The sequence below is a fragment of the Planococcus beijingensis genome (assembly GCF_016820615.1).
Lineage (GTDB): Bacteria > Bacillota > Bacilli > Bacillales_A > Planococcaceae > Planococcus > Planococcus notacanthi.
In genome coordinates this window covers 1-56,704 of the sequence record NZ_JADHDZ010000004.1, presented here as the reverse complement: position 1 = coordinate 56,704, position 56,704 = coordinate 1, and the positions used below count along the sequence as shown (strand labels likewise).

Annotated in this window: 60 protein-coding genes and 8 tRNA genes (1 of these 68 cut by a window edge); 53 read left to right on the top strand and 15 right to left on the bottom strand. The window is 44.9% G+C overall.

From position 1 onward, the window contains the following. Both IRE19_RS11230 and IRE19_RS11225 read left to right on the top strand, forming a co-directional pair. Positions 1-1,128, top strand: partial view of a heavy metal translocating P-type ATPase gene (locus IRE19_RS11230; protein ID WP_203340444.1) — the 3' portion only. 942 nt of this gene lie to the left of the window's left edge; 1,128 of the gene's 2,070 nt are visible here — the last part of the coding sequence; its start codon lies off the left edge, out of view; the stop codon is at positions 1,126-1,128. Between the two features lie 21 nt (positions 1,129-1,149). Next, the gene (locus IRE19_RS11225) at positions 1,150-2,268 is read left to right on the top strand and encodes a GNAT family N-acetyltransferase (protein WP_203340443.1); all 1,119 of its coding nucleotides are present in this window, start codon (positions 1,150-1,152) and stop codon (positions 2,266-2,268) included. A 165-nt stretch (positions 2,269-2,433) separates the two neighbouring features. On the opposite strand, the gene IRE19_RS11220 is transcribed toward IRE19_RS11225, so the two are convergent. After that, positions 2,434-2,589 (bottom strand): lmo0937 family membrane protein, encoded by a 156-nt coding sequence (locus tag IRE19_RS11220; RefSeq protein WP_146558271.1) that lies wholly within the window; start codon positions 2,587-2,589, stop codon positions 2,434-2,436. Positions 2,590-2,763: 174 nt separating this feature from the next. On the opposite strand from IRE19_RS11220, the gene mntR reads away from it, so the two are divergent. From mntR to IRE19_RS11190, 6 genes are all read left to right on the top strand, one after another. Next, positions 2,764-3,186: a transcriptional regulator MntR gene (mntR, locus tag IRE19_RS11215; RefSeq protein ID WP_203340442.1), complete on the top strand. Its 423-nt coding sequence runs from the start codon at positions 2,764-2,766 to the stop codon at positions 3,184-3,186. Positions 3,187-3,207: 21 nt separating this feature from the next. Further along, on the top strand, positions 3,208-4,068 hold the full coding sequence (locus IRE19_RS11210; RefSeq protein WP_203340441.1) for a CvfB family protein: 861 nt from the start codon (positions 3,208-3,210) through the stop codon (positions 4,066-4,068). Positions 4,069-4,122: 54 nt separating this feature from the next. Next, complete coding sequence (locus tag IRE19_RS11205) at positions 4,123-5,010, top strand: DUF1002 domain-containing protein (RefSeq protein WP_203340440.1); 888 nt, start codon at positions 4,123-4,125, stop codon at positions 5,008-5,010. A 131-nt stretch (positions 5,011-5,141) separates the two neighbouring features. Further along, a complete protein-coding gene (locus tag IRE19_RS11200; RefSeq protein ID WP_203340439.1) occupies positions 5,142-6,110 on the top strand; it encodes a ring-cleaving dioxygenase in 969 nt (322 codons plus the stop codon). Positions 6,111-6,127: 17 nt separating this feature from the next. After that, complete coding sequence (locus tag IRE19_RS11195; RefSeq protein ID WP_203340438.1) at positions 6,128-6,409, top strand: GNAT family N-acetyltransferase; 282 nt, start codon at positions 6,128-6,130, stop codon at positions 6,407-6,409. 446 nt (positions 6,410-6,855) lie between these two features. Continuing rightward, positions 6,856-7,443: a DUF4064 domain-containing protein gene (locus tag IRE19_RS11190; protein ID WP_203340437.1), complete on the top strand. Its 588-nt coding sequence runs from the start codon at positions 6,856-6,858 to the stop codon at positions 7,441-7,443. Positions 7,444-7,528: 85 nt separating this feature from the next. On the opposite strand, the gene IRE19_RS11185 is transcribed toward IRE19_RS11190, so the two are convergent. Beyond that, complete coding sequence (locus tag IRE19_RS11185; protein WP_191715542.1) at positions 7,529-8,026, bottom strand: GNAT family N-acetyltransferase; 498 nt, start codon at positions 8,024-8,026, stop codon at positions 7,529-7,531. Between the two features lie 94 nt (positions 8,027-8,120). Here IRE19_RS11185 and IRE19_RS11180 point away from each other — a divergent pair, with 94 nt between their 5' ends. Beyond that, positions 8,121-8,573 carry a GNAT family N-acetyltransferase gene (locus tag IRE19_RS11180; RefSeq protein WP_203340436.1) on the top strand — a complete coding sequence of 151 codons (453 nt, stop codon included), beginning with the start codon at positions 8,121-8,123 and terminating at the stop codon, positions 8,571-8,573. An 89-nt stretch (positions 8,574-8,662) separates the two neighbouring features. Beyond that, positions 8,663-9,055, top strand: coding sequence for a hypothetical protein (locus IRE19_RS11175; RefSeq protein WP_191715544.1), 393 nt, complete (start codon positions 8,663-8,665; stop codon positions 9,053-9,055). 38 nt (positions 9,056-9,093) lie between these two features. On the opposite strand, the gene IRE19_RS11170 is transcribed toward IRE19_RS11175, so the two are convergent. Further along, complete coding sequence (locus IRE19_RS11170; protein WP_203340435.1) at positions 9,094-10,224, bottom strand: MFS transporter; 1,131 nt, start codon at positions 10,222-10,224, stop codon at positions 9,094-9,096. Between the two features lie 101 nt (positions 10,225-10,325). On the opposite strand from IRE19_RS11170, the gene IRE19_RS11165 reads away from it, so the two are divergent. The 5 genes from IRE19_RS11165 to IRE19_RS11145 all read left to right on the top strand — a co-directional run bounded on the left by IRE19_RS11165 (position 10,326) and on the right by IRE19_RS11145 (position 14,821). Beyond that, positions 10,326-11,228, top strand: a complete 903-nt coding sequence (locus IRE19_RS11165) for a diacylglycerol/lipid kinase family protein (RefSeq protein WP_238943195.1) — start codon at positions 10,326-10,328, stop codon at positions 11,226-11,228. Between the two features lie 331 nt (positions 11,229-11,559). Then, complete coding sequence (locus IRE19_RS11160; protein ID WP_191715546.1) at positions 11,560-12,345, top strand: helix-turn-helix domain-containing protein; 786 nt, start codon at positions 11,560-11,562, stop codon at positions 12,343-12,345. Between the two features lie 163 nt (positions 12,346-12,508). After that, a complete protein-coding gene (gene yidC / locus IRE19_RS11155) occupies positions 12,509-13,288 on the top strand; it encodes a membrane protein insertase YidC (RefSeq protein WP_191715547.1) in 780 nt (259 codons plus the stop codon). A gap of 53 nt (positions 13,289-13,341) precedes the next feature. Continuing rightward, a complete protein-coding gene (locus IRE19_RS11150) occupies positions 13,342-13,587 on the top strand; it encodes a hypothetical protein (protein ID WP_191715548.1) in 246 nt (81 codons plus the stop codon). A gap of 403 nt (positions 13,588-13,990) precedes the next feature. Then, positions 13,991-14,821 carry a M15 family metallopeptidase gene (locus IRE19_RS11145; protein WP_203340434.1) on the top strand — a complete coding sequence of 277 codons (831 nt, stop codon included), beginning with the start codon at positions 13,991-13,993 and terminating at the stop codon, positions 14,819-14,821. Between the two features lie 93 nt (positions 14,822-14,914). On the opposite strand, the gene cls is transcribed toward IRE19_RS11145, so the two are convergent. The 5 genes from cls to IRE19_RS11120 all read right to left on the bottom strand — a co-directional run bounded on the left by cls (position 14,915) and on the right by IRE19_RS11120 (position 20,633). Continuing rightward, positions 14,915-16,369 carry a cardiolipin synthase gene (cls, locus tag IRE19_RS11140; RefSeq protein ID WP_203340433.1) on the bottom strand — a complete coding sequence of 485 codons (1,455 nt, stop codon included), beginning with the start codon at positions 16,367-16,369 and terminating at the stop codon, positions 14,915-14,917. Positions 16,370-16,586: 217 nt separating this feature from the next. Then, the gene (locus IRE19_RS11135; protein WP_191715552.1) at positions 16,587-17,417 is read right to left on the bottom strand and encodes a squalene/phytoene synthase family protein; all 831 of its coding nucleotides are present in this window, start codon (positions 17,415-17,417) and stop codon (positions 16,587-16,589) included. A 187-nt stretch (positions 17,418-17,604) separates the two neighbouring features. After that, positions 17,605-18,306 carry an HAD-IIB family hydrolase gene (locus IRE19_RS11130; RefSeq protein WP_203340432.1) on the bottom strand — a complete coding sequence of 234 codons (702 nt, stop codon included), beginning with the start codon at positions 18,304-18,306 and terminating at the stop codon, positions 17,605-17,607. Further along, the gene (locus IRE19_RS11125) at positions 18,269-19,531 is read right to left on the bottom strand and encodes a glycosyltransferase (protein ID WP_191715554.1); all 1,263 of its coding nucleotides are present in this window, start codon (positions 19,529-19,531) and stop codon (positions 18,269-18,271) included. Before IRE19_RS11125 ends, IRE19_RS11130 begins: the two co-directional genes overlap by 38 nt. A 256-nt stretch (positions 19,532-19,787) precedes the next feature. Beyond that, a complete protein-coding gene (locus IRE19_RS11120; RefSeq protein WP_191715555.1) occupies positions 19,788-20,633 on the bottom strand; it encodes an MBL fold metallo-hydrolase in 846 nt (281 codons plus the stop codon). Between the two features lie 170 nt (positions 20,634-20,803). Here IRE19_RS11120 and IRE19_RS11115 point away from each other — a divergent pair, with 170 nt between their 5' ends. Further along, on the top strand, positions 20,804-21,919 hold the full coding sequence (locus tag IRE19_RS11115) for an NAD(P)/FAD-dependent oxidoreductase (RefSeq protein ID WP_203340431.1): 1,116 nt from the start codon (positions 20,804-20,806) through the stop codon (positions 21,917-21,919). Between the two features lie 17 nt (positions 21,920-21,936). After that, the gene (locus tag IRE19_RS11110) at positions 21,937-23,490 is read left to right on the top strand and encodes an aminotransferase class V-fold PLP-dependent enzyme (RefSeq protein ID WP_203340430.1); all 1,554 of its coding nucleotides are present in this window, start codon (positions 21,937-21,939) and stop codon (positions 23,488-23,490) included. A gap of 13 nt (positions 23,491-23,503) precedes the next feature. Here IRE19_RS11110 and IRE19_RS11105 read toward each other — a convergent pair whose 3' ends face one another. Further along, entirely contained in the window at positions 23,504-24,727 is a 1,224-nt protein-coding gene (locus IRE19_RS11105; RefSeq protein ID WP_203340429.1) for a helix-turn-helix domain-containing protein, read from the bottom strand. Between the two features lie 115 nt (positions 24,728-24,842). On the opposite strand from IRE19_RS11105, the gene IRE19_RS11100 reads away from it, so the two are divergent. The 3 genes from IRE19_RS11100 (at position 24,843) to IRE19_RS11090 (ending at position 27,819) form a co-directional block, all read left to right on the top strand. Further along, the gene (locus IRE19_RS11100; protein WP_203340428.1) at positions 24,843-26,135 is read left to right on the top strand and encodes an MFS transporter; all 1,293 of its coding nucleotides are present in this window, start codon (positions 24,843-24,845) and stop codon (positions 26,133-26,135) included. Between the two features lie 93 nt (positions 26,136-26,228). After that, positions 26,229-27,086: an SDR family oxidoreductase gene (locus tag IRE19_RS11095; RefSeq protein ID WP_203340427.1), complete on the top strand. Its 858-nt coding sequence runs from the start codon at positions 26,229-26,231 to the stop codon at positions 27,084-27,086. A gap of 412 nt (positions 27,087-27,498) precedes the next feature. Further along, complete coding sequence (locus IRE19_RS11090; protein ID WP_191715561.1) at positions 27,499-27,819, top strand: DUF5658 family protein; 321 nt, start codon at positions 27,499-27,501, stop codon at positions 27,817-27,819. A gap of 556 nt (positions 27,820-28,375) precedes the next feature. Here IRE19_RS11090 and IRE19_RS11085 read toward each other — a convergent pair. The 4 genes from IRE19_RS11085 to IRE19_RS11070 form a co-directional block, all read right to left on the bottom strand. Continuing rightward, complete coding sequence (locus IRE19_RS11085; protein ID WP_203340426.1) at positions 28,376-29,557, bottom strand: MFS transporter; 1,182 nt, start codon at positions 29,555-29,557, stop codon at positions 28,376-28,378. A 112-nt stretch (positions 29,558-29,669) separates the two neighbouring features. After that, the gene (locus IRE19_RS11080) at positions 29,670-32,057 is read right to left on the bottom strand and encodes a heavy metal translocating P-type ATPase (protein ID WP_203340425.1); all 2,388 of its coding nucleotides are present in this window, start codon (positions 32,055-32,057) and stop codon (positions 29,670-29,672) included. Positions 32,058-32,133: 76 nt separating this feature from the next. Beyond that, entirely contained in the window at positions 32,134-32,355 is a 222-nt protein-coding gene (gene copZ / locus IRE19_RS11075; protein WP_191715564.1) for a copper chaperone CopZ, read from the bottom strand. A 16-nt stretch (positions 32,356-32,371) separates the two neighbouring features. Next, the gene (locus IRE19_RS11070; protein WP_191715565.1) at positions 32,372-32,695 is read right to left on the bottom strand and encodes a metal-sensitive transcriptional regulator; all 324 of its coding nucleotides are present in this window, start codon (positions 32,693-32,695) and stop codon (positions 32,372-32,374) included. A 233-nt stretch (positions 32,696-32,928) separates the two neighbouring features. Between IRE19_RS11070 and IRE19_RS11065 the strand changes: the two genes are divergently transcribed. Then, the gene (locus tag IRE19_RS11065) at positions 32,929-33,069 is read left to right on the top strand and encodes an Lmo0850 family protein (protein ID WP_191715566.1); all 141 of its coding nucleotides are present in this window, start codon (positions 32,929-32,931) and stop codon (positions 33,067-33,069) included. Between the two features lie 30 nt (positions 33,070-33,099). On the opposite strand, the gene IRE19_RS11060 is transcribed toward IRE19_RS11065, so the two are convergent. Then, positions 33,100-34,281 carry an FtsW/RodA/SpoVE family cell cycle protein gene (locus tag IRE19_RS11060; protein WP_203340424.1) on the bottom strand — a complete coding sequence of 394 codons (1,182 nt, stop codon included), beginning with the start codon at positions 34,279-34,281 and terminating at the stop codon, positions 33,100-33,102. A gap of 159 nt (positions 34,282-34,440) precedes the next feature. Here IRE19_RS11060 and IRE19_RS11055 point away from each other — a divergent pair, with 159 nt between their 5' ends. The 9 genes from IRE19_RS11055 to IRE19_RS11015 all read left to right on the top strand — a co-directional run bounded on the left by IRE19_RS11055 (position 34,441) and on the right by IRE19_RS11015 (position 43,244). Next, the gene (locus tag IRE19_RS11055; protein WP_203340423.1) at positions 34,441-35,211 is read left to right on the top strand and encodes a hypothetical protein; all 771 of its coding nucleotides are present in this window, start codon (positions 34,441-34,443) and stop codon (positions 35,209-35,211) included. A gap of 87 nt (positions 35,212-35,298) precedes the next feature. After that, complete coding sequence (locus IRE19_RS11050; protein WP_191715569.1) at positions 35,299-35,646, top strand: DMT family transporter; 348 nt, start codon at positions 35,299-35,301, stop codon at positions 35,644-35,646. After that, positions 35,646-35,963 carry a DMT family transporter gene (locus IRE19_RS11045; RefSeq protein WP_191715608.1) on the top strand — a complete coding sequence of 106 codons (318 nt, stop codon included), beginning with the start codon at positions 35,646-35,648 and terminating at the stop codon, positions 35,961-35,963. Before IRE19_RS11050 ends, IRE19_RS11045 begins: the two co-directional genes overlap by 1 nt. A 73-nt stretch (positions 35,964-36,036) precedes the next feature. Continuing rightward, positions 36,037-37,107: a D-alanine--D-alanine ligase gene (locus IRE19_RS11040; RefSeq protein ID WP_203340422.1), complete on the top strand. Its 1,071-nt coding sequence runs from the start codon at positions 36,037-36,039 to the stop codon at positions 37,105-37,107. Positions 37,108-37,120: 13 nt separating this feature from the next. Then, complete coding sequence (locus IRE19_RS11035) at positions 37,121-38,479, top strand: UDP-N-acetylmuramoyl-tripeptide--D-alanyl-D-alanine ligase (protein ID WP_203340421.1); 1,359 nt, start codon at positions 37,121-37,123, stop codon at positions 38,477-38,479. Positions 38,480-38,565: 86 nt separating this feature from the next. Continuing rightward, on the top strand, positions 38,566-39,264 hold the full coding sequence (locus IRE19_RS11030; protein ID WP_203340739.1) for an alpha/beta hydrolase: 699 nt from the start codon (positions 38,566-38,568) through the stop codon (positions 39,262-39,264). Positions 39,265-39,598: 334 nt separating this feature from the next. Then, positions 39,599-41,113 (top strand): degradosome RNA helicase CshA, encoded by a 1,515-nt coding sequence (gene cshA / locus IRE19_RS11025; protein ID WP_191715572.1) that lies wholly within the window; start codon positions 39,599-39,601, stop codon positions 41,111-41,113. Positions 41,114-41,260: 147 nt separating this feature from the next. Further along, a complete protein-coding gene (locus IRE19_RS11020) occupies positions 41,261-41,740 on the top strand; it encodes a PH domain-containing protein (RefSeq protein ID WP_191715573.1) in 480 nt (159 codons plus the stop codon). After that, positions 41,733-43,244 (top strand): PH domain-containing protein, encoded by a 1,512-nt coding sequence (locus IRE19_RS11015; protein ID WP_203340738.1) that lies wholly within the window; start codon positions 41,733-41,735, stop codon positions 43,242-43,244. The genes IRE19_RS11020 and IRE19_RS11015 overlap by 8 nt, the downstream gene beginning before the upstream one ends. 55 nt (positions 43,245-43,299) lie before the next feature. Here IRE19_RS11015 and IRE19_RS11010 read toward each other — a convergent pair whose 3' ends face one another. Beyond that, positions 43,300-43,908, bottom strand: coding sequence for a rhomboid family intramembrane serine protease (locus IRE19_RS11010; RefSeq protein WP_191715574.1), 609 nt, complete (start codon positions 43,906-43,908; stop codon positions 43,300-43,302). A gap of 68 nt (positions 43,909-43,976) precedes the next feature. Between IRE19_RS11010 and acpS the strand changes: the two genes are divergently transcribed. The 23 genes from acpS to IRE19_RS10895 all read left to right on the top strand — a co-directional run bounded on the left by acpS (position 43,977) and on the right by IRE19_RS10895 (position 56,625). Then, positions 43,977-44,333, top strand: coding sequence for a holo-ACP synthase (gene acpS / locus IRE19_RS11005; protein WP_191715575.1), 357 nt, complete (start codon positions 43,977-43,979; stop codon positions 44,331-44,333). 12 nt (positions 44,334-44,345) lie between these two features. Continuing rightward, positions 44,346-45,503 (top strand): alanine racemase, encoded by a 1,158-nt coding sequence (gene alr, locus IRE19_RS11000; RefSeq protein WP_203340420.1) that lies wholly within the window; start codon positions 44,346-44,348, stop codon positions 45,501-45,503. 43 nt (positions 45,504-45,546) lie between these two features. Next, the gene (locus IRE19_RS10995) at positions 45,547-45,831 is read left to right on the top strand and encodes a transcriptional regulator (RefSeq protein ID WP_191715577.1); all 285 of its coding nucleotides are present in this window, start codon (positions 45,547-45,549) and stop codon (positions 45,829-45,831) included. A 4-nt stretch (positions 45,832-45,835) separates the two neighbouring features. Then, positions 45,836-46,186, top strand: a complete 351-nt coding sequence (locus tag IRE19_RS10990) for a type II toxin-antitoxin system PemK/MazF family toxin (RefSeq protein WP_008432415.1) — start codon at positions 45,836-45,838, stop codon at positions 46,184-46,186. A 168-nt stretch (positions 46,187-46,354) separates the two neighbouring features. After that, positions 46,355-47,182, top strand: coding sequence for an RsbT co-antagonist protein RsbRA (locus tag IRE19_RS10985; RefSeq protein WP_191715578.1), 828 nt, complete (start codon positions 46,355-46,357; stop codon positions 47,180-47,182). Next, a complete protein-coding gene (locus IRE19_RS10980) occupies positions 47,182-47,544 on the top strand; it encodes an STAS domain-containing protein (RefSeq protein WP_008432419.1) in 363 nt (120 codons plus the stop codon). The genes IRE19_RS10985 and IRE19_RS10980 overlap by 1 nt, the downstream gene beginning before the upstream one ends. Positions 47,545-47,546: 2 nt before the next feature. Next, positions 47,547-47,948 carry an anti-sigma regulatory factor gene (locus IRE19_RS10975; RefSeq protein ID WP_006830184.1) on the top strand — a complete coding sequence of 134 codons (402 nt, stop codon included), beginning with the start codon at positions 47,547-47,549 and terminating at the stop codon, positions 47,946-47,948. A 12-nt stretch (positions 47,949-47,960) separates the two neighbouring features. Further along, positions 47,961-48,962 carry a PP2C family protein-serine/threonine phosphatase gene (locus tag IRE19_RS10970; protein ID WP_203340419.1) on the top strand — a complete coding sequence of 334 codons (1,002 nt, stop codon included), beginning with the start codon at positions 47,961-47,963 and terminating at the stop codon, positions 48,960-48,962. 93 nt (positions 48,963-49,055) lie between these two features. Continuing rightward, positions 49,056-49,385, top strand: coding sequence for an anti-sigma factor antagonist (locus IRE19_RS10965; RefSeq protein WP_203340737.1), 330 nt, complete (start codon positions 49,056-49,058; stop codon positions 49,383-49,385). Position 49,386: 1 nt separating this feature from the next. Beyond that, complete coding sequence (gene rsbW, locus IRE19_RS10960; protein ID WP_191715581.1) at positions 49,387-49,857, top strand: anti-sigma B factor RsbW; 471 nt, start codon at positions 49,387-49,389, stop codon at positions 49,855-49,857. Further along, a complete protein-coding gene (gene sigB / locus IRE19_RS10955) occupies positions 49,835-50,617 on the top strand; it encodes an RNA polymerase sigma factor SigB (protein WP_191715582.1) in 783 nt (260 codons plus the stop codon). The genes rsbW and sigB overlap by 23 nt, the downstream gene beginning before the upstream one ends. Then, the gene (locus IRE19_RS10950; protein WP_191715583.1) at positions 50,617-51,216 is read left to right on the top strand and encodes a PP2C family serine/threonine-protein phosphatase; all 600 of its coding nucleotides are present in this window, start codon (positions 50,617-50,619) and stop codon (positions 51,214-51,216) included. Before sigB ends, IRE19_RS10950 begins: the two co-directional genes overlap by 1 nt. Positions 51,217-51,417: 201 nt before the next feature. Then, positions 51,418-52,665, top strand: coding sequence for an MFS transporter (locus IRE19_RS10945; protein WP_203340418.1), 1,248 nt, complete (start codon positions 51,418-51,420; stop codon positions 52,663-52,665). 230 nt (positions 52,666-52,895) lie between these two features. After that, positions 52,896-55,061: a Tex family protein gene (locus IRE19_RS10940; protein WP_284700316.1), complete on the top strand. Its 2,166-nt coding sequence runs from the start codon at positions 52,896-52,898 to the stop codon at positions 55,059-55,061. 22 nt (positions 55,062-55,083) lie between these two features. After that, on the top strand, positions 55,084-55,536 hold the full coding sequence (locus IRE19_RS10935) for a SprT family protein (RefSeq protein WP_203340417.1): 453 nt from the start codon (positions 55,084-55,086) through the stop codon (positions 55,534-55,536). A 175-nt stretch (positions 55,537-55,711) separates the two neighbouring features. Further along, positions 55,712-55,786, top strand: a tRNA-Asn gene (locus tag IRE19_RS10930). 5 nt (positions 55,787-55,791) lie between these two features. Beyond that, positions 55,792-55,866: transfer RNA gene (locus IRE19_RS10925), tRNA-Glu, on the top strand. A 152-nt stretch (positions 55,867-56,018) separates the two neighbouring features. Further along, positions 56,019-56,095 (top strand) — tRNA-Met (locus IRE19_RS10920). Positions 56,096-56,098: 3 nt separating this feature from the next. Beyond that, positions 56,099-56,174, top strand: a tRNA-Asp gene (locus IRE19_RS10915). Positions 56,175-56,181: 7 nt separating this feature from the next. Next, a tRNA-Gln gene (locus IRE19_RS10910) sits at positions 56,182-56,256 on the top strand. Between the two features lie 96 nt (positions 56,257-56,352). Next, positions 56,353-56,438: transfer RNA gene (locus IRE19_RS10905), tRNA-Leu, on the top strand. A 12-nt stretch (positions 56,439-56,450) separates the two neighbouring features. Continuing rightward, positions 56,451-56,527: transfer RNA gene (locus IRE19_RS10900), tRNA-Arg, on the top strand. A 24-nt stretch (positions 56,528-56,551) separates the two neighbouring features. Next, a tRNA-Gly gene (locus IRE19_RS10895) sits at positions 56,552-56,625 on the top strand. Positions 56,626-56,704 lie beyond the last annotated feature (79 nt).

Below are 56,704 nucleotides of genomic sequence, written 5' to 3'. Positions count from 1 at the left end.
GCCATCGCCTTTTTGGTTGCATTGGTGCCTGGCTTTATAACGGGGAACTGGGAGTTGTGGGTGTACCAAGGCTTGGCAGTTCTTGTCGTTGGATGTCCATGTGCACTGGTCGTCTCCACTCCGGTAGCTATTGTGACGGCCATCGGCAATGCTGCGCGCCAAGGTGTGCTCATTAAAGGCGGCGTTCATTTGGAAGAAACGGGCCGTATCAATGCGGTCGCTTTTGATAAAACGGGAACATTGACCAAAGGGTATCCGGAAGTGACAGATGTTCTAGTCCAAGGGACTGTCTCGAAAGAAGAGTTGTTGAAACTTGCGGCATCGGTGGAAACCATGTCGCAGCATCCTTTGGCGAGAGCCATTACAAAAGAAGCGGCAGGTGTTTATGCTTCTGAAAACTTCAATTCCGTAACAGGCAAAGGCGCTTATGCAGTTGTCAATGAAGAAACTATCTCTGTCGGCAGCCTGACGTGGGCCGAAGAGAAGGGCTTACACATTCCGGAAAAAGCGCGTAAACTGCAGAAGAGCGGAAAATCCGTCACTGCTGTATTTTCAGAAACAACTTTACTGGGCATCATCGCAGTAGCGGATGCCATCCGTACAGAAAGCCCTTCTATCATTCAGAAACTGAAAGCGATGGGCATCAATCAGACCATCATGCTGACGGGGGACCATCCTGCAACAGCCAAGGCTATTGCAGCGGAAATTGGTGTAACCGATGTTCGGGCTGGGTTGATGCCTGAAGATAAACTGTCAGCGATCAAAGGTCTGCAGCAACAATATGGCCGTGTAGCGATGGTCGGCGATGGCATTAACGATGCACCGGCTCTTGCTGCATCAAATATCGGCATTGCTATGGGTGGAGCAGGGACAGATGCAGCTCTGGAAACAGCGGATATCGCCTTGATGGCTGACGATTTGGAGAAATTGCCTTATACGATTCGACTCAGCCGAAAGACATTGCGTATAATAAAAGAAAATATCGTCTTTGCATTGGGGCTCAAGATTCTTGCATTACTTTTGATCATCCCCGGTTGGTTAACCTTATGGATTGCGATTTTCGCAGATATGGGTGCCACCTTATTGGTGGTTTTGAATGCATTGCGTCTTGTGAAAGTCCAGAAGTAAGGTAGGTTTGGAGGGTAACCATTGAAATTAACAGAGTGGACAATGGAAGAACAAGAACAGCTGATTCATTTTATGACAACGAATTCGTGGCCATTTCACGGCCACGAACATCCGGTCCGCGCCTTGATTGAGAAGACCATCGAAGAAGGCGGCTATAAATCAGATCAAGTCACGACTTTTTGGATAGAAAACGAGGAAAGCCTGCAAGTGGGCTTAGTCAAAATCTTCGACCTGCAGGATGATATCCCGCTTTTCGATTTGCGGATTGCAGATCCGTACCGCAATAAAGGTTACGGCCCGAAGGCGTTGAAAATGGTTGCTGACTTCGTCTTTTCATTGCCGGAAAAGAAAATCCGTCTGGAAGGCAATACGCGTCATGACAATTTTGCGATGCGCAAAGCTTTTGAACGGACAGGATTTGTCAAAGAAGCACATATGCGGCAAGCCTGGTTTTCTCCGCGGGAAAACCGCTATTACGATGCCGTAACTTATGGGATGACGCGCGAAGACTGGCAGGCCGGCATCACGACACCGGTCCTGTGGGATGATGCGGTGGTGGAAGCGAAAGAACCGCCTTTCAATCCGGTATTGCTCGATTTTCCGGAAGAATTCGAATCGGAACGCCTGCTGATACGGGCGCCAAGAAGAGAAGATGCACAGGCAAGCTATGAAGCGGTTGTGCATTCATTGGAAGCTTTTCGCCCCTGGTTGCCATTTGCGCAACAGGAGCCGGATCTTGCAGAAACGGAAGCGACGCTGATTGAAGCTGAAGCGAATTTCAAATTGCGCAAGGATCTGCGTCTGCATTTCTTTTTGAAGGAAACCGGGCAATTTATCGGTTCTACAGGGCTTCACCGGATTGATTGGGAAGTGCGGAAATTTGAAATCGGCTATTGGGTCGATAACCGTTATGAAGGCAAAGGCTACGTCACGGAAGCAGTTGAGCGCATTACTCGATTTGCTTTTGAGGAGTTGGAGGCCAATCGGGTTGAAATCCGTTGCGATCCGGACAATGTCCGCAGCCGCGCAGTAGCCAACCGTCTGGATTTCGAGCTGGAAGGCATCTTGCGCAATGATACGATTTCTAAAGTAGGAAATAAACTTCGGGATACATGCATTTACGCCAAAATCCGTCAATAAAGTATATGGAGTTCCCTGACACTGAAAAGCAGGAAGGAAAATCACTAACTTTTCCTTCCTGCTTTTCCTATTGGGTTGTTGAATAACAGACATAAAGAAAGGGCTGTCCCAACAGCCATTTACAATGACTGTTGAAACAACCCTGTTGTTTAATTAATACTGTGGCTATACGCCCTTACGTCCAGTTACTAAATTGATAACTAAAACGATTGCTGCAATAATTAAAAGAATGTGTATAAGTCCGCCTGCTACGTCCATTAAGAATCCGATAAGCCATACTACAATAATGACTGCTAAGATAATCCAAAGAATACGTCCCATGTTTTTCACCTGCCCTTTCGATAATAACTATTTTGCTTATAGTAATAACTACCCTGACAGTATTTAGCTTAAACCTTTCTGAAAAAACGGACTGTTTTAAGGACGGCAAGTCCAGTTGTTTCAATGATGGCGGTATAGTAAACTGAACATAGCTACGTGAGGGAGGAAAGAACTTTGCCTACTCCAAGTATGGAAGACCATATTGAAATCATTTATTCATTAATTGAGCAAAAGGGCTATGCGCGTGTTTCGGATATCGCGGAGGCCTTATCTGTGCTGCCTTCTTCTGTCACTAAAATGGTGCAGAAGCTGGATAAAGACGGCTACTTGATATACGAACGCTACAGAGGACTGGTTTTGACGCCAAGGGGCCAGAAGCTGGGCAAACGCCTATTGGAGCGGCACAGCCTGCTTGAACAATTTCTTCGGTTGATCGGTGTAGATGAAGAACGGATCTACGGGGATGTTGAAGGAATCGAGCACCATTTAAGCTGGAATTCAATCGATCGGATTGCCGATTTGGTCCAACTGTTGGAAGAAAGCCCGGATTTTACGGAAAAGCTGGAACAGCTGAATAAAGAAGAAAAAGAAAGTTAAGAGAAATAGGAGGAGCTAATTATGGCTTTACACCCAGGATTGAAAGCGACATTGCAAGTGAAAGACCGTTCAACGTCTCAGTGGATTTTATCGGATGGTTCAGGCGACGAAGTAATGATGAACGCATCAGAAATAGAAGAAGGTCAGGAAATCGGAGAAGAAATTGAAGTCTTCCTTTACCGCAACCGCCAAGGAGGCGTTTCGGCAACACCGATGATTCCTCATATTCTGCCAAGTGAATATGGCTGGGCAAAAGTATTGAAAGTTTCTCCACGTGAAGGTGCAGTAGTGGATATTGGTACGACCCGTGAAGTGTATCTGCTGCCGGCTGATCTTCCGCAAATCATGGAATTGTGGCCGAAGCAAGGCGACCATATTTTCATGACGCTTCGGACAGATCGCCATGGCGATTTATACGGACGCTTGGCAACGGAAGAAAAAGTATTGGAATTGATGCAGCCTGCACCAGAAACCGCTTTTAACCAAAACCTGCAGGCACGCGCTTACCGGTTGTTGCCAGTCGGGACCTTTATGCTATCGGTTCCTGAAATGTACCGTATTTTTATTCACGAAACAGAACGCCATGAAGAACCGCGCCTAGGGGAAGAAAAAACTGTCCGCATCATCGATGTAAAAGACGATGGCACACTTAACGGCTCATTGCTTCCAAGAAAACAGGAACGTTTGGCAGATGACGCGGAAGAAATCATGCGTTATCTCGAAGAATCGGGCGGCAAGATGCCATTCACCGATAAATCTTCTCCGGACGAAATCCAGGAAATTTTCGGCATGAGCAAAGCGGCATTCAAGCGTGCACTCGGCAAATTGTATAAAAATCGCCAAATTATCCAGGAAGATGGCTGGACCAAGTCAACGAAGTAAAGGAACCTTTTCAAATTGATTTCGTATTAATTTGGAGAAAGGGGCAATATACTAATGAAAAAATTACTCACTGCCATAGCATTACTGTTTACGCTATCTGCTGTTTTGCCATCATACAGTTCGGCAAATGTCGGCATCAACGAAAAATTCGGTCTGCCGATCGTGGTTTACGGAGGCAATTTATCAGCAGATGAAAAAGCATCTGTTGCTGAAAGCCTGGATGTAGCTGGAGAAGTGGATGTAGAAGAAATTGAAGTGACGGGCCAGGATCTGATCAAGTACATTAAAGATGGCGATTCTCGTGCCAACATGTATTCATCTGCAAAAATCACGCGCAAAGATGAGGGTGCTGGACTGGTGATTGAAATTGTAACGCCTGACAACATTACTGAGGTAACCTCTGAAATGTACGGCAATGCCATGCTCACTGCAGGTATTGAAAATGCTACCGTGGAAGTGGCAGCACCTAAAGCGGTAACTGGCCACTCGGCACTTGTAGGGATCTATAAAGCCTATGAAGTAAATGGTGAAGAGCTCGACCCCGAACGGACAGACGTCGCAAATGACGAATTGACCGTTGCAACGGAACTTGCAGACGGCGGCGTGGAAGATGCTAAAGTCAGCGAATTGTTAACTGAAATCAAAAAACAGATTGCTGAACAGAATCCAGCTTCGCGTGAAGAAGTGGAGCAGATTGTGGAGGAGCAATTGAGTAAGCTCCAAATTGAACTGAGCCCAGAAGACCGCCAATTGTTGGTGGATTTGATGGATCGCATTCGTAAGCTTGATATCGATTTTTCCAAATGGTCCACACAATTAGAAGATTTGAGTAAGACCATCGAAGACAAAATCGGCAAAGTCGTCAATGATGAAGGCTTTTGGGAAAGTGTAAAAACTTTCTTCAGAAATCTTGCTGATACTGTCCGTGGCTGGTTGAATTAATTTGAACAGGCAAGTCCCATTTATGGGGCTTGCCTGTTTTTGGTTTAAAGTGTGATAGCTTGCGCGCGTGAAAAGACAGTGATAATATGAAATTAATATCTCGAATTCAAGATAATTAGGAGGAAATTGATATGAAATTAGAAGGAATTCACCATGTTTCAGCTTTAACAGCCAACGCCGATGCCAATCATGACTTTTTTACACGGATCTTAGGAATGCGTTTAGTGAAAAAAAGCGTTAACCAAGACAATCCGTCATCCTATCATTTATTTTATGCAGATGCGGTCGGAACCCCAGGCACAGATATGACGTACTTTGATATCCCAATGGCCGGACGCACGCATCCAGGTGTTTCGAGCATCAGCAATACGGCGTTCCGCGTAAAAAGTGAAGGAGCGTTGGATTATTGGCTCGCGCGTTTTGATGAATTTGAAGTTCCACACGGCAAAATTGAACAGCGTTTTAATCGTCCAACTTTGACTTTCCAGGATTTCGAAGGTTCCAGATTAATGCTGGTTGTCGATGACGGGAGTGGCATTGAGTATGGTATCCCTTGGACAAAAGCCGGTATTCCCGAAGAGTTCGCCATTGTCGGATTAGGCCATGTACGCTTGACGGTCCGAAAAAGCGATAAAACAGCTGCCGTTCTGACAGATATTATGGGATTTGAACAAATTGGCCATTATCCGTCCACGGTAGACGGGCAAAAAGATATTTTAGTCTTTTCGACAGGAAAAGGCGGTCCCGCTGGCGAAATACACTTAGAGGAACGTTCAGACCTACCGCCCGAAAGACCGGGACGAGGCAGCGTCCACCATGTGGCGTTCCGTGTCAAAACGTACGAAGACTACAGCAAATGGAATGAATACTTGCGTTCCAATGGTTTTATGACTTCCGGAGAAGTAGACCGCTATTATTTCAAAGCGATATATTTCCGTGAGCCTAATGGCATTCTTTTTGAACTGTCAACAGATGAGCCAGGCTTTGCAACGGACGAACCGATGGACGCTTTAGGAAAAACCTTGGCATTGCCTCCGTTTTTAGAGCCTAAACGTGCTCAAATCGAAGCATCTCTTCGTCCGTTGAGTATTAATCAATGAATAGGAGGAGAATGGAAATGGATTTTAAATTAATCGAATTAGGCAGTGACGAATTTGCGTATCGACTTGAAGAAGATGGCCAAACAAAAGCGGAAATTACGTGGACAGAACTAGCGAATGTTATGGTCATTGAACATACCTTTGTAGACGAATCAATGCGCAACCAGGGACTTGCCAAAAAACTATTAGATCGGGCGGCCGACTATGCCCGTGAAAACAGCTTTAAAATGGAGCCGGTTTGTTCTTATGCTGTAACGGCTTTTGATCGCTATAAAGAATACGATGACGTTAAAATATAAAGGACCTACACTTTGATGAAGGTTTTCGGCTTTGCTGAATTTTTAGGCACGCAAAAAGCAATCCTCTATCAGTTGAGTGGATTGCTTTTGCTATGTTATACATATGTAATTGATCATTCGTTACCTCCGTTTTTAAATGCTTGTCATAAAGAATACAATGGCAGTTAAAATTGAAGCTCCTCCAACACCATACATGAAATCAGCTTGACTAAAAATTAGATTTTTTTCCATTTTTTAGAACTCCTTTCAAATCTTTGTTATTAATATTCTACCCTTTTGAAACGTCATTAAACATTTTTTTGACAAAAGTCTATTGCTTCATCTACCTGGAATGCTGGACAGTCCTTACAGGTTTTATTAGTTTTTTTAAGGGAACAGAATAATTAAGTAACCAAATCCTTATTTGTACGTATACTGATAAGAGACTATAGGAAGAGGTGGAATGAATGAATCAAGAAACAGTTAACAGAGCGGGAGAAAAAGTGCTTGGGATCATCGGCATCGTCTTTAACATTTTGGCAATTGCCTTAATCGGATTTGGAATGGCGAGTTATTCGAGTGTTCAAGGTACACCGGAGTTCCAACAATATATAGAAGATGAAATTATGGCAGATCCTGCATTCTCCAATCCGGAAGAAGCACAAATGGTTATTGATATGATGTCTTCAAGCTTCAATATCGTAGGATGGGTATTGATTGCGCTGTTGGCGTTAAGTACAATTTTCGCCATTGTTGCTTTGGTCAATCTCCGTAAACGAGGAAAAGCGTCTATGGCAGGAGTCTTCTTTATTCTTGCCGGATTATTTGCCGGACTTCTATCGTTGACATCTATCTTGTTCTATATTGCCGCTATTATGTGCTTTGTCCGCAAACCGCGTGCATCAAACAATCAAAACTTGCGCGATGATGACTTCAAGTACCAGGAAGATCAGCTGCGCCGCAAAGAAGAATCCGTTCGTCGAGAAGATGAATTGCGCCGCGATGACACAACCACAACACGCAATGACGACGATACACCTTATCGTCCATTGTAAGTGAATGAGCTTTAAAAGAACGAATAGGCACCTTGGCAATAGTTGCCAAGGTGCCTATTTTGATGAGTGCACAAAAAACAGCTGCCTATAAAGCAGTGGCAGCTGTTTTCAAATTGTAAACGTATTTGGCTGTTTGCAGTGGATGGCCTTCGAATAATTCCTCGAACTCTTCCAGCAGCTCGAAGCCATTTGCTTCATAAAAGTTGCGGCCTTTACTGTTTTCGCTTTCGACATAAACAAAGAGCTGGTTGCCGTTGAGCAGGTAGCTCAAACCGCTGTTCAACAATTGTTTGCCATAACCCGAACGCTGGAATTCGGGTTTCATGTAGATGGCGATCAATTCGGCATCGCCATCTTCATCGACTTTCGTGAAGTTGGCGAAGCCGACGGGCTGGCCTTCATGTTCCGCAAGCAATATGATTGTTCTCTTTAAACGCATCTCCATCATCGGAGTAGAATAGGATTTATCTAAAAAGCTTTGTTGGATGGTAGAGGGAATGATTCCGGCATACGTATCATTCCAGCTAACTTTGGCAATCTCTTGAACAGATGCAATATCTGCAGATGTACCGGTACGAATCATGTAATCACCTCTAAATTCTTTTTGTAATCATATCAAAAATACAGCCCAATAGCCACTAATGTGGAATAATAGAAACAAAAGGAGGGTGCTGAATATGGACTGGAAGACCTATTATTTCGAAGAGTTGACGGCAAAAAAACTATATGAGGTACTGAAGCTGCGAGTTGATGTATTTGTAGTGGAACAAAACTGTCCATACCCCGAGCTGGACAATCTGGATCAGCAATCCATTCATTTGCTTTACAGTGAAAATGGGGTCATCCAAGCCTATGCACGTCTAGTCCCAGGTGGTGTAAAGTACGACCTGCCATCCATTGGCAGAGTCATTGTCCGACAAGAAGCCAGAGGACGCGGATTGGCCAAGCAACTGCTTGAACACAGTATTGATTACATACTAACCGAGTGGAAGGCACCGGCAATTCAACTGCAGGGGCAAGTCTATCTTCAGGAGTTTTACCAATCTTTCGGATTCCAACCGATTTCTGAAAGCTATGACGAAGACGGCATTCCGCATGTAGATATGAAATTAACGAACAGCAAAATGTAATACTTTTGACATACAATAAAGGATTAGCTTCATAAAAAAAGGGTAAATATATTGTAATAACCAAATTGATTGATGAAGGAGTGCTGTAAATGGCAAGAGGAAGAGGTCTCTTATTAGCAGGATTAGCTGCGGGAGCATATGCATATTTCAAAAACCCTGAAAACCGCGAAAAAGCCACAAAGGCTTTTAATGAAGCGAAAGTGAAGGTGAACTCTTACATGGAATCACAAAACCTGGATAAAGACGGCAACCCGATTTCAAAAACCACGGATACGCCAAGCACTACCGAAAAACGTGAAAACAAAATGGTCGCTGAAGGCGGAGCTTCCGCAAGTGTCCAGTATTACAACGAGCAGCAACAAAAAAAACAGGACAAAGAGAAGGATGACGTAAAATTATCATCAAACGATGTCGGCAGCGAAAAAGCTGAAAATACGGCATCAGCATCTCCGGAAAATAAAATAAGCACAGATAACTTATAAGAAAAAGGATGGTCCAGGACCATCCTTTTTACTGCCGATTATTCTTTCTTAACCGTCAACCAATTCAATAAAGCAATTGCCAATAAGAGAAGGCTGCTGACGATAAATCCATGATTGGGGCTTAAAGCAAATGCTCCTGTAATGCTTGAGCCAGCAACAACACCGATGGAAAAGAACGCGTAAAAATACCCATAAGCCCGTCCGCGCGATGCTTCATCCGTTGAATCAATCAACAGTGAATTGATTGAAGGGAACAGCAGAGCAAAGCCGATTCCATACGTACACATGCTAGCATACAGTAGGGATTCAATGGATGCTGTACTCAAAAAAAGCAGCGATGCACCCATCACAGTAAAGCCGGCGATTAAAGTATAGATAGGTTTTGTGACATCAAAAATGCGATTGATGGGGAGCAGAAAAACCAAAATAGCTGAAATTCCGAAAACGCTTAACAACAGACCGCTCAGCTGAGAATCCAAACCAAGCGCTTCAACTTTGAGCGGCAGCATATAAGCCAAAACCCCTTGGGAAAACATCAGAAAGAATGCGCCCGAAAAAGAGCGGATCAACCCTTTGTTCTTCAGAATATCCATGAGCGCAACATTTTTCCTGGCCGTTTTGTTTTTGGTTATGGCTGTTTGCCGCAACAAGAAAAACGCAGCTATGCCAATCAGCAAAATCAACATACCGGTAAGAAACATGGTTTGTGGAACGTCATTGCGGCTGGTATATACTGCGCCGTAAGCCGGACCGACGATAGCGGCGAGCCCGACGAATGCACCCGACAACGCTGCGCCTTTTCCTCGTTTGGTGCTTTCTGTCCGATTGGCTAAGTATGTGAAGGCAGCCGGAACAGTCAGTCCTGCCGCAATTCCGTGGAAAAAGCGGATAGCTAAAAGGCTGTAAGGACCTTCTATTGCTGAATAGCTGAACAATGCAAAGCTCGTAGATAATAGGCCAACAACTAAAATCTTAAAAGGTCCTTTACGATCGGAAAAAATACCGGAAATGACGTTTCCGAATGTATTGGAAAGCGAATACATGCCCACCGCCAATCCGGCGATAAAGGGACTGGCGCCTAAAGACACTGCATACGTGCTCATGATGGGCAGCTGGGCAAATAAATCAAAAAAAGCAAAGAAGATAATGAGATAAATAAAAATACGCAAGGCGGCTCCTACTTTCCTGAACAAATTGCAGTTTTCTGGATTTGTTCACCCTAAGGCAGGGACAAATGTAACTATAGCCGTATTATACCATCGGAGGTCTGATGATGAAAAAAGCAATGTTCATATTAAATCCATCCGCAGGAAAAGAACGCGCGTCCGAATACCGGGAGCAAGTAGAAGAAACGCTTGCATCCATGGGCTATGAAGTCGATACAAGAGAAACAGAAAAAGCGAAAGACGCCACGCATTTTGCAGCTGAAGCCTGTGAAAAGAAATATGATTTCGTTGTGGCAATGGGTGGCGATGGCACCATCAATGAGGCGGTATCAGGAATAGCAGAGCAAGAGCATCAACCTTTATTTTCCTTGATCCCTCTTGGTACCGTCAACGATTTTGCGCGTGCATTGGGAATTTCACTCGACCCGCCGGAAGCGATTGAAGCCCTTAAAACAGGATATGAAAAGCGCGTAGACATTGCCAAGGTTGGAGAGCATTTCTTCATGAATATATTGGCAATTGGTGACATCGCTGAGTCCACCTACGATGTTGATCCAGAGCAGAAAACCAAATTGGGCGCATTAGCCTATTTTATTGAAGGTGTTAAAGCCATCACAGCAGATACAGAAACATACTTTGAAATTGAGCATGATCATGGAACATGGTCCGGAGAAGCAAAACTGGTGTTGGTCGCATTGACCAATTCAGTAGGCGGCTTTGAGAAATTAGCCCCTGAAGCTTTAACGGATGACGGCCTGTTGCATCTATATATCGTGAAAAATGCAGCTCTGCCCGCATTTCTCCGCATTGCAACTTCGGTGCTAAGAGGGAAACTGGAAGAAGATCCGGCGGTGGAAGCGGTCCATACGACCAAAGTGTCTATTAAAACCAGTGAACCGATGTCCTGTAATATTGACGGTGACGAAGGATGTACGACTCCCTTCATGATTGAGGTATTGCCGCAGCATATACGTGCACTCATTCCACCCGATGATGCCGGGGAATAAAAAAATGGAATTCACCCTTTAAAGGGGCTGAAACGATGGCGTACGGAACAGGAATACAGGACAAGTCATTTTTCTGCTGTGGCTTGTTTTGTCATTCTGTTAAAATCGAGTTTTTAAAAGTAGGAATGGAACCTTTTTAAAACGATTTCGTTTAATATAGTATAAATTTTGTATTAAAACGTTACTGAAGGCGCAAGACTGTGTTTTTTATACTAGAGCAAATTACATAAAAAATATACAATAATAGCAGCATATCTCTATTATTTTGCGCTATTTCAGTATATAGTTGAGAGATGCAGCACAAACTTGTACAAAGAAAGACGGGGAAACGATGAATCTTATCACTGCACCATCTATACAAGAAACGATTTCAAAAATATTTATGAACGAGACAGAAAACTTAAACCAGGTTGAGGGATTGGATAAGTTTTTTGAAATTGAAACGCAATTGATGTATGAAATTCACCATTTGGAAAAAGAGCGGGCAAAAGAAACATTGAGAGAATTGATTGATATGCTTTCGCTTCGTCCAGAAAAAGATATCATCCGCTCTATCCGCAATTATTTCATCATCCTATCTTCCGTTATGGCACGTAAACTTTATGAAATGCGTGTACCACCTAAGAAAGCATTTGCCTTTAACTCCGCTTGCGTAGAGTTAGTGGACAAACATATGAACGACTCTGAATTCATGTTCGTTGCAGATGAGCTGATTGAATTTTTTGTATCGATCATTTCTGAACGCAAGCAACCTTCTTTCGGGCACCAAACCGTCAACAAAGTCGTTATTTACATCAATGACGAAGTAGAACGCGATTTGTCTGTTGAAGAAATTGCTAAGCATTTTAATATTTCAACCAGCCATTTGTCGCGTATTTTCAGAGAACATGCCGGCATTACGCTTGTTGAATATTTGAATGTCCGTCGTGTGGAAGAGTCGCAATACTATCTTCGCCATTCGGATAAAGGCATTTCAGACATCTCCAAGCAGTTCCACTTCTGCAACCAAAGTTACTTTACGCGGATTTTTAAAAAATACACAGCCGTCACACCAAAGCAATTCCGTGACAGCCAGCACATTCCGTATTTCCGCTATACATTGCCGAATGCCAAGTAAGGAGAAGAAATTCTCCTTTTTTTCTTGCATACGAATAGGAAGAAGACATGCCGTAATTTCGTCACAAAAATGAAAAAATCCATCGGTCTTTTACTCACGGATTGAATTTTGCAGCGCTTATCGTTATACTTCTTAGTAGTTGAAAAAGGTGAAGGTGACTAATTTGAAAAAGAAAATTACATTATTGATGATGATGGCGGTAGCTGCTGTTTTATTGAGTGGATGTGCCGCTGTTGAAAACAAAGAAGGATTCTTTTATTCCATCTTTGTGAAGCCATTTGATTTCTCATTGGATTATTTAGGGGGATTGTTCGGCGGTAGTTATGGTATGGCTATTGTTGTAATTACCATTATTATCCGTTTGGTGTTAATGCCATTCATGCTGCGTACCTATAAACGCCAGCAAGGAATGAAAGTCAAGATGGATAAGATGCGTCCTGAAATGGAAGATATCCAAAAGCGTTTGAAAGAAACGAAAGATAAAGAAGAACAGATGAAATTGCAGCAGGAAATGATGGGACTTTACAAAAAGCATGAGGTAAACCCGTTGAACATGGGTTGTTTGCCTGTTGTTATCCAAATGCCGATCATCATGGGTCTTTATTTTGCCATTCTATACTCGCCAGATGTCCGTTCACACGAATTCCTATGGTTTAACCTGGGTTCACCGGATGTTATCATGACATTGATTGCTGGTGCGGTTTACTTCTTCCAAGCCAAAGTATCTTTGTGGACGATGCCAGAACAACAGCAAAAGCAGATGAAGCTGTTTGTTTACATTTCTCCAATTATGATTATGTTCATTTCATTCACATCGATGGCAGCTTTACCGGTTTACTGGGCAGTTGGAGGAATCTTGTTGATCATCCAAACATTCATCGGCCGTAAATTCTATTCGAATCATCCGGAAAAAGCGCTTGAAGCAGTAGAAGATAAAAAATAATTTAGAAGAGGCCGGCAAATATTGCCGGTTTTCTTTTTTGGGGAGATACTTACATGAATATGAAACTTATACAGGGAATAGGCATTGCCTTATTAAGTATCACTGCCTTGACCTTCTTGATCTTTGGTTACCTGGAAGTGGCAGTATTGTTTATGACGCTGTTGTTTGTGTTGACAAACAGTTTTCGTTATCGACACATGAAAGCACAAGGAATGCACCGGGAGGCAAAATGGATGCTCGGTATGGCTATCATTTTCGGACTGCTGTTCTTTGTCGTGTTGGCAACCATTTTAATGTAGAATGAAAAACAGCGCGATCTCATTGAGATTGCGCTGTTTCTATGTATTCGTACTTTTCTTTCGAGCGTTCTTCTAATAGTGTATCCAACCGGTTCATCAACACCTGGATATCACGTTCCGATATATGATTCAATGTTTACAGCTCCTTATGTGTTTATACTTAGTTATTCGTAAAAAACATGGGTCTTAGGGGGGTGTTTAAATAAATATAAGTAAAAATAATGGCCGTTAAATTTTTAAGTGAGTCAAAACTGTTTTACAGATTGTTCGAAGAGTTCTTTTCTAGAAAAAATTCGATCCATTAGAGAAGAAAAAAGCTTGGGAAAAATGCTACTTGTTACGGAAGAAATCCACCAACAAGAATGATAGAATAATAAAGAAGCTGATAGAAGGAAGGCCTAGTATGAAATCTATGGGTACAAAAAAAACAAAAGATAAAAAGTTCTATATAAAATGGATGGTGATTAGTTTGTCAGCAATAATGGCTGTTTTAGCAGCGGCGTGGTTTTACATACATGACTGGGATGTGGAAAAAAGCATGACAGCCTTAGCAGAATCGATGACAAGTGAAGAATCCGCTGAAGAGATGAAGAAAGAGGAGCCTGTAGAAATACCGGCTGAACCTAAAGAAACAGAAGAACCCGCACAAGAAGAACCGGCATCAGAAGAAAAAACAGATGCGACCATTTATCCTGAAGACAGTGTGCTGCCCACAGAGCCCACTTTAATCAATGGTGTACTTATCGCCAATAAGCAGCATCCATTGCCTGCAACATACGCCCCTGGGGAAGTCCCGGAAGCACGTGCAGCTTTTGAAACCATGAAAGCGGCAGCCGCTAAAGATGGCCTCAACCTGAATGCATTCAGCACGTATCGCGATTTTGCACGCCAAAAGCAATTATACGAAGGCTACACAGCAAAAGACGGCCAAGAAGCGGCAGACCGCTACAGCGCACGCCCTGGTTATTCGGAACATCAGACGGGCCTCGCATTTGATATCGGCGAAGCAGGCCAAGAACAGCACTGGGCTTCCTCGTCCTTCGGTGATACTGAAGGAGGCAAGTGGCTGAAAGCGCACGCCCACGAATACGGGTTCATCCTTCGCTATCCAGAAGGCAGTGAACACATTACAGGGTATATGCATGAAGCTTGGCATTTCCGTTACGTAGGGAAAGAAATTGCTGAAGAAATTCATCAAAAAGGAATCACGCTTGAAGAATATTTAGGTGTATAGAAAGGAAAAACGTCTCCGGTTTATCGGAGACGTTTTTCTTTGAGTAAAATATTGGGGACTCTCTATCATTTTTTAAGTCGTAACTTTCTGTTGTTATAAAATAGGCGCCAGTAAACGGGCAATCGACTCTTTGGTTTTAATCATGCGGGTGCGGTCCAAATACATCATATAGGTTAATTCCGTCGAAAGCTTCATATCCCGGTGGAATAGTTCTGCAAGATCGGTGGATACTTTTTCATCGTAAATGAATGCATTCACTTCGAAATTCAATTTAAAGCTTCTGACATCGATGTTAGCAGTGCCGACGGTAGACGCTTTGTTGTCTGTAACAATCATTTTTGTATGCAGAAAGCCGTTGTCATAGATGAAGACGCGGGCTCCTGCGCGCAACATTTGGCCAGCGTAGGAATAAGTAGCCCAATAAACGAAAGGGTGATCGGGTTTGTTTGGAATCATAATCCGAACATCGATTCCTGACAAAGCCGCAATGCGGATAGCATCATAGAAACTGGCATCCGGTATAAAGTAAGGAGTTTGTATGTAGATATAATCGCGCGCCAAGTTGATGAGCTTCAAATAACCGTCCTTAATCTGTTCCCATTCTTCATCCGGTCCACTCGAAACAATCTGCATGGAAGTGTTTCCTGTTTCCTGTTTTACCGGAAAGTAAGCTTCGTCATATTCGATATCATGACGCGCAGACGCTTGGTTCCAGTCTCGGATGAAACGCGTCTGCAATGGGTAAAGGGCACTTCCAGTTATTCGCAGATGCGTATCCCGCCAATAGCCGAATTTTCGGCTAAGCCCTAAATATTCATCTCCGACATTAAAGCCGCCGAGATAACCGACGTCCCCATCAATCACCACGATTTTCCGGTGATTTCGGTAATTGAGCCGCGGATTGATAATCGGCAAGATGGAAGGGAAGAAGGTTTCGACTTCTCCGCCTGCCGCCGTGAGTTTCTTGAACAGGCGTTTGCTTATTCTTCTGGAACCCATATCATCATAAAGCAAGCGAACCTTAACGCCTTCTTTAGCTTTAAGAGTCAAAGCATCTACAATTCGGTTGCCCAGTTCGTCCAAACGGAAAATATAATATTGGATATGGATGTGATCAGTGGCATTTTCGATATCCTGAAGAAGCGAATTGAACTTTTTTCGACCATCATTAAAGATCTGCAAGTTGTTGTCTTGTGTCAACAAAGCTCCGTTGTTGCGAAGGTGGAGGTAAACCAAGTCCGTATAGTTTTTTGCATTGGGATCCTGAAATTCAAAACTGTTGTCATGCAGTTCGTTCATTTGCGTAGCGATCAAGTGTTCAATACCGACGCGTTTGCTGCCTTCCCATTTAAAAAGAGTTTTCTTGCGGAGCTGCCTTCCCAAAAACAGGTAAATAAAGAATCCTAAAATAGGAATGAAAAATAGGACCAGCAGCCATGCCCATGTGGAAGAGGCATCCCGTCTTTCTAAGAAGACCAGAGCTGCTGCCAGAATAACGTTGAATATGAAAATCGCGGCAGTTAATACACTGAAAATAGTTACAGTCATTGTCATTCTCCTAACTTATCAATCTATGGGAGAAACCAAACCAATAAAATTAAGGGTTTCAAGCGGAATTACTCGCTTTTTCTTGGATAGTTCAAGTATAAACTACCCGGGTTATAGAGAGAAGAAACTAATGGTATAGAAAAAACTTCCTCTTGTCTGAAGGGAAAACTAAAAGATTTAAAAAAACCGGCCTCCTGATAAAGCGAGGCCGGAAAAATCAACTTAAACGTTCTTCTTGTTTCAATTGTTCGACGATGCCTTCGACTTCCTGGCGGCTCATCTTTTCTTTTCCGGATTTCAATGCTTTCAACGTACTATGGGCTAAAGCTAACGGAACTTTACAGAACATGAGAATTCGTTTGTTTTTGATCGGCTTGACGTAAAGGTCTGCTTTTGCCAAATTGTCTTTAGCGTAGTTGAACATATCTTCGCGCGTCCAGCCTTCAGGAACAAACGTGACGCCCCGTTCGAAATCTTCATCGTAATTGCGCAGCATGTTGACAGCTTGCAATCCGCGGCCGAAAGCAATGGCGTGATCATCATTTGTTTCTGTTCCATCGTACCAGCGCCAGATATCCGAAAGCATCGTTCCGACAAGGCCAGCTACATAATACGTATATTCATCCAGGTCTTCTTTTGTTTTGATAACCCAGTCCTTTTCAACCCATTTGGCCATGCCCCCGGCCATGATGGCAGTGGACTCCATCACTTTTCCTCTTATTTCTTCAGGGCAGACACTGATCCAGTCAGCTAAACGCATAGTGACAGGAGGCAGGGATGCTTCATAAGGAGAAACGAGTTCCAAGTATCGGATTTCATCAAAATCTGTAGCCAGCATTTCTTGAATGCTGCGCAGCAGGTTGATTTTCACTTGATCTTCAAGCTCTGGATGGTCTTCAATTTCATCAATCGCCCGCATACAAAGATAAGCAGAACCGACTGTTTTCTTTAAGGTAGATTCCAAAAAGCTGATTGGGATGAAAAAGGTCCGGCTTGTTTCTTTCAGCATAAGCAAGGACTCTTTCTGTAAATTCGAAACTTTGCTCATCTCAATTTCCTCCTGTTGTGGATTGACGTTTATTCTTCTTATGTACAAAAATTATCTGGTCTAAAAATGGCTTCCTACTAAATATAAACCATACAGGCGAAAAAACAAACGATTACCCATAAACGCCAACTTTTGAATAAAAAAATAGCCCCTTTGAACACATTTTTCATGCTCGTAAGGGGAAAGGTCAGTCGGTATGGAAATGGTTCCAGGCTTCCAAGATGCCTCCTGCATATTTTTCTTTGGCTCGGTAAATGAATGGATGTTCTGCTTGTGCAAGCAATTCCGGTTGAGCGTTCCCGACGATGACAGATGGAAAACCCATCGTGAGCATTTCAACGTCATTTCCGGAATCACCAGCTACCAGCAATTTGGATTCGGCTAGTTGGTATTTGTCCAGAATATATTGAAGGGCTTGTCCTTTTCCGCTTCCTGGAGGAAGAACATCGACATCGCGGCCGCCGCTGTAAACGAGTTTATGTGGAATTTCTGCTCTATTCAGTGCTGAGCGAAATGCTTCCACAACAGCGGAATCGGACGTGATATAAGAACAACGGTTAGTTAGAGGAAGATCTTGGGGAGTCAGCCCAGTTATGCGCTTGGCGATCTCCTCCACTTTTTCAGGCTTCCACCTTTCCTTCAGCTGTTCTGCCCATTCCAAATCTGCTTCCAATGATTGGCCTGTGTAAATGCCAGTCCCGACGTCTGTAACCAGTACGTGAGGAACTGGTAAATTCTCTTCTTTTATCAAAGACAAGGCGGATTCATAATAGCGCCCAGTAATGTAAACCAGTGAAACTTTGTAGGTCTGGCTGTCGTAGAAGTCCAGCAATGCTTTTAAATTGCCTTTATCACCGACCAGCGTCCCGTCCAAATCTGTTGCTAACAAATGCGTTGCTCCGTGCACCAATGATCACCTCATACAATGAATTTATCCGATTGGAAATTGAGTCCCAATCAAAGTCTTTACGGGCTATTTGTACCGCTTGTCGGCTTAAACGTTCAGTCAAAAGAGTATTTGCTGATAAAACACCCATGGCAATCGCCAAATCGATTTCGTTTTCTGTTTCGACCAGTAAGCCGGTAACGCCGTTTTGGACAACATTCTTCAAACCGCCGACATCTGATGCAATCACCGGACTGCCGCAAGCCTGGGCTTCCGCTGCAACCATTCCAAACGATTCGTAGAAGCTTGGGACGATTGTAGCTGTAGCTGAATTGAATAGCAACGCCAACTGTTCCTGGGACTGTGGCCCGATGAATTCTACCATGTCTTCGATGCCTCTAACGGCTTCCCGTAATTTTTTATCTCTAGGCATTTTAGTTTCCAGGTCAATAGCTTCTGCATCTCCTCCTGCAATAACCAGATGTGGAGTATTAGAAGAATCATTTTTTTCCACCAACAACTGAAAAGCTTTTAACAAAGTGAAAATGCCTTTGGTTACTTCCAATCTTCCGGCAAAGACAAAGAGGGGATTGCTGTAGCCAAATTTTTTGCGCAAATGCGCCCGGTTGCCACGCACTTTAAATGCCTGGTCCACTCCGATGGGGATAACTTTGATGGGAGAAGGAGAATCAACAAATCTTTTAATCAGCTGCTTTTCGTTGTTGGTAGTGGCCAAGACCTGATCAGCATTTTTTAAAATTGCTTTTTCCGCATTGATGCGGCGCTGGTCATGGACTCCCGTTGCTTTTTCTTTTGCCCAGCCGAGTGAATGCGCAGTATGCACATAAGGCAGACCGAAGTCTTTCTTCAATTTTTTCCCGATTAGTCCTGATAACCAGTAATGGGTATGGGCAATGTCATAAGAATCAATATCTACCATGCTCTTCAACTCTTCGTAAAAAGCAGGGAGCATAGAATACATTTCGTCTTTAGAAACGAATCCTCTATGTCCAGCCTCAAGTCTAATGACGCGGCATGAATTTCCGAATTCTTCTATTTGAGGTGCTGAGGAATCGCACCAATGAGTTGCTACATCTACCTGCCAACCTTTATCTTCTAAAGCAAGTGCTAATTGTTTTACGTAATTATTTTGGCCGCCGGCTTGCTTTCCGCCTAACTTAGCCAGTGGATCGCCATGATCCGAAATAAACAATGCTTTTTTACTCATCAGAGCTCAACTCCTTTTCATCGTCCTGATGTCCCTAATAAAACATAGACTGCTCTACTGTTATACCCGTATTAAATAAATGTTAAACATCGTATTTCGAATTTTCCTTTTTTTAAGATAACATGAAAATCAGCAAAAAACAGCAGAGGGTTAATCCCGTTGTTTTTTGCTGGAAATTGAATGGCGCTGTTTCTATAACTGACTAAATCTATGGCTCCATGGGATATTCCTTTTTTCTCCCTGTAACAGACTTTCTTTATTTTGTATGGACATACTTTCCGTAAGCAGGCACCGCTGTCTTCTGGAAGTTTTCCGCGAGTGAAACCAATCCTTTGGCGAGTGCCGCCCCTTTCATTGGTTTGCCGTGCCCAGTTGCTGCGATAGATGGTTGGAGGTCCGCCAGTTTGCAGACAGATTCCCAAGCAGCCCGCCAATTTGTCGTTAAATAGACCGGGGGACCGTGAACTTCTTTTTTCTGGCGTATCACTTTGTAGAGGGAATCCTGTTTAACCGTCACAAAAGCATCTCCAGCAATCAGAACGCGACCTTGTTCCCGGAACAAGGAAACGTGTCCTTCCGAATGGCCAGGCGTATGGATCCATTGCCAGCCAGACATACCCGGCACACTGCCATCTGAAGGCAATTCATGAAGGTGGGCCGTGATATCGATGGCCTTAACGGGGAACATCTTCGACATTTTTGCGACCATGCCACCTTCCACAGACGAATCAGGCTGTGGATAGTCGGTGATGCCTTTCAAATACGAATATTCAAGCGGATGTGCGTAAACCGGTACTTTGTACTGTTCCAGAATATCAATCAGTCCGCCGACATGATCAAAATGGCCATGGGTTAAAATGATGGCTTTCAATTGATGGTCAGGCCCAAAGCGGTTCTCTGCCGCCTTGAGGATTTTTTTTGCGGAATGCGGCATGCCTGCATCGACCAATACCCATTCGTTGCTGACTTCGGGGTTGCCGATAAAGAAGACATTCGCGATTTGTACGGTATAGCAGTAAACATCAGGGGTCATTTCGATTCCCGATCCGCTTCGAATGGACGTCATAGGCAAAATGCTTTCAGTTGCTGAACTTCTTTCCATAAGACTGATTCCTCCTCCTAAAAACTTCCGTTTACTTTCTAGTATGTTAAGCTTTACCCCAAAAACTAACATTTGAATCCGTTGACGGACAAATTCATGGAATAGGTTTGAGTCTCCTTGCTTACTGGATTAGAATGAAGACACAAGTCTTTGTGAAACTGGGTGTTTAAATGAAATCATTGATTATTATTGGATCAGGAATACTAGGGGCTTCTGCTGCATATCATGCGGCTAAAGCCGGAGCACAAGTACTATTGATAGATCGGGGCGACAAAGGGCAAGCTACGGGAGCGGCGGCAGGAATTGTCTGCCCATGGATTTCGCAACGGCGAAACAAAGCGTGGTACGGACTGGCAAAGGGCGGTGCCAAATATTATCCAGAACTGATTCGTGAGCTGGAAGCTTTAGGGGAAACGGATACGGGTTATAAGCAAGTGGGAATCGTCAGTATCCATGAAGACAGCAAGCTGGATAAGATGGAGCAAAAAGCTCATGAACGGCGTGTAGATGCACCGGAAATGGGGGACATCCAGCGGTTGTCGCCGGATGAAACAAGAGAGCTCTTTCCATTTGCAACGGAAGAATATGGTTCGTTGTGGGTCAGCGGTGCCGCACGTGTCGATGGCCATGCCATTCGCGATGCGTTGATTTCAGCAGCTGTAAAACTGGGAGCGCGACGCCTGACAGGCAATGCGGAATTGCTTATCGAAGAATCACGGGTGATAGGGGTCACCATAGGCGGGGAACGTTTGCTGGCAGATCGGGTCGCTTCAACAGGAGGCGCCTGGGCAGCTGACTTGTTCAAGCCTTTGGGGTTGGATTTGGACATTGTTCCTCAGAAAGCCCAAATCCTTCATTTGCAGGCGGAAGGACAGCCGACCGGCAACTGGCCGGTTGCAATGGTTCCTTACGGCCAATACATCGTCCCTTTTGATGACGGAAGAATCGTGGCAGGAGCCACACATGAAAATGGCGCCGGTTTTAATGAGAAATTGACGGCAGGCGGCATGCACCACATTCTCGATAAAACATTGGAAGCAGCTCCAGGGCTTGCGGGGACTGAAATCGCGGGAGCGGCTACAGGCTTCCGCCCAGCAACGACAAGTGCCTTGCCCTTTATCGGACGAGTGCCGGGACAGCCCAACTTTTTTGCAGCCAATGGTCTGGGAGCTTCAGGGTTGACCGCTGGACCTTACCTGGGAGGACAACTGGCAAAGCTGGTGCTGGGGGAACCTGTTGATATCGATTTGAGTCTTTATCAAGTAGAAGAAGCAATCAAGAGCTGAAAAGGGGGCGGACAGCTATGTATTGGTGCAAGATTGCCCGGACGCAAGCTGAATTCGATGAGATTGCACGCCTGAATTATGAAACCTTTGTCGAAGAAATTCCCCAACATGAGAAGGGAGCCAGTGGTATGCGCACCGATCCTTTCCATGAGCAGAACACCTACCTGATTGTATTGTCGGGGACGGACCTTGTGGGTATGATTGCGCTGCGTTCTGAGCGTCCTTTTTCTCTGGATCTGAAAATCGGGAAAGTTGAAGCATTGTTGCCGGACGTCGGCCGCATCTGTGAAATTCGCCTATTGGCAGTCCGTAAAGAACACCGCAACGGCCGTGTCTTTTTCCTTTTAGCCAGCGCATTATCCGATTTCTGCCTGGAGCTGGGCTTTGACTCGGCAGTCATTTCCGGAACGACTCGGCAATTGAAGCTGTATGGCCAATTGGGTTTTCGGCCATTTGCGGATCCGGTTGGAAAGGGTGAAGCCATCTTTATTCCAATGGTCACCACTGTAAGCCAATACAACGCTTCTGTCGCAGCAAGGCTGCAGGTGAAACGCCGGTTGTTCGTCCCTGGACCTGTCGCATTAACTGCGCAGCTGGGGGAACCTTTTCAACAACCGCCGGTTTCCCACCGGTCAGCGGCTTTCCACAACATTCGGAAGGAAGTAGACCGCTTGCTCTATGGCATGGCAGGCTCGACGCCTTATTTGCTCGCTGGAAGCGGAACCTTGGCCAATGAAGCAATGCTTTCACAAATCAAGCGGCTGGACGCTAAAGGTCTGGTTCTGGTAAACGGGGAATTTGGCAGGAGACTGGCCAATCAGGCAGAACGCCTCAACTTGGATTTTAAAGTGAAGGAAGAAGTCTGGGGCCAGGCATTTGATTTTGACATGATAGCGGAACAGCTGGGTGCGGAAGGGTATGGCTGGGTGCTGATGGTTCATGGTGAAACCTCAACCGGCCAACTGAACGATTTTCGTCGGTTGGCGAATGTCTGTAAACAGCAGAAGATCCGGCTATGTCTGGACTGTATCAGCAGTTTTGGCGCATTGCCATTTTCGTTGGAAAATGTCTGGATGGCGACCGCGGCAAGCGGCAAGGCCATCGGAACAATGAGTGGAATTGCCATCGTCTTTGCCCACCATGAGATTCAACCGGATCCCAACTTGCCGAGCTATTTGGACTTGGGACTTTATTTCGCCAATATTCCGTTTACGTTTCCTGCCAGTTTGCTGGAAAGCCTGAAGCGGGCATTAGGTGCTTACCCCTTGCGCTGGGAGCTTTTGGAGCGGCGCTTCAGGCAGCTGGAAGCAGATACAAAGGAATGGCCTGTGCTGGCTGCCGGTTACCCGACATCCCGGACTTTCCAGACAACAACCAACACTGAATTTTTGGCTCAGGATGCCCATTTATCAGGATTTGAGCTTCATTCAGCAAGTGGTTATTTGAGGGAACGTGGTCTTTTCCAGGTATCCTGCATCCAGCCGGAATTTGAAAAAGACTGGGCGCAGTTCCTGGAATTCCACGATTGTTATCAGCGTTATCATACAACAGCAAAAGCCCGCCATAGTTGATGGCGGGCTTTTGCTATGCGGTCATTTGCTCATAGACTTTCAGGATGAGCGTTTTGTGTGGCGAATCGGGCATGGGCTGGATCAGCTCTTTAGCGATTGTGGCATGCTTTAGCGCCAATTCATTTTGGCCAAGCTCTGCATAAACCAGTGCCAGATAAGCGTCTTTTTCATAATGGACCGATAAATCATAAGGGTGGTGCAAGAACTCCCAAAGCTTATGTTTATTAAGCCATATCAAAGCATCTTCGAACTGTTCAAGCCCGTACAAGGCTTTTCCTTTTTCCAATGCGAATAAAAAGATGCTGTCTTCCGGATGTTTTTCCAAGTTCTTTTCAACTAAAGCCATGGCTTTTTCGTAGTCGTGAGCAAAAGAATTCAGGTAATGGATTTCAAGGGCATCCGCAACCGCGTTGATTTCTTCGTCATCGGTAAAATCAGCGAACAGGCGAAGCTTGGAAATGTAGAAATCCTTATTGACGATATCTCCGTTCAAGATAGCCTGAAACCCAGCCAAGCGATAAAGCGCATCAATTCGGTAAAACAGCTGTTGTTCTTTGGAGTAAGTGATGGCTTCTTCCATTAAACGTTTCGAGTTTTCTCCATCTCCGACAGCTGAGTAAAGAATAGACTCGTAATAATCAAAATCCAATTTCTTCAAGGGATCCAACATGCCGGTGCGTTCTTCAAAAGTGCTCCGGGATTCCTGGATGATGGTCAGGGCTTCCTTATAGCGATGTTCTGTGAAAGCCATTAATGCCCGGAAAATGTAAAGGTCGGCACTTTGATTGACCATGTGCAGGCTTTCGTAAATTTCTTCAGCCTGTGCTAAAGGGATTTGCCAATCATTCTGCTTGGTATGGTAGCTGCAACGGCTGTAGATTTCAAGGAGCCGTGCAGATTCGTAGCGAAAAGGCAGTTTGTCAATATAAGGTTTTATTTTGCCGGCAATTTTTTTGTACTTTATGATCAGCTCATCGCTGATCATTTCTTGCGTATAAAGCTGTTCAATCTCTTTTAATAAATCCCGCAATTCATGGGTCGGAATGTCTGCCAACAATTCGTTTCGGTCCACTTCCAAGCGTTCAGCTATATAAGCAAGGCTTTCCATGGAAGGGTTTGCCTTATTGTTTTCAATCAAACTCAGCATGCCTTTTGTCAGCTGGTCGCCTGCCAGAGCCTGCAGTGTTAATCCTCTTTGTTTGCGTAAATTTCGGATGCGTTCACCCAAAGTAGCCATTAACTCACCTGTCCTTTCGATAGTTTAATTATATTAAACTTTTTCTTGCAATGCTAGTTTTCTCGTGTTATATTTTGTTTAATTAAATTAAACTTTCGCTGGGGAGTGGAAAAGAATGAATGAGGCAGCACGCATCAAACAAGCAAGTTATCATCTGTATACGTTTACAGCCAGCAAGTTGATTTCGACATTCGGCAGTTCTGTCTACGCATTTGGCATCAGTTTATACGTATTGGCGTTAACTGGATCAGCTGCGAGTTTCGCGATTAATTTGATCTGCAGCATTTTGCCGCGATCGCTACTGGCGCCTTTTGCAGGGTACACCGCGGATAAGTATTCGAAAAAAACCATCGTCGTTCTGTCTCAAGTGGTCAGTATGCTGTCAGTTGCAGGATTGCTCATTTACAGCCTGCTGAATGGCTTATCACTGACGGCCATTTACACAACGACTGCGCTGCTGTCCATCAGTTCTATGTTTACCGGTGTCACATTTTCTTCTTCAATCGCCAATCTGATTGACCCAGACCGAATCCAACGGGCAATGGGCTTTAACCAATCAGCGATTTCCATCGCTGCAATCGGTGGGCCGGTGGTCGGTGGCATGCTCTTTGGATTTGTTTCGATGAATGTCTTTTTAATGATCCAAGTGTCAGCTTATGCGATTGCGGTTCTGCTGGAGTCGACAATGAACTTCAAGTTGTACACCGTCCGCGCTGAACGAGCAGTAAGCGAAGCGACAAAGACCATGCTGACAGAAATGAAAGAAGGATTCTCTTATTTAAAATCCAATCGCGTCATAACCGTTATTGTAACGGTTGCTATTGGCATCAATTTCTTTTTCTCCTCTATGATGATCGGTTTGCCCTTTATCGCAGTTCAGCAATTAAATGTAAAAGCCACGCATTTTGGGATGATTGAAGCGATGATCGCAGTAGGGATGCTGGCAGCTTCCATCTATTTTTCAATCAGCAAGGAAGTGAGATTTCCTTTGCTGTTTGCTAAGAGGGGAATACTGGGGATGTCCGTGTTGCTTGCGGGGATGGCAATTCCTTTAATTGTTGGCATGTCCTATGGGGTAATGGTCGTTTATTTCCTGTTGCTCATGCTGACTTTCGGTATGACAAACGTGTTTGTCAACACGCCGATTGGTGTCATGATGCAGAAAGATGTGGATGAGGAATACCGCGGTCGTGTTTTCGGCATTCTCGAATCGATGGCGATGGCTATGATGCCGCTCGGTTATCTTTTATTCGGCTTGCTGTATGATGTGGTGCCGGCAGAATATGTGGTAGGGGCAAGCAGCTTTTGCCTTATTGTGTTAACCGGATACTTGATGCGCCCGTCCGTTCTTAAGGAAGCCCATCCGGAGCTGCAAAAGAATCTTTCAAATCAGCCAGAACCTCTGTGAAAACAGAAGTTCTGGTTTTTTATTAGCAGGTTTATTTTGTAAGAATAAGGGAAAAACGTAAAACAATCTGAAATAAATAGTTGGAGGGATAAAATGGACAAAAATAAACCTGAAAATATACCCGCGCAGGAACAGGAACGGCAACCGGGATTTGAATCGGAAATGGAGCCGAAACCTGATTTTAAAGGAAATTTGGCCGGACAGGCACAGCGGCTGCCGAATAAGACAGCTTTAATAACCGGTGGCGATAGCGGAATCGGCCGTTCAATTGCGCTTGCTTTCGCTAAAGAAGGAGCAGATGTGGCAATTGCTTATCTGGATGAACACGAGGATGCGGAAGAGACGAAGAAATTTGTCGAACAGGAAGGACGCCGTTGCCTGTTGATTTCAGGAGATTTGGGAGATGAATCCTTCTGCCAAGAAGCGGTCGGAAGAGTGGTCGATGAATTCGGCAAATTGGATATCCTGGTCAATAACGCAGCAGAACAGCATGTCCAGCAATCTTTGAAGGATATTACTGCCGAGCAGTTAGAGCGGACATTCCGCACCAATGTGTTCAGTATGTTCCACCTGACAAAAGCCGCACTGGATCATCTGAAGGCTGGCGCATCCATTATCAATACGACATCCATTACAGCTTTTCGCGGAGAGCCGACGTTGATCGATTATTCCTCGACCAAAGGAGCCATCCTGGCTTTTACACGCGCGTTGTCAGGCTCACTCGTAAAAGAAGGAATCCGAGTCAATGCCGTAGCGCCGGGACCTATCTGGACCCCGCTGATTCCGGCATCTTTTGATGCAGAAACGGTAGAAGGGTTTGGCAGCGACTCGCCGATGCAGCGCCCGGGACAACCGGACGAACTGGCGCCCGGCTATGTCTACCTGGCATCCGACGACTCCTCTTACGTAACTGGCCAGGTCCTGCACATAAACGGAGGATCACCTTACTGAAGAAAAGCGGAAGCTGCCAATAGCAGAAGCTAACCTAAGAGCGCGACGTCGTGTCGCAACGGTTAGCTGACTCGCATCCTGCGAGCCTCCGACAGGCGTAAGACGATCTGGCGAAGCGGCGTACTTTGCCGCATAGCCAGAGTGGCTTACGACCCGAGGAGCTGGCAGCTGGAGTCTGGACAATGAAGAAAAGCGGAAGCTGCCGCACAGCTCCGCCCACTATAAGCACCGTGTAAAAAAATAGGTTTGCATCTTCTCAGATGCAGACCTATTTTTATGCGCTTCTTTTTAGAATCTATCAAAACCGAAAATATATATTATTAAATACCTATGATTATTGTCTAGAACACCTCTTTTGTGGGTAGCCCATTACTAAGGATACACAGCCGGTTAAAAAGGGGAGGTGTCGAGTATGGGGACGGAAGAGCGGAGTACGCCGTTGAAAAAGCATATTTGGAGTTTGGTGATTTTGAATTTCCTTGATGGCTTTTTGACGTATATGGGCCTTTCTTTTGGCGCCATTACAGAGGCCAACCCACTGTTGGCTTCCTTTTCTCCACTGGCTCTCCTGGTGACTAAATTCCTGTTGTCCCTGTGCCTATTCGGCTTTCTGTATACACCGTTTGTCCGCATACAATCCCGCAACTGGCGCTACACCCTCATTTTAGTCAATACACTTTACTCCCTCATACTCCTTCTTCATTTATTCTGGCTATTGATTTTATTTACCTGACAGATCAGATCCGCTAGCTATTGAACATAAAAAAAGGCGTCGCGGAAAGCGACGCCTCAGACTGAAGACAAAGTCTTTACAAAATGAATAGTGGTGCATACCCCCAACCGGTCCGGCCACTTCGCGTTCCGTGGGCTCAGCTTCAGTCTCCTCGTCACTGCGTTCCTGCGGGGTCTTCAGCTTCCGCTGTCCCACAGGAGTCTCGGTGGCCAGCCCGATCGGGGACGTGCAGCTCCAATCAAAGAAAAGGGCTTGCTAGTCAGGATCCGCAAACCATCGTCTCAATAAACTTGATAACTCCTTCATACAAAGATCCGTAGCGCAAGGCGGCGTCTCCTGCGGAAGAACGGAGTGATGAGACCCCGCAGGAGCTTGCGACGAGGAGGCTCAGCGCTTCGTCCGCGGAAAGCGTCCGTCTGGAGCGCAGGATCCGGCATAACGATGCCCGTTCGGCTATTCATTCTAGAAATAACATAAATATTCTTTTGTCTACAAGCTCAGGCGTCGCGGAAAGCGACGCCTTTTCTTTATTGTGGTAAATAAAGCGGCTGTCCATTTAAACAGGGGCGCCGGCTTTTTCGGTCGTGCGCAAAGTTTTATTGGAAGCTTTGTAGAGAACAATCAAGAGAATGCTGGCGATGGCCAAGGCTGCAGACAGATAATAGATACTGCCAGCTTGGATGGTCAAGAGCCAGGTGAAGGACAACGGGCCGATGATGCGGCCGAGATTGTCCATGGAATACGTCATGCCTGCAGCTGTGCCGTATTTGCCGCCCGATTCTTTTGACGTCAACGATACTAATGCTGTCCGTGCCAACGCATTTCCAGCTGTAAAGATACTGAGTGCAACACCGGCAAAGACCAGGCTGTTGGTAAAGGGAAGAATCACCAATCCAAGAGCGGTGACGACTTGTGCGCCGATGATCCATTTCGTTTCGGTGCCGTCTTTAATGCGGCGAACGACACCGCCTTGGATGGCAGCATCCACAAATCCGCTGGCCATAAACAAATAACCAAGTTGAAGCGGCGTGATTTCAATTTGATCGATTTGAAATAATTGAAAAGTCGATTCCAATCCCGCGAGCAGAAACGTCACCATGAAAGAAAACAGGAACAGATAACGGATGCGGAATTGCCAAAGCGTACTGGAGCCTTTGGGCAAAAGGGCACGCTTCACCGCTTCACCTTTGCGGACCGGTTCTTTTAAAACCAGGCTCGCATAACCCATCAGCAATAAGATCAGAACTGCAGAAGCCGTAAATGGCAAGGACAGCGACACGGCTCCCAGCAGACCGCCGATTGCAGGTCCGAAAATAAAGCCGAGGCCAATGGACATGCCAAGCAGGCCCATGTATTTATTGCGCTCTTCATTTGTTGTGATATCTGCTACATAACCGGTAACAGCTGTATACAGTGCGCCAGAGAACAGACCGCCGACAATTCGTGAAGCATAAAGCAGCACGAGGTTATCAAGAAAAAGCGAAAACAGGAAGAAGCTCAAGCTGAATCCGGCCAAACCTAGAAGAATCAGTTTCTTGCGGCCGGTTTTATCAGATAGCTTGCCCCAAAGCGGCGCTGTGAAAAAGGAAGACAACGCATAAATAGTGATCAAGCCACCAACGTGAATTTCCGAGTATCCTTGCTGGACGATGACTTCGGGTAAAATAGGTATGATAATGCCGAATCCCAGGTAAACGAAAAACTGGACAGACATCAGAAGTAGAATAGTTTTTTTCATAATAAGGAATTCCTGCTTTCTCAAAAGAATATGCCCTCATTTTACCCTTGTTTCAACGTTAGGACAATGACATAAAAAAGAGGTCCATCTCTGGACCTCTGGCGATTCATGACTATTTATTTAATTTGACACGTTGGAGGCGCAGGGCATTCATGACAACTGAGACGGAACTGAACGCCATTGCTGCACCGGCAAGCCATGGAGCCAGAAAACCGGCTGCGGCAATCGGAATGCCGATGGTGTTATAGGCGAGTGCCCAGAACAGGTTCTGTTTAATATTCCGGACGGTCAATCGGCTCATCTGCACCGCATCGACCACTCTCAATAAATCGCCCTGCATCAATGTGATATCAGCAGCTTCCATGGCGATGGCTGTTCCTGTGCCCATCGCCATGCCGACATCGGCGCTTGCTAACGCAGGAGCATCATTCAATCCATCGCCTGCCATGGCGACGCGGCGGCCTTGGCCTTGGAGTTTCAAAACGACATCCGCTTTTTCGGCAGGCAGGACGCCGGCAAATACTTCATCGATTCCGACTTGTTTGGCGATGGCTAAAGCTGTCCGTTCTTGGTCTCCAGTAAGCATGACCACGTGAAGTCCCATGTTCTTCATTTCCTGAATCGCTTGCTTCGCTGTTTCCTTGATGGTGTCAGCAACGGCAATCAAGCCGGCATACTGTCCATCAACTGCCATGAACATAACGGTTTTGCCATCCCGTTCCATCGCTTCGGCTTTGGTTTCATCTACTGCATACCCGTCCATCAAACGGCGATTGCCCATGACCACTTCATGGCCACTAACCACAGCACGGATGCCGTGCCCAGGCACCGCTTTGAAAGAATCGACATTCAAGTTAGCTTTGCCGAACTCGGAAATAGCTTGAGCTACAGGGTGTTCAGATTGGCTTTCAGCACTGGCTGCCAGGTTTTTTAAGTTTTCCAAATCAAATCCATCTGCTGGGATAAAGTCCGTTACCACTGGACGGCCATTGGTGATGGTGCCTGTTTTATCCAAGACGATGGTATCGATATGCTTCGTATTTTCCAGGGATTCGGCTGTTTTAAACAATACGCCTTGTTCAGCAGCTCGTCCGGATCCCGCCATGATTGAAGTTGGTGTTGCCAAACCAAGTGCGCAAGGGCAGGCGATGACCAGCACTGCAATGGTGCTTTCAAGGGCAGCCGCAAAATTGCCGGGTGCAACTAGGAAATACCAAACCATGAACGTGATAATGGCAATTCCCACAACAATCGGAACGAAGATGCTGGAAATCTGATCAGCGAGCCGTTGGATTGGTGCTTTGGAACCTTGCGCCTGTTCGACGACGCGGATGATGTTTGACAAGACGGTATCTTTTCCGATTTTATCGGCACGTACACGCAAAGAACCATTGGAATTAACGGTGGCCGCAAAGACGGCATCGCCTTGTTCCTTATCGACCGGCAAGCTTTCACCGGTCAACATGGATTCATCGACAGCTGAGTTGCCGGAAAGGACGGCGGCATCAACTGGGATGGATGCACCCGGTTTAATCAGCAGGATGTCTCCAGTTTTAACTTCGGAAATCGGCAAACTGATGAAATCATCGCCGCGTTCAACTAATGCATGCTGCGGCTGCAGCTTCATCAGCTTTTTAATGGCATCGGAAGAACGTCCTTTGGCTCTTGCTTCAAAAACTTTTCCTAAAATGATCAACGTGATCAGGACAGCGCTGGTTTCGAAGTACAATCCCATATTATGGCCCATATTCCAATTGGCTAAAACCAGGTAGACGCTATAGAAGTAAGCAGCGGATGTTCCAAGTGCGACCAGGACATCCATATTTGCTGATTTGTTTTTTAGAGCAAAATACGCACCTTTATAGAAAGAAGCGCCTATCCAAAATTGGACTGGTGTAGCCAACGCCCACTGCACGAGTGGATTCATGAGGATATCCGGTACATACATCCAGGATGTAAAAGAGAAATGGCTGAACATGGTCCACAGCAATGGAAAGGAGAGGGCAGCTGAAATCCAGAACAAACGGGTTTTCTTTTTGATTTCCTGTTGTTTATGGTCCGTTGCTTCATCGCTTTCCTGATTAAGGACTGCGTCATAGCCGAGCGATTGGATCCGCTTAACAAAATCTTCTGGAGTGACGGTGCCGGGATTATACAAAACATGACCGGTTTCCATTGCCAAGTTAATGTTGGCCAGTTGAACGCCCTCCATTTTATTCAATACTTTTTCAATGCGCGCAGAACAATTGGCGCACGTCATGCCTTGGATTGAAAAATCGATTTCTTCCTGTTGGACACCATAGCCCAATTGCTCCACTTTCTTCTGCATATCGGTCATCGAGGCCTGTTCATCATCGTAGACTACAGATGCCTTTTCGGTAGCAAAATTGACGCTGGCTGCTGAAACGCCGGGTAATTTTTGGAGGCCTTTCTCTACGCGGTTGGCGCAGGCAGCACAGGTCATACCGGTAATGGCCACTTCCGTTTGTTTAGTACTCATCACAATCCCACCTTTTCCATCGGCATATACCTAATGGGGGTATATTATTTTCAAAAAAATAACCGCGTTTCCGCAGTTATTCACTTAAAGTAGCTACATCGTATCCTTGATCTTCGATTGCTTCTGCAATTTGGCTAACTTCCACTGCGGAAGCGTCATAAGCGATATCTACTGAACCATTTTCCAAAGAAACTTCTACTTTATCGATTCCTGGCAATGCCATCACGCTGTCTTTTACTGAGCTGACACAATGTTGGCATGACATGCCGCTGACTTGCAAGTTGATTTGTTCTTTCATAGTGAATTCCTCCTTGTTATTTACGCATCATTTTTTGAATCGTGACTAACAGTTCGTCCAAAACTTCTTCTTCGCCATTTTCAAGGCGATCTTTGACGCAGCCTTTTAGATGGCCTTCAAGCAGCACTTTCGTGACACTGTTCAATGCTGACTGAGTAGCCGCGAGCTGCGTGATGATATCATCACAATAAACATCTTTATCTATCATACCTTTTATGCCCCGGATCTGGCCTTCCACACGATTGAGCCGAGTGGTCAAATCGCGTTTCACAGAAGGAGGATGATGGCTTTTTCGGCAAGAGGCATCGAGTGCAATGGTTTCTTCGATCAATTCGCTCATCTGAAGATCCTCCCATACTTAATTTCTAATTCGATTATACCTCATAGGGGTATGTGAATCAAGAGATTTACACAGCCTTATTATTTGTCATCAAAATGATAAGTTTAAAATCCTGAAATGATGGTATTATATGCATAGACACAGAAAAGTCAACAATAATACTTCTGCCTGTGAAACATGGCAGTTTGAAATACGTCTTTATAAGTACTAGAAATGACAAAGAGGTGATATGGATGGCGAAAAATGTAGATGTTCGCAGCATTGTTTCAAATTTATCGAAACTGGGAATCCAAGCAAAAATCACAAAATCTCGCGTAGAATTAATAAAAGCGATTGCCTTGCCTCAACCGATTCAAGCGCAGTCTCAACAATAATAAAACTCCGACGCACGGCGTCGGAGTTTTTTATTTTTTATTTTTATCGAACATATAGTTCTTATGATGGAACTTCATACTGAAGACAATTCCGAGCGCCAGCATATTCCCGATCAATGAACTGCCTCCATAACTGATGAAAGGCAAAGGAATTCCTGTAATCGGCAAAAGCTGGATAGTCATTCCGATGTTCTGGAATACGTGGAACGTCACCATGGCGATGATTCCTGCGCATACATAAGTGCTGAATGTATCTTTAAACTGCAAGGTGATTTTGGTCAAATGATAGATCAACATGAAGAACAGGATAATCACTGCGCTGGCTCCGATAAATCCGAAGTCTTCCGATATAACAGTAAAGATAAAGTCCGTATGGTTTTCTGGAACGTAAACTTGGCGCCCTTGGTAACCCTTGCCGAAGACTTCTCCTGAACCGATGGCATTCATCGCAGCAATCAGGTTATATCCACCGGATTCCGCATAGGAATAGGGATCAAGCCACGTATAAATTCGTTCGAACATATAAGGTTTTAACCCAAAAGCATTGGACAGGAAGTCTTGTGCGTTGATGGTCATCCATAACAGTAATCCGCCGATGACCGCGACCCCTCCGAAACTTGGTACAATGATCTTCCAGGAGATTCCTGAAACAACGACGATAGCCAATGTAATGGCAATAAACACGAGCGCAGTACCAAGGTCGGGCTGAAGCAGGATAAAACCGAGCGGAATCCCTACACAAAGAGCGATTTTTCCGAGTAAATAAAAGTCGGATTTGATGGTTTTCAGCAGGTTATGTTCGTGATGGGAGGAAATCATTTTTGCCAATGCCAATATATAGAAGGTTTTCATGAACTCCGCTGGCTGGATATTGACGAATGGCGTATGGAACCATGCTTTGGCGCCATTGACCGGTTCGGCGATCTGTCCGACACCGTCTGGCGATATCATCAACAGAATCAGCAGCAAGATGCCGAAACCGTATAAATAATAAGCCATTTTCTTATATTGTTCAGGATCGAAATACATTAAAACACCAATCATGCCGACAGAAATAATGTAAAATAAAGCTTGTCGCGGAACAAAATTCGTTAAATATTGCCCTGAAGTCTGGGCAGAAGAAATAGCCACTAAACTGACGATGAAGAAGAGGAATAAAATGAAAGCCAGCGACCAATCGATTCGGTCGGTGAAGCTTTTGTTAGTTTGCATGTATTTTCACCTGTACTTTTTATTATTATGAGTCGCACTATATTATAACGTATAAATCTGTAATATGCGCATGACAAAAGTAATGACGCAATTAGAGCAGAGATGTTTCATATTTACTCATTTTGGACGTATAATAGAAAATGGAATGGAGGTGGGGATATGGTAAAGAAACCGCTGAACGCGGATGCTTACATACAGCATTTATATATTTATTTGAACGAATCCGATCATTTTGCCTTATTCAGTGGACTTACCTTCGCCCATTTTTTGGACGCCATGAAATTGCCTAAAAACCTGTTATTGTTGAAGCACCCGTATGAAGATGCCTCTTTCAACATGCATACCCATATGGAATTTGCTACGCAAGAAGAGTTTGGGCAGCTGCGGAAAGCACGTGCAAACAAAAAAAGCGAGTTCTGCTGGGTCGATTTTAAAAGCGAAAAACAATTGAACTCCCTGACGCCTCAAGAACAAGCGGAACTGCTGTATATCGGCCATAAAAAAGAACCGGTTAAATCGCCGTTCTATGCCACGCTGCAAAATGAATTTGTCTATCTGTCCAGCGAAGAAGAAGAAACCACAAAAATATACTTCCGCAATTTAGAACGCCTGAATGAGCTTGTCGGAAATTATTTTACGTATTTGATTCGGCGCGAAGAAAACGGACAAAATTTTTGGCGCCGAAAATCAAAGGACCTGATTCCTGAATTGCCTACCGACATCCTGAAATCCTTGAAAAAGAATTACAGAGAAGGCGTACTCATTTCATTGGTGGACCCCGAAAAAACAAAAAATACAATCGAGTTGCATATCCGGCCGGTCGAGGAGATTTCCTTTTTGGATGAATTCTGGTCCGACATCGAGGAATACACCAAACAAGGGATTTCGCGAAAAATCATTTATGACAGAAAACAGAAAGTGTGGCAATGATACCTGGAAACAGGTATTATTTTTTTGGGCTGACAATAAGCCCGCGGTCAGAGAAAACGTAATATGCAAATGAAAGAAGGCAATTAGATGGCTTGGATTTATCTTATGATTGCAGGGATAACAGAAATTATTTGGGCGATCGGCTTGAAACTGGCAGATGGTTTTACGAATGTTGTTCCTTCTATTGTCACATTGATTTTTATTGTCATCAGCTTTCTGCTGTTCGCTATAGCCATGAAGACCATTCCCATCGGTACAGCTTATGCGGTTTTTACAGGCATTGGGGCTGCAGGCACAGCGGTTCTCGGCATCTGGTTATTTGATGAGAATGCAAGTTTGGAAAAACTGTTCTTTTTAGGCTTGCTGCTGTTCGGAATCATCGGTTTAAAGGTAATGGATGGAAAAGAAGCTTCCGGTAAGGGCGTGGAATCATGATGGCTTGGTTGATTTTGATAGCCGCTGGATTATTTGAAGTGGCTTTTGTCACCACCATGAAATTATCGGATGGTTTTAAAGTGAAATTCTATACAGTCTTGACCATTTTATCTGGTGCACTCAGCTTTTACTTGCTGTCCCTCGCTTTGACGACGATTGCATTGGGGACAGGCTATGCTGTATGGACCGGCATTGGAGCGGCGGGCAGTGTCTTGGTCGGCATGCTGTTCTTTAAAGAAAGCCGGCAACCGGCGAAAATGTTTTTCCTGTCCTGCATCATTGCAGGTGTAGCCGGTCTGAAAATATTCGGCGGCTGACAGGAAAAAATTATTAGTCACCGTAGGTTCGTGATAAACTAAGCAATATGGAAAATGAAATGAGGTTTCTTTGATGAAAAAAAGAATTGGTTTATTATATGGAGGCAAATCGGCAGAGCATGAAGTTTCTCTGTCCACAGCCTTGGCAGTTACAAAAGCACTTGATTTTGATGCGTACGAAGTTTACCCAATCTACATTACGCATGACGGGGAATGGAGAAAAGGGGAGCGCCTTGAAAAAACGGCGGAAACGATTGAACAGCTTCAATTGGCTGGCGATCTTTCCAAGCCGAATGACATTTCGAGCTTCCTTCCATTGCAAAGCGATAAAGCATTGGATGTCATTATTCCTTTATTGCATGGACCGAACGGGGAGGACGGCACTGTTCAAGGATTGCTGGAAGTGATGAATCTTCCTTACGTCGGAAACGGTGTACTGGCTTCTTCGGCTGGCATGGACAAAGTAGTGATGAAGCAATTGTTCGAGCAGGCAGGTTTGAACCAGACTCCTTATGTGTACTTTATTAGAAGAGACTGGGAAACGAATCAGGATTTTTGGGTAGAGAAAGTAGAAGCGGAACTGGCTTGGCCGGTTTTCGTCAAACCTGCGAATTTGGGGTCGAGTGTCGGAATCAGCAAAGCGGATAACCGGGAAGAACTGGTTGCTGCAGTCAAAGAAGCGCTTAAGTATGACCGCAAAATCGTGGTGGAACAGGGCGTGGTTGCCCGTGAAATCGAAGTTGGCGTACTTGGAAACGACGAGCCTGAATGCTCAGTAGCCGGCGAAATCAAACCATTGAAAGCTTTCTATGATTACCAGGCAAAATACAAAGATGGCAATACGGCGATGGTCATACCAGCTGAATTGGACGAAACGGTCTATGCGAAGCTGGAAGAGGATGCTAAAAAAGCCTTTAAGATCTTGGATTGTTCAGGACTTGTCCGTGCGGACTTTTTTGTGACAGAAGCCAATGAAATCCTGATCAATGAAGTCAATACATTGCCCGGCTTCACGCCTTACAGCATGTTCCCATTGCTATGGGAGAATACGGGGCTTCCGTATCCGCAATTAATCGAACGCCTCGTTTCTTTAGCGATTGAACGGCACGAAGAAAAACAATTACTTCAAGTTAAAATAGATTGAGTGGAGAAGCCAAATGAAAAAAAAGATTGAGCAAGTAGCCAAATGGCTGGATATCAAAACGAATTTAAAAGGTCTGGACGTTACAGGGGTTTCAATCAACACAAGAACACTTAAACCGGGTGATCTGTTCATTCCTTTCCGTGGCGAACAAGTGAATGGGCATAAATATGTCCGTTCAGCCATCGAACTGGGGGCGTCTGCTTCCCTATGGCAACGTGATGAACCAGGGGCACCGGATGATTTGCCTTTGCTTTTTGTCGATGACTGCGAAGTTGCGTTGCAGGAAATGGCCCGCGCATACCGCGACGAGCTGTCGGCGATCGTAATCGGAATCACCGGTTCAAACGGCAAGACATCCACAAAAGATTTGGTGGCAAGCGTTTTGAAACCTTATTTCAAAGTGCAAAAAACACAAGGCAACTTCAATAACGAGTTGGGTTTGCCGCTTACCATCCTGTCATTGGACGAAGACACGAAAGTCGCCGTTCTGGAAATGGGGATGAGCGGCAAAGGGCAAATAGAATTCTTATCTGAATTGGCTCGACCTGATTATGCAATCATCACCAACATCGGTGAGGCGCATTTGCAGGACTTGGGATCGCGTGAAGGCATTGCAGAAGCAAAATTCGAAATCACTGCAGGGCTTCAACAGCATGGAAAGCTTTTCTATGACGGCGATGAGCCTTTGCTGAAGCCGTTTATGGAAGACTTCCCCCAAGGCGTTTCGTTCGGATTCGATGACAATAACGAGTTGACGGTGACGGACATCAAAGCTACCGAAAATGGCAGCAGCTTTATGGTGAGCGGAATTATAGATGCAGCTTTCACAATTCCGGTTTTAGGTGAGCACCAGGTGAAAAACACCTTAGCAGCCATTTTGATCGCTCTGGAAGCTGGACTGTCAGAAGAACAAATTCGTAAATCCTTGAAGGATGCGGTATTGACGGATATGCGTATGCAGATGATCCAAGCGGACAATGGCGCCATTTTTATAAATGATGCTTATAACGCTGCACCTTCATCAATGAAAGCAGCTTTGAATTTCATTCGCGAAACGACGATGAAAGATAAAAAATGGATTGTCCTTGGCGATATGCTTGAACTTGGAGATGACGAGCAAAGCTATCACGAAGGGCTCAGTAAATACATTTCCGATAACTTAAAAGGTGTCTGTTTGTATGGCCCACGTATGAAGTGGCTTTACGATGAGTTGAAGCCTGTCTATGGAGGCAAATTGATCTGGAACGAAAATGATTACGCACCGATTGTCGACTTTTTGAAAAAATACATCAATAATGATGCGGTCATTTTAGTGAAAGGCTCGCGTGGCATGGCTTTGGAGAATGTCATTGAACCGTTTACTGCTCAATAATGTCTGCAGCAATGCCGTTGATGGTGAATAAAAAAGCGCAGCCTGCTCCATTAGCTATGGGCAAGCAGCGAAAAGAGGGAAATGATTTGAAGACCGGCGTTCTTTGTATCCACGGTTTTACAGGAGGTCCGTTTGAAGTTGAACCATTTGCTGATTTTTTGGTCGATCAAACCGATTGGATCGTAGAAATACCGACGCTTCCAGGGCATGGGGAAAAACTGGCACTAAAGAGCATTTCAGCTGAAAGTTGGATGATGGAAGCGGAACTTGCGTTAAAAGGATTGAAGAAAGTAGCGGATCGTATTATTGTCGTCGGATTCTCGATGGGCGGGTTGATCGCTATGTATTTGGCGATGCGCTACAAGGTGGACCGGCTGGTCCTGCTGAGTGCCGCTGCCAAATATATTAGTCCGGCGCAAATTTTTGTAGAAGTGCAGGATGCTATGAGAGATGTGCTAGCCGGAAAAATTGCGGAAAATGCATCTTTTCATCTTTATGAATACAAACTGATGAATACGCCCATCAGTTCAGCTGTCGAATTTCTGCGTGTAGTAAAGATGGTCCAGCCCTATTACGATAAGATCAAAGTTCCGGTTTGTATTGTCCAAGGCGGCAAGGATAGTGTTGTCCCGGCTTCAGCAGCGGATTTCATCTATGATCATATCGGGTCGGCTGAAAAACACATGATCCACTCGGAAATGGGGAAGCATCTGATCTGCTACAGCGATGATTGCGACGATTGGTTTAGAGAAGTTTTGGAGTTTATGAATAAAGGCGCAGATTAAACTGATTATTAGAACCTTTGTGTATTGATTGCAAATAGAGGGGATACGTGTTATTCTTTTGAAAGCAATGGATACATTTTTGAAACACTCTTCCCTGTGAAGAGTATTTTTTTGAGCAAAACGGTTTGTTCTATAGATAGGGCATCAAACACCCGCCGATCAGACCGCTCGGCAAAGCCCGAGCTTTTCCTGTTCACACATCCCCTCTGACTTAAAACTACAGAGTATGATTTTCGACGTGAAACTTCCTCATAAAGGCTCGACCTTGTCACTAATTCATCTAAAATGTACACCATTTGTAAATAAGATGAAGACAAAAGGAGATTGAAAAAATTTGGTTAAATTTTCAGAGTTAAATATCAGCGAAACAACTTTAAAGTCCGTAAAACGTATGGGGTTTGAAGAAGCAACACCGATTCAAGAGGGCACAATCCGTCTTGGAATGGAAGGCAAGGACATCATTGGACAAGCACAAACCGGTACTGGTAAAACAACCGCTTTCGGGATTCCTTTGATTGAAAAAATCGACACTAAAGACGGTAATGTTCAAGGATTGATCATCGCACCAACACGCGAATTGGCAATCCAGGTTTCTGAAGAACTTTACAGATTGGGCCAAGATAAAAACGTGCGTATTCTTTCAGTATACGGCGGCCAAGAAATCAGCCGACAAATCCGTGCACTTAAAAACCGCCCGCAAATTATCGTTGGTACTCCAGGACGTCTATTAGACCATATCAACCGCCGTACTCTTAAATTGGATAATGTAAACACATTGATCCTTGACGAAGCAGACGAAATGTTGAACATGGGCTTTATCGAAGACATTCAAACAATCATGGCAAGTGTTCCTGATACTCGCCAAACATTGTTGTTCTCAGCGACTATGCCGGATGCAATCCGCCGTATTGCAGAGAAATTCATGAAAACTCCTGAAATCGTTAAAATCAAATCAAAAGAAATGACTGTTGAAAACATTGAGCAATTCTATGTTAAATCAGTAGAACGCGAAAAATTCGACATTCTTTCACGTCTTTTGAATGTTCAACAGCCTGAACTGGCAATCATTTTCGGACGTACAAAACGCCGTGTTGACGAATTAGCTAAAGCTTTGAACATCCGTGGATACCTTGCAGAAGGAATTCATGGCGACTTGAGCCAAGCGAAACGTATGTCAGTTTTGAAACAGTTCAAAGCAGGCAAAATCGACATCCTAGTTGCAACAGACGTAGCAGCTCGTGGACTGGATATCTCAGGCGTATCACACGTATACAACTTTGATATTCCACAAGATCCTGAAAGCTATGTTCACCGTATCGGCCGTACTGGCCGTGCAGGTAAAAAAGGAGTCGCAGTCACGTTTGTAACACCTCGTGAAATGGGCTACTTGGGCATCGTTGAACGTACAACTAAGAAAAAAATGGAAGCTTTAGTTCCTCCAACTGCTGATGAGGCTGTACTTGGCCAAAAACGCGTTGCTATGGAGCAATTGCAAGAAATGACAGAGAAAAACAATCTAGGCGATTACCGTGAATTTGCGGCTAAAATGCTGGAAAACTTTGACGCTGTTGACTTAGTTGCTGCTGCAATTAAAACAATGACTAAAGAACCGGAAGATGTTCCAGTCTCTATTTCCGAAGAACGTCCTTTGCCATCACGCGGAGGCGGCGGATATAAAGGTAAAGGCGGAAGCGGACGCAGTGGCGGAGGCGGCGGCTATAAAGGCAACCGTTCTTCATCAGCACGCCCATCTTCAAGCCGTGGAGCAAGCTCAGGCGCAAGCCGTCGCCGTGAAGGCGGAAGTGGTGGCGGACGTCCAGGACGTACAACTCGCCGCAGCGAATCTTAATACCGATTATTTCAAGGGTGTATGCCGAACAGGAAACTGTTTGGGCATGCGCCCTTTTTTGCTGTCCAAATTTCATGTACAATTGGATGAAACGTTCCATTGGGTAAACCGTATAATGAATAGGGAAACGTGATTGGAGAGAAGAAAATGGATAACCAACCAAAAAATCAAATTTCACGAAAAGGACTGACGGTATGGCGTGTCTATGGAAGCATGGAAACGGCGGTCCTCGCATTGCTTGCGGTTGGAGCAGGAGTTTTAACATATTTTTTTGAATGGCCACAATGGCTTTATGCCCTTTATGGAGGGGTGATTCTGTTATTCGGTTTTCTGTTTATTTACCTGTTTCCGAAAATCCGGTGGCAACGCTGGCGTTACGAAGTGCGGGAACAAGAAATCGAATTGCAGCATGGATTGTTTGTGGTTACCCGGACACTCGTGCCGATGGTGCGTGTCCAGCACGTGGATACGGAACAAGGTCCGATTTTGCGGAAATACGATTTGGCGGAGATTTCGATATCCACAGCGGCGACCACACATACCATCCCAGCTTTGATCACTGCCGAAGCCGATGAACTGAGAGCCAGAATTTCCGTATTAGCAAGGGTGGCGGAAGATGATGTATGAAGAACGTTATAAACTGCACCCCATTTCTGCATTCATCAATTTCGTTAAAGGCTTAAAAGAATTGATTCTCCCGTTCATCATTATTTTCGGTGTCAATATATTCAGGGACGGCGGCGTCAGTTCAATGTTCAACCAAGGTTGGCAAGGCCTGATTCCAATCATAATAGGCAGTGTCGTTCTGGTATTCCTGTTGGTCGGCGGAATCATCAAGTGGAAACGTTTTGTCTATTGGTTTGAAGATGGGGAATTGCGTATTGAATATGGCTTGTTTGTAAAGAAAAAAAGATATATTCCGTTTGATCGGATCCAAAGCTTGAACTACACGGAAGGCATATTCCACCGTCCTCTTGGCTTAGTGAAAGTGAAAGTGGAAACAGCAGGCTCCGGAAAAGTAGGTCAGGCGGAAGCGGAACTGACAGCGATTTCGAGAGAAGATGCGGATCGCATTGAAAACGAAATGGAAAAAGCTAAACGCCAGCTTCCTGAAGAAACGGCCGCAAAAATGGGGCCGCATGAACAAGTCGAGCCACTTCCGAAAAAAGAAGCAAAAGTGCTTTACCGGATGTCGATGAAAGAACTGCTGATTCTGGCAACAACGTCCGGCGGCATCGGTGTGGTAATTTCAGCAGTGGCAATCTTCTTATCGCAGTTTTCCGAATTGATTCCTTATGATGCCATTTACGAAGAAGTGATGCTGTTTCTGCGTTTTGGAGCATTGATTGTAGCGTTGACGATCTTTTTTGTCCTGTTGGTGGCATGGGTTATTTCGGTCATTATGACTATTTTTGCGAATTACCAATTTACCATTCAGAGGGATGAAGACCATATCTATATCACTAGGGGATTGCTGGAAAAGAAAAAGGTTTCTGTCCCTCTCAAGCGCGTTCAAGGCATTAAAGTGAGCCAAAATCCACTGCGTGAACTTTTCGGATATGCGACAGTAATGGTGGAGAGTGCAGGAGGGTCTATTGGCGATAAAGATGAAAAAATCCGCCTGTTTCCTTTGGTGAAAACAGAACGGATGATTCCAATACTGGCAGAGCTGTTTCCGGAGCTGGAATGGACACCCGAGCTGGTCAAGGCGCCAAAACGAAGCGTCCACTTTTTCTATCGCCTCGACTTGCTTTGGTTCTCGCCGGTATTCGCAGCTTTAGGGTATTTTTTCTATCCGTATGGCCTCTTGGCGTTGATTATCGTGCCAATTGTTGTGGTTATCGGAATTTGGCAGCATCGGACGGTGGGCTATGCGCTGGCAGATAAACAATTGACGATGCAATTCAGAGGAATCAGCAAGCATCGATTCTTTATGCTGAAGAAACGCGTGCAGGTTGTGCAGGTGACGCAAAGTTATTTCCAGCGCCGCAAAGAGCTGGCTTCTATAAATTCAACGATCAAATCCGGGATGATGGGAGCGACTGCATCAACTCCCCATATGGAAAAAGCCGATGCCAGCCGCATTCTTGCCTGGTTTGAACCTTCCGGCAACAAAGAGTTGAAGCATTGAATCAACCCGAATTCTTGACATAAAAAAGCAGCCGGAATCATGATTCCGGCTGTCTTTATTTTTTTGCGCGCCAACTGACGATCCGTTTCGGATGGAAATAACTGAGGCCGATTAAAAATCCGGTGATCATTCCAGCGATATGGGCCGTGACGTTGACGTTCGGTGTCAAGAAAGTCATGACTATACTAATGACGATAATTGGGAGTATAATTTGTTTGAGCTGAGGCAAAGCGCGTCCGCCGTAGTACACCAATGCGCCAAATGCGCCAAACACTCCAAAAATCGCTCCGCTTGCTCCTACATGGGCATAATCGAGCGGCTGCAAAAAGTAAGTGGCCGCTGATGCGAAGAATCCAGCTACCAGGTAAATCGTGATAAAGCGGACTTTGCCGGTCAAACGTTCCAATTCAGGTCCGAATAGGAACAATGAAAACATATTAAACAGCAGGTGCATCAATCCACCATGCAGAAACATCGGTGTAAAGAATCGCCACCATTGGCCTTCTGCAATGTAAAAATTCGAGCCGACTCCATAAAAATAAAGCAGTTCGCCAAAGACAGGTAACCACGTCAATACATAAACCAGTAAATTAAGGGCGATTAAAGTGGAAACGACCGGATACATACGCAAGTATTGCTTAAAGCTTTCTGTTCGAATAAACATTTTGTCACCTCTATTTCATATTTCTAATTATACCTGTTACCTGTTTGCGATTGAAAGGAGAAACATTTATGATTACAGGAATCGGTTTGGATATCGTGGAACTTTCACGAATCCATCGGTTGGATGCCCGGTCGCCTAAGTTTCGTGAACGTGTACTGACTGAATCTGAGCTGGCCGAATACGGGCAGTTGACAGCAGCCAGAAAAGTGGAATTTTTGGCAGGGCGCTTTGCGGCAAAAGAGGCATTCTCCAAAGCCAATGGAACTGGAATTGGCGGTGCCTGTTCTTTTCAGGATATTGAAATCAGAAAAGATGCCAAAGGTAAGCCTTCCATCTATTTTCGGAATACAGAAACCGGTATGGTTTCCATCACTCATTCAAAGGACTTTGCAGCAGCGCAGGTTCTATTGCAGACAAATTATTAAGGCGGTGTAACGATGACAGAAAATTATCGGCCGACAAAAGCGGTCATTGATTTAGGTGCAATCAAAAAGAATTTATCAGCTTTTCAGCAAAGAAGCGGAGGTGCGGAAGTAATCGCAGTGGTCAAAGCGGACGCATACGGACATGGGGTTCTGGCAGTAGCGAAGACAGCGATTGAAAATGGTGTCCGCTTGTTGGCAGTGGCGACTCCGGACGAGGCTCTTTACCTGCGGGAGCAAGGGGTCAGCACAGACTTGCTGATCCTCGGGGCGACTCCTCCGAATTTCATTCAAGTCGCGCAGCGGCATAACATTATCGTAACCGCTGTTTCCCTCGACTGGCTGGCAATGGCGTCCGTGAATGTGGCGCCGGAACTGGATACGCTGAAGATCCATTTGAAAGTGGACACCGGAATGCGGCGTATCGGTGTTCAATTGGACGAAGTAGACGAGGCGCTTGAATTTATCGCCGATCATGAATTTGGTTTTGGAGGCGTCTTTACTCATTTTGCCACGGCCGATGAAGCGGACTCTGGGTTGTTTCTGGAGCAAGTGCGTGCAATGAACAGCGTCATTGATAAATTGGCTGATCCTTCTATCATGGTCCACGTTTCCAATAGTGCTGCCGCCATCATGCACCCGGAGATGTCATTTGACGCGGTGCGTGTAGGGATTTCGTTGTATGGCATTGCACCGTCTCCTTATGTAGGCAAAGAAATGCCTTTTGAATTGCATCCGGCTCTAAGTCTGGAAACAGAAATTATTCACGTGAAAAAAGTGAAAGCAGGACAGGCGCTGAGCTATGGAGCTACCTATCAGGCTGAACAGGATGAATGGATTGCAACGTTGCCGATCGGCTATGCGGACGGAATGCTGCGCGGCTTGCAAGGGCAGGAAGTTTTGGTGAAAGGTCAGCGTGTTCCGGTTGTGGGCCGGATTTGCATGGATCAGTGCATGATCCGCATTTCTGAAAAATTGCCGATCGGAGAAAAAGTTCAATTGATCGGCAGTCAGGCAGGACAACGGATTTTCATTGACGAATGGGCACGGAAGCTTGATACCATCCCTTACGAAATCCCTTGTATTTTAACGAAACGGGTGCCTCGAGTATACTCGGACAGCACAGAAGTTTCCGATTTACCTTTTCAGGAACCCGATACAATGTTAAGATGAGAAAGATAAAGGCAGAAGAACGGGATTTTCGGAGGTGTCGGCTGTGTATCAGAAGTCAAAGACAAAAGAAGTGGTTGTTAAATTGCCAAAGCAATTTATCTCAGAGTTGACGACTCATTCAGATGAACGTGTTGAAGAAAGTGGAGATTATATCTACGTTTCCACGCATCGAGTGACTAAAAATCTGTACGACTCATATCATATTCGGGAAGCGATGATCAAGGGCTACGTAGAGATGTCACAGATCAATCTATCGATTGCTTGTGAATGTTCTCACGCTGAGTACGAAGCGGAGCACACGACAGTGCGACTCGTAAGCGGAGGGTGACAACTTGATTGTAAAACGCGGGGATGTCTTTTTTGCAGAATTATCACCAGTTGTCGGGTCTGAGCAAGGTGGGACCCGCCCTGTCCTGGTGATTCAAAACGATATAGGTAATCGTTTCAGTCCTACTGTCATCATAGCTGCAATTACAGCACAGATTCAAAAAGCCAAATTGCCGACTCATGTAGAAATCAACGCCAAGAAATATGGCTTTGAACGTGATTCAGTTATTCTGCTTGAACAATTGCGGACTATTGATAAGTCGCGGCTGACCGATAAAATTACCCAGCTTGATGATACATTGATGGAAAAAGTGGACGAGGCGCTGGAAATCAGTGTAGGCCTTGTTAAATTCTAATCATACATACTCCTACAAAGACACCTTGAGAGCTTTTTCTCAGGGTGTTTTTTCTTGAAAATGGCTGTGCCGACAAAAAAGATGTGAAAAAAATGAATTTCCGATACAATAAAGAGTAGCAGATAAAATTTGAGATACATAGTGTCACAGGGAGGGTTTTTGATCTATATGAATAAACAGATGGCTCAATATATACAAGGCAACTTAACAGAGATTATTTCAAACTGGCAGGAAAAAATGAAAAACGAGAAAGATGAACGCGCTTTTCAAGTGATGCCTGTTGAATTGATGAATCAGACTAGCCATGAATTTGCGGAGCTGATGATATCCAATTTATTAGAAAGCCATCAGGCTTATGAAAGCCGAGTCAATGATTTTGCAGAAAAGGTAGTTCGCCTTGGCTGGTCCATCACCTTTGTTACAAAAGCGATCAATCATTTTGCGGAAATCGTCTATGAAGGAATGGTCCGGGAAGAAATCATTAACGAAGGGAATATCAAACCGTTTGTAGATGAATTCAGCAACTGGATTTCACCGATTCGGGACAGCACCATTCAGGCTTATTCCAAAACGTGGGAACGTACGGTCAGCCTTCAAAAGATTGCTTTGCAGGAGTTATCAGCCTCGCTGATTCCGGTTTTTGAAAAAGTTTCCGTAATGCCGCTCGTAGGGACGATTGATACGGAACGCGCAAAATTGATTATGGAAAACTTGTTGGAAGGTGTCGTCAAGCACCGTGCAGAAGTTGTATTGCTTGATATCACCGGTGTTCCGGTTGTAGATACAATGGTCGCCCATCACATTATCCAGGCAGCGGATGCTGTCCGTCTGGTTGGAGCGAAATGTATGCTTGTCGGAATTCGTCCTGAGATTGCTCAGACGATTGTCACGCTCGGCATTAACTTGAATGATTTTACGACAACAAGTACGTTGCAGCGAGGTGTAGAACAGGCATTGGCTTGGACAAACCGAAAGATTGTGGAGGTTGAGGACTGATGAATTTTAGAATTCCAATTTTAAAGTTACGAGATACATTAATTGTTTCAATCCAATGGGAGCTTGATGATCAGACGGCTCTTCAATTTCAAGAGGATCTACTGACTAAATTGCACGAAACAAGTGCGCGAGGTGTAGTCATCGATTTAACATCCATCGATTTTATCGACTCATTTATTGCGAAAGTTCTTGGAGACGTCATCAGCATGTCAAGCTTGATGGGGGCCCGAGTAGTCATTACCGGTATCCAGCCAGCAGTCGCTATCACTTTGATCGAGTTGGGAATTCGACTAGAAGACGTTATGACAGCGCTAGATTTAGAAAATGGCTTGGATAAACTTCAATTGGAATTGGAGGCTTAAACATGAGCGACCAGTCCTCGGTGGAAATTTTGACAGAATGGGATATTGTGGCTGCAAGACAACTCGGACGCAATGTGGCGAAAGAGCTTGGATTTGGCACAGTTGATCAGGCCCGTATTACAACGGCTATCAGCGAGCTTGCCCGCAATATATATTTATATGCCGGAAAAGGCAGGATTGAAATACAACAGTTAACAGAAAATGGCATCAAAGGAATCTTAATCATAGCTGCAGACAGCGGTCCAGGAATTCCTGATATCCGCAAAGTGATGGAAGATGGATTTACAACTTCCGGCGGCTTAGGAGCAGGATTGCCTGGTGTCAAACGCTTAATGGATGACTTTAAGATTGAAACAATATTAGGCGAGGGTACAGATATAAGAGCTACTAAGTGGCTTCGTTAGGGGGAAAACCCAATGGCTCAAGAAATTGAGAATCAATACAAAGAGATTTTAAATGAGTATATGAAAAAACAGACAGAACAAAATCTGTATGTCGGCCAAAACTTTAGCCGGCAGCTGATTTTGGAAAACATCGCACCTGAAGAAGTCATCAGCATGCACAAAGCGGCAATTCAAGAGTTATACAGTGAATTGCCGGAAGTGGTGTGGCATTCATTTGATTTTCTGATTGAAATGATGATTAATTATGGGTTGGCGTTGCAAGAACGCCAAAGCTTACTCAAGCAGCAGGAAGAATTGAAAGTGGAAATGGATCTTGCCGCCAACGTTCAGGAAACGTTGCTGAAGACCAAGTTGCCATTGCTGGAAGGTTTGGATATCGGCCTTCTTTCTGTTCCTGCGCGAAAAATGAATGGCGATTACATTTATTTTGTCAGTGATCACGATGGGTACGCTGGGGTGGCGGTTGCGGATGTAATCGGCAAAGGCCTTCCGGCTGCTCTTTGCATGTCCATGATCAAGTTCGGCATGGATAGTCTGAACAGCTCACATGCACTTCCAAAAGACGTATTGAGCGTCATCAACCGGATTGTCGAAAAAAGTGTGGATGACTCGATGTTTGTCTCCATGTTCTATAGCAATTACGATGCCAAGCAGGCTCGATTGACATATGGATCGGCAGGCCACGAACCGGCAATCCTCTACCGGGCCAAAGACAACCAATTCAGTGAGTTGTTCGCCAAAGGTTTGCTGCTCGGAGTATCTCCTGCAGCAGTCTATGAAGAACATACCGTTGATTTGGAAAAAGGCGACTTGGTCATCATGATGACCGATGGGGTCACAGAGGGCCGTAATGAAGACGGATTTATTGAGCGTGAAGTGATTTTTGAATTGATTGAACGGAACAAAGATGAACCTGCGCAAACCATTGTACAATATGTCTATGATGAGCTTGAACGCATGCAGAATGCGCAATTCCAGGATGATTTCACCTTGGTGATCTACAAAAAAGTATAAGGAATGTTTAGCAATGCGCTGATTGTGGTATTAATGCTTAGAACAGCTTTTTTTAGCGGGGTTGAATTAAAAAAAACGGGGTGTCGAATTACAATGAATATTCAAGTTGACTTAACTGAATCAGACAATATTCTCGAGGGCTTTATACGCGGGGAAATTGATGCGCATACTGCACCGGTCCTACGGGAAAAATTAGAGAATTATCAGAACCATCAAGGATTGAAAGCAGAGTTGGATCTTTCCGACGTTAATTATATGGACAGTACAGGCTTAGGTGTTTTCGTAGCTTTTTATAAATCAGTCAATTCAAATGGCGGACACGTAAAGTTAAAAGGACTTTCAGCCCGCTTGAAACGGCTATTCGATATTACAGGTTTAGGCGATATCATGGATATCGAATCAGTCGGGAAGGGTGGTAACTAATATGCGTCCTTTCGATTATGTAGAAATGCGTGTCCCTGCCAAGTCCCAATATGTTGGGGTTGCAAGACTTACCATTTCAGGGCTGGCCAGCCGCATTGGTTTTTCATTCGACGATATAGAAGATTTGAAGATTGCTTCAAGTGAAGCGGTGACCAATGCAGTTCAACACGCTTACGCAGAAGGCGAAGAAGGCGAAGTTGTCATCGGCTGTGCTTTGTATGAAGACAAAATCGAGATTATGGTAGCCGATCATGGCCAAAGTTTCGACTTTGAAGAAACAAAGGCAAAGGTAGGTCCTTATCACGACCAAGAAGAAGGAGCTTTTCTTCGTGAAGGAGGTCTCGGCTTGTATTTGATTGAAACATTAATGGATGAAGTCAAAGTTCATCATCAAGAAGGCGTAACAATCTTCATGACAAAGCATGTTGAAGGAGAGCAGGTGGAGAAGGATGTCGAAACAGTCTCATCCTAATCAGCCTACTAAAGAGCAGGTGCTTGAGTGGATTGAAGCTTATCAAAAGACAGAAGATGAAGAAGCCCAAACAAATTTGGTGTTGAATTATAAGCGTCTTGTTGAATCCATTGCGCGTAAGTACTCTAATGGTAAATCTTACCACGAAGATATCGCGCAAGTGGGCATGCTGGGACTTTTAGGAGCTATCAGACGTTACGATCCTTCATATGGGCGTAGCTTTGAAGCTTTTGCTGTGCCTACGATTATTGGCGAAATCAAACGCTTTTTGCGCGATAAGACATGGGCAATCCATGTACCGCGGCGCATAAAAGAATTGGGACCCCGTATTAAAGCGACGGTTGAAGTACTGACCACAGAACTTCAGCGTTCACCGCAAGTATGGGAAATTGCCGAGTACCTGGATGTCGATGAAGACGATGTATTAGAAGCAATGGAAATGGGCAAAAGCTATCAGGCACTTTCAATGGACCACTCTCTGGAGGCGGATTCAGATGGCAGTACCGTCACGTTGTTTGACGTTGTAGGCCAGGAAGATGATGGATACGAGAAAGCGGATCAGCGCATGCTTGTAGCTGAAGCGATGAATGTGCTTTCGGAACGGGAAAAGCAAATCATCCAATTCACTTACATAGAGCAGCTGAGCCAGAAAGAAGCTGGGGATAAACTCGGTATTTCTCAAATGCATGTATCCCGTTTGCAAAGAAAAGCCATCAAAAAATTGCAGGAAGCTATTTTAGCGGCTGGTGGGGTTTCGTAGTGGAGAAAATTCAGCATAGTTTTGTAGATGCTTTTATTTTCAACGAAGCAAAAAAAGGGAATCATGAATCCGGCGACAGTTACCATACGGTGTTGACGGATGATTACTTTATTTGCTCCGTAGCCGATGGACTAGGGAGTGGACCTGTGGCGCGTGAATCGTCTCAGGTCATTCCGCAAATTTTGCGTGAATACCACCACGAAACAATCGATCAATTGATGTATCGATTCAACGGATTGATGCTCCAAAAACGTGGAGCTGCCGTAGCCATTTTTAAAGTTGATTTTAATAAAAAGACCCTTGAATACAGCTGTGTCGGCAATATCCGCTTTTATCTGTATCGCAAAGCGACAGATGAAATTATTTACCCATTGCCGGTTATGGGGTATTTATCAGGGCGCCCTCAAAAATTGCGCACTCAGCTATACACGTATGTGGAAGATGATTTGTTCTTGATCCATTCCGATGGAGTGGATTTAAGAAATCCAAAAGCCATGATGCGAAAAGCTGCAGTTCCTGAACAACTGTATCGAGATATATTGGCGTCTATCCAAACAGGTGACGACGCGACCTTTATAACAGGAAGTCTTCTCAAATGAGAAGGCTTTTTTTGTGGATTAAAAACCGTATAAGTTTACTTAAAATTCTGACAAAATTAAAAGGTATTTATTCTATAATTTGAAAGCGCTTTCTCATACGATTCAATTAGTACAAAAGCAGAACGGAAAGGGGAAGTGGGAACGAGTAGTTGAAAGGTAGAGTAATCGGAGCAAAAAAGAACAAACGAGGGGGTTGGCAAAATGGCGAAGATTAAAAAGGGATTAAGTTACGAAACGATACTGGTTATGCTTTTTTTCGTGGCATGGGGCTTTCTGTATTTGGATAGACAAGCAATTTCCATGCTCATGCCTTTTATTATTGAAGATATTGCATTAACGAATACGAAAATCGGCCAAATCAATATGTGGCAGACCATTGGCTTTGCGCTGGCAGCTCCGACATTTGCAATTCTCTCAGATCGCCTCGGACATAAAAAGACCATCTTGTTTTGGGCGATGATCGTCACCTCCGTATTGGCGCTTCTGACCATGTTTGCGGAAACGTACACGTATATGCTGATTGTCCGGACCTTACTGGGAGCCAGTGAAGGGGTTATTCTTCCGATTTCGCTTTCACTTTTGGCCTCTGTCTCGCGTCCGACAACGCTGGGCCGCAACATGGGCTTAGTTTATGCGGGGGCTGCGGTAATTGGAGTGGCGATTGGGCCATTGGTGGTGACGCAATTGGGCGACTTATTCGGTTGGCGTTATGCGTTTTTATTCGTCAGTATTCCAAGTTTCATTGCAGCTTTGCTGATGCTTCGTTTTGTGAAACCGCCTGAAACTGTGGTGAAAACGGAAGCTGTTACTGCATTCAATGTCAGCACTATCTATAACAGTGTGAAAAACCGCAATATCCTGATTTGTATTTTGATCAGTATTTTCTGTATGGGTGCGATGTGGACATTTAATGCATTCTTGCCGCTGTATCTGACACAAGTGAGCCTATTGTCAAACACTCAAATGGGTTTGGTGTTCTCGCTGTTTGGTCTATTGACTATCATCTGGCAGATATTCATTCCTTACTCTTCTGATAAAATCGGCCGTAAACCAGCAATGACAGGGTACTTGGCTATGGCCATGGTAACACCTCTTGTTTTGTTCGTTTTCCCGCAATCCGCGGTAAGCTTGGTTGTTTTGGTGTTGCTGGGTGGAATTATCTTGGCGATGAACACACTTTACCAAAGCATCATTCCGGTAGAAAGTGTGCCTGTAGCGGTAATGGCTACAGCGAATGCATTGATTATGGGGATTGGTGAATTGGTGGGTGCCTTCTCGATTGGATTATCCGGCATATTGGCAGATTCCTTTGGATTGACCGCTGTTATGGTTGTCATTCCGATTTCCTACTTGATCGCTTTCCTTATTTCCTTCGGATTAATTGAAACATTAAAAGGAAAAGCAACCCGCAACAAACCGGCGCTGGTCGAAGTTCCGACAGAGACCTAAGAGAAAGGCGCTTTGCTTCCACTAAGAGAAAGCATTCTTTATAAAAGTACAATCCCATAATTAAGTTCAGCGTTTCTTTAAAATAGATCCAGTGAATAATGGAGGCCCTCAAAAAAGAGGGCTTTTTTCGTGTTTATATTACGGGTTGTTAATAGTAGCGGCAGCCCCTCTGACTGCTTGCGCTTTTCAGAATGTGTTAAAATGAAAGGGAACTGAAGGGAAGTGTCCAGATGGAAATGCAACAAATCCACACATTAATCGCAAAAGAAACGGGCGTACGAAACAACCAGGTTGCCCAGGTCATCGCATTGATTGAAGATGGCAATACTGTGCCGTTTATCGCGCGGTACCGGAAAGAGGCTACCGGATCTTTGGATGAAGTCCAAATCAAAGCAATTGACGACCGGTATACATACATTCAGAACTTAGAGCAACGAAAAATAGATGTCATCCGTTCCATAGCGGAACAGGAAAAGCTGACAGATGAACTGGAAAAGGCGATTCACAATGCCACAGTCCTGCAGCGCGTTGAAGATTTATACCGGCCATACAAGCAAAAACGGCGGACCAAAGCGACCATCGCGAAGGAAAAAGGCTTGCAGCCATTAGCGGACTGGCTGATGGAACCTGGCAATGAAAAACTGACTGACAAAGCGCAGGGATTTGTTGATGAGGAAGCCGGCGTAGCTTCAGCGGAAGAAGCGATTCAAGGGGCGCAGGATATTTTGGCGGAATTATTTGCAGATGATCCTGACATTCGGGAAAAAATCCGCTATATGACGCGAAAAGACGGAACCATTGCCACTGTCGCCAAGAAAAATCACGAGGATGAAAAACAAGTCTTTCAAATGTATTACGAATACGAAGAAGCTATCCAGAAAATCGTTCCGCACCGGATTTTAGCAATCAACCGCGGAGAAAAAGAGGATGTCTTGAAAGTATCCATTAATCCGCCTGCGGATCGCATCATCACATTGATGAAAAATAAATGGATGAAGCAGGCACGTCTGACCGGTGAAGTGGTCGTTGCGGCAATTGAAGACAGTTACAAGCGGCTAATCCAACCATCCGTTGAACGGGAAATCCGGACGGAGCTGAGCGAAAAAGGGGAAACGCAAGCCATCCATATTTTTTCAGAAAACTTGCGGAACCTTTTGCTGCAGCCTCCGATGAAAAACAAGATGGTATTAGGGGTCGATCCGGCTTACCGCACCGGTTGCAAATTGGCAGTTATCGATGAAACAGGAAAGCTGTTGGAAGTGGCAGTCATTTATCCGCATCCGCCGAAATCCGATCAAGTGGGTGCAAAGAAAATCATGGAGCGGTTAACGTCCAAATACCCGATTGAAATCATGGCGATCGGCAATGGCACCGCATCTCGGGAGACCGAGCAATTTGTAGCAGACTTTCTGTCGGAAACCTCGGCCGATATCTCATATGTGATCGTCAACGAAGCAGGGGCCAGCGTCTATTCGGCATCCGATATTGCCCGTGCTGAGTTTCCAGATTTAAAAGTTGAAGAGCGAAGTGCGGCATCGATTGCACGCCGTCTGCAAGATCCGTTGTCTGAATTGGTGAAGATCGATCCAAAAGCGGTCGGTGTCGGACAGTATCAGCACGACGTTTCCCAGAAGAAATTAGCGGATCAATTGACATTTGTGGTAGAGACCGCTGTTAACCAAGTCGGCGTCAACGTCAATTCGGCCTCTTCTTCTTTACTGCAATATGTGGCGGGCTTAAGTAAAACCGTGGCGGAAAACGTCATCAAGGTCCGTGATGAGAATGGCCGATTCACTTCGCGCGTTCAGCTTAAAAAGATTCCGCGCTTAGGAGCGAAAACCTATGAACAGGCAATCGGATTCCTGCGGATCCCTGAAGGAAAGAATCCGCTCGATGCGACAGGCATTCATCCGGAGAGTTATGAAATTGCGGGAAAGCTGTTGAAGTTGGTTGGAGAAGATAAGAAATCGGTTGGAAAAGCAGGCATCTCTGAAAAATTGGAAGCACTCGAACTGACCGAGCTTAGCGAACGATGGGGAGTAGGGGAAGTTACGTTGAAAGATATTCTGGATGCGCTGAAGAAACCGTTCCGTGATCCGCGCGATGAATTCCCGCAACCACTATTGAAGAATGACATTCTGAAAATGGAAGATCTGCTGCCAGGGATGGAAGTGCAGGGAACAGTCCGTAACGTTGTGGACTTTGGTGCATTTGTTGATATCGGGGTGAAGCAGGATGGCCTCGTGCACATCTCGAAATTGAAAAAGGGCTTTGTGAAGCATCCGTTAGAAGTAGTGGCAGTGGGAGACATTGTCACAGCCTGGGTGGAAAAAGTGGAGAAAGACAAAGGGCGGATTGCTCTGACAATGCTCCAGCCAAAAGAGCAGACCCTTTAACCTTAAGCATAGGGGAGTTAATATGACGAACGAAGAATTAACTGGGCTGATCAAGGAGATTTCACTGGTGAGTTTTCGGAAACCCTTTCGGCATGAAGGTGTTTTCAATTCCAGGCTGCGGACGACAGGGGGCCGATATCTGTTGCGTTCGCATAATATCGAAATCAATCCAAGCTCTTATGAAAAGTTCGGCTATGCCGAACTTGAAGGCATTATTAAACACGAACTGTGCCATTATCATCTTCATATAGAAGGAAGAGGCTATAAGCATCGCGACAGGGACTTCCGGGAATTGTTGAAGGAAACCGGTTCGCCGCGCTTTTGTTCCACTTTGGAAAACAAAACGAGGCAGCGTCCTGTCAAGGCGTATCAGTACGAATGCGTTACGTGCAAAACGAAGTATCAGCGCAAGATCCGGATGAATACGGATCGTTACAGATGTGGACGTTGCTCCGGAAAACTGACAATGAAATGATAAACTGATAGAGTGAGGAGGCTGGCCAACCGTTGGCAGCCTCCCTTTTGCTATTGTTATTTCATGCACAATATTTAGCCGTGAAAAACAAATAATAAATTAAAGTGAAAAAGGTATTGACGATTCCTTCAGACCTCTTTATAATAGAAAAAGTCGACAAGTAATAAAACATTATTCCGAAGTAGCTCAGTGGTAGAGCACCGCACTGTTAATGCGATGGTCGTAGGTTCGAGTCCTACCTTCGGAGCCATTTATGGCCCCTTGGTCAAGCGGTTAAGACACCGCCCTTTCACGGCGGTAACACGGGTTCGAATCCCGTAGGGGTCACCATCTTATAAAAAAACAATTAATCTGAAAAGTTATAGTTCGATAACTTCTGTGTTACACTAACACTCAAGCCAGTCGAGTAGAATGAAACGAGTTATTGCTTTCGTTGCTTTTACAGAATGGTTATAAGGAAATTACAACTTTATTATTATTGTCGCGGGGTAGAGCAGTTCGGTAGCTCGTCGGGCTCATAACCCGGAGGTCGCAGGTTCAAATCCTGCCCCCGCAACCAAATGGTCCCGTGGTGTAGCGGTTAACATGCCTGCCTGTCACGCAGGAGATCGCCGGTTCGATCCCGGTCGGGACCGCCATTTTTATTGGGGTATAGCCAAGCGGTAAGGCAACGGGTTTTGATCCCGTCATGCCCTGGTTCGAATCCAGGTACCCCAGCCATTATTATTAAAACGTAGCGACGATGAATTAGAAATTCTTATTGACATCGAAACGGTGATGAAGTATAATGGAATTTGTCCCTAAAAATAATTCAATGCGGTCGTGGCGGAATGGCAGACGCGCTAGGTTGAGGGCCTAGTGGGAGAAATCCCGTGGAAGTTCGACTCTTCTCGGCCGCACCATACATCTCTAATGCGCCCGTAGCTCAATTGGATAGAGTACTTGACTACGAATCAAGCGGTTAGAGGTTCGAGTCCTCTCGGGCGCACCATATTTTTTCTTCCATATAATATATGCGGGTGTAGTTTAGTGGTAAAACCTCAGCCTTCCAAGCTGATGATGAGGGTTCGATTCCCTTCACCCGCTCCAAAATTTTATTCCTGAACCTTGAAAACTGAACAGCAAAACGTCAACATACAGCAACGGCCGCGCAAACGGCCCGCGCAAA

Excerpts from the sequence above, each read along its gene's own strand:
- IRE19_RS10980 (WP_008432419.1), top strand. The coding sequence starts at position 47,182 with ATGAATTTTAGAATTCCAATTTTAAAGTTACGAGATACATTAATTGTT.
- rsbW (WP_191715581.1), top strand. The coding sequence starts at position 49,387 with ATGCGTCCTTTCGATTATGTAGAAATGCGTGTCCCTGCCAAGTCCCAA.
- cls (WP_203340433.1), bottom strand. The coding sequence starts at position 16,369 with ATGACTGTAACTATTTTCAGTGTATTAACTGCCGCGATTTTCATATTC.
- IRE19_RS11205 (WP_203340440.1), top strand. The coding sequence starts at position 4,123 with ATGAAAAAATTACTCACTGCCATAGCATTACTGTTTACGCTATCTGCT.
- IRE19_RS11160 (WP_191715546.1), top strand. The coding sequence starts at position 11,560 with ATGAATCTTATCACTGCACCATCTATACAAGAAACGATTTCAAAAATA.
- IRE19_RS11165 (WP_238943195.1), top strand. The coding sequence starts at position 10,326 with ATGATGAAAAAAGCAATGTTCATATTAAATCCATCCGCAGGAAAAGAA.
- acpS (WP_191715575.1), top strand. The coding sequence starts at position 43,977 with ATGATTACAGGAATCGGTTTGGATATCGTGGAACTTTCACGAATCCAT.
- IRE19_RS11090 (WP_191715561.1), top strand. The coding sequence starts at position 27,499 with ATGGGGACGGAAGAGCGGAGTACGCCGTTGAAAAAGCATATTTGGAGT.
- IRE19_RS11070 (WP_191715565.1), bottom strand. The coding sequence starts at position 32,695 with ATGAGCGAATTGATCGAAGAAACCATTGCACTCGATGCCTCTTGCCGA.
- IRE19_RS11190 (WP_203340437.1), top strand. The coding sequence starts at position 6,856 with ATGAATCAAGAAACAGTTAACAGAGCGGGAGAAAAAGTGCTTGGGATC.
- IRE19_RS10975 (WP_006830184.1), top strand. The coding sequence starts at position 47,547 with ATGAGCGACCAGTCCTCGGTGGAAATTTTGACAGAATGGGATATTGTG.
- IRE19_RS10965 (WP_203340737.1), top strand. The coding sequence starts at position 49,056 with ATGAATATTCAAGTTGACTTAACTGAATCAGACAATATTCTCGAGGGC.
- IRE19_RS11175 (WP_191715544.1), top strand. The coding sequence starts at position 8,663 with ATGGCAAGAGGAAGAGGTCTCTTATTAGCAGGATTAGCTGCGGGAGCA.
- IRE19_RS10985 (WP_191715578.1), top strand. The coding sequence starts at position 46,355 with ATGAATAAACAGATGGCTCAATATATACAAGGCAACTTAACAGAGATT.
- IRE19_RS11035 (WP_203340421.1), top strand. The coding sequence starts at position 37,121 with ATGAAAAAAAAGATTGAGCAAGTAGCCAAATGGCTGGATATCAAAACG.
- IRE19_RS11200 (WP_203340439.1), top strand. The coding sequence starts at position 5,142 with ATGAAATTAGAAGGAATTCACCATGTTTCAGCTTTAACAGCCAACGCC.
- IRE19_RS11020 (WP_191715573.1), top strand. The coding sequence starts at position 41,261 with ATGGATAACCAACCAAAAAATCAAATTTCACGAAAAGGACTGACGGTA.
- IRE19_RS11180 (WP_203340436.1), top strand. The coding sequence starts at position 8,121 with ATGGACTGGAAGACCTATTATTTCGAAGAGTTGACGGCAAAAAAACTA.
- IRE19_RS11125 (WP_191715554.1), bottom strand. The coding sequence starts at position 19,531 with ATGAGTAAAAAAGCATTGTTTATTTCGGATCATGGCGATCCACTGGCT.
- IRE19_RS11060 (WP_203340424.1), bottom strand. The coding sequence starts at position 34,281 with ATGCAAACTAACAAAAGCTTCACCGACCGAATCGATTGGTCGCTGGCT.
- IRE19_RS11105 (WP_203340429.1), bottom strand. The coding sequence starts at position 24,727 with ATGGCTACTTTGGGTGAACGCATCCGAAATTTACGCAAACAAAGAGGA.
- IRE19_RS11185 (WP_191715542.1), bottom strand. The coding sequence starts at position 8,026 with ATGATTCGTACCGGTACATCTGCAGATATTGCATCTGTTCAAGAGATT.
- IRE19_RS11040 (WP_203340422.1), top strand. The coding sequence starts at position 36,037 with ATGAAAAAAAGAATTGGTTTATTATATGGAGGCAAATCGGCAGAGCAT.
- copZ (WP_191715564.1), bottom strand. The coding sequence starts at position 32,355 with ATGAAAGAACAAATCAACTTGCAAGTCAGCGGCATGTCATGCCAACAT.
- IRE19_RS11100 (WP_203340428.1), top strand. The coding sequence starts at position 24,843 with ATGAATGAGGCAGCACGCATCAAACAAGCAAGTTATCATCTGTATACG.
- IRE19_RS10940 (WP_284700316.1), top strand. The coding sequence starts at position 52,896 with ATGGAAATGCAACAAATCCACACATTAATCGCAAAAGAAACGGGCGTA.
- IRE19_RS10945 (WP_203340418.1), top strand. The coding sequence starts at position 51,418 with ATGGCGAAGATTAAAAAGGGATTAAGTTACGAAACGATACTGGTTATG.
- IRE19_RS11050 (WP_191715569.1), top strand. The coding sequence starts at position 35,299 with ATGGCTTGGATTTATCTTATGATTGCAGGGATAACAGAAATTATTTGG.
- IRE19_RS11210 (WP_203340441.1), top strand. The coding sequence starts at position 3,208 with ATGGCTTTACACCCAGGATTGAAAGCGACATTGCAAGTGAAAGACCGT.
- IRE19_RS11045 (WP_191715608.1), top strand. The coding sequence starts at position 35,646 with ATGGCTTGGTTGATTTTGATAGCCGCTGGATTATTTGAAGTGGCTTTT.
- IRE19_RS11010 (WP_191715574.1), bottom strand. The coding sequence starts at position 43,908 with ATGTTTATTCGAACAGAAAGCTTTAAGCAATACTTGCGTATGTATCCG.
- IRE19_RS11055 (WP_203340423.1), top strand. The coding sequence starts at position 34,441 with ATGGTAAAGAAACCGCTGAACGCGGATGCTTACATACAGCATTTATAT.
- IRE19_RS10970 (WP_203340419.1), top strand. The coding sequence starts at position 47,961 with ATGGCTCAAGAAATTGAGAATCAATACAAAGAGATTTTAAATGAGTAT.
- IRE19_RS11080 (WP_203340425.1), bottom strand. The coding sequence starts at position 32,057 with ATGAGTACTAAACAAACGGAAGTGGCCATTACCGGTATGACCTGTGCT.
- alr (WP_203340420.1), top strand. The coding sequence starts at position 44,346 with ATGACAGAAAATTATCGGCCGACAAAAGCGGTCATTGATTTAGGTGCA.
- IRE19_RS11095 (WP_203340427.1), top strand. The coding sequence starts at position 26,229 with ATGGACAAAAATAAACCTGAAAATATACCCGCGCAGGAACAGGAACGG.
- IRE19_RS11120 (WP_191715555.1), bottom strand. The coding sequence starts at position 20,633 with ATGGAAAGAAGTTCAGCAACTGAAAGCATTTTGCCTATGACGTCCATT.
- IRE19_RS11195 (WP_203340438.1), top strand. The coding sequence starts at position 6,128 with ATGGATTTTAAATTAATCGAATTAGGCAGTGACGAATTTGCGTATCGA.
- IRE19_RS11145 (WP_203340434.1), top strand. The coding sequence starts at position 13,991 with ATGAAATCTATGGGTACAAAAAAAACAAAAGATAAAAAGTTCTATATA.
- IRE19_RS11135 (WP_191715552.1), bottom strand. The coding sequence starts at position 17,417 with ATGAGCAAAGTTTCGAATTTACAGAAAGAGTCCTTGCTTATGCTGAAA.
- sigB (WP_191715582.1), top strand. The coding sequence starts at position 49,835 with ATGTCGAAACAGTCTCATCCTAATCAGCCTACTAAAGAGCAGGTGCTT.
- IRE19_RS11150 (WP_191715548.1), top strand. The coding sequence starts at position 13,342 with ATGAATATGAAACTTATACAGGGAATAGGCATTGCCTTATTAAGTATC.
- IRE19_RS10935 (WP_203340417.1), top strand. The coding sequence starts at position 55,084 with ATGACGAACGAAGAATTAACTGGGCTGATCAAGGAGATTTCACTGGTG.
- IRE19_RS11110 (WP_203340430.1), top strand. The coding sequence starts at position 21,937 with ATGTATTGGTGCAAGATTGCCCGGACGCAAGCTGAATTCGATGAGATT.
- IRE19_RS11115 (WP_203340431.1), top strand. The coding sequence starts at position 20,804 with ATGAAATCATTGATTATTATTGGATCAGGAATACTAGGGGCTTCTGCT.
- IRE19_RS11085 (WP_203340426.1), bottom strand. The coding sequence starts at position 29,557 with ATGAAAAAAACTATTCTACTTCTGATGTCTGTCCAGTTTTTCGTTTAC.
- IRE19_RS11065 (WP_191715566.1), top strand. The coding sequence starts at position 32,929 with ATGGCGAAAAATGTAGATGTTCGCAGCATTGTTTCAAATTTATCGAAA.
- IRE19_RS11220 (WP_146558271.1), bottom strand. The coding sequence starts at position 2,589 with ATGGGACGTATTCTTTGGATTATCTTAGCAGTCATTATTGTAGTATGG.
- IRE19_RS11015 (WP_203340738.1), top strand. The coding sequence starts at position 41,733 with ATGTATGAAGAACGTTATAAACTGCACCCCATTTCTGCATTCATCAAT.